Origin of the sequence: Streptomyces sp. NPDC047315, from assembly GCF_040643215.1 — a bacterium.
GTDB lineage: Bacteria > Actinomycetota > Actinomycetes > Streptomycetales > Streptomycetaceae > Streptomyces.
In genome coordinates, this window is the sequence record NZ_JBEYTZ010000019.1 from 114,633 (window position 1) to 165,655 (window position 51,023).

54 protein-coding genes and 1 pseudogene (1 of these 55 only partly in view) are annotated in these 51,023 nt (G+C 72.6%); 30 read left to right on the forward strand and 25 right to left on the reverse strand.

Annotated elements, in window-relative coordinates; genetic code table 11:
• Window positions 1-12: the start of an SRPBCC family protein gene (locus tag ABZ842_RS22520; RefSeq protein ID WP_361539281.1), read on the reverse strand. Its footprint begins 858 nt before the window's first position; the window shows 12 of its 870 coding nt (coding positions 1-12); its start codon is at window positions 10-12; its stop codon lies beyond the left edge, outside the window.
• 89 nt (window positions 13-101) lie between these two features.
• On the opposite strand from ABZ842_RS22520, the gene ABZ842_RS22525 reads away from it, so the two are divergent.
• The 4 genes from ABZ842_RS22525 (at window position 102) to ABZ842_RS22540 (ending at window position 4,450) form a co-directional block, all read left to right on the forward strand.
• Entirely contained in the window at window positions 102-896 is a 795-nt protein-coding gene (locus ABZ842_RS22525) for an aldose 1-epimerase (RefSeq protein ID WP_361539284.1), read from the forward strand.
• A gap of 42 nt (window positions 897-938) precedes the next feature.
• Window positions 939-1,487 carry an orotate phosphoribosyltransferase gene (gene pyrE, locus ABZ842_RS22530; protein WP_361539286.1) on the forward strand — a complete coding sequence of 183 codons (549 nt, stop codon included), beginning with the start codon at window positions 939-941 and terminating at the stop codon, window positions 1,485-1,487.
• 153 nt (window positions 1,488-1,640) lie between these two features.
• Entirely contained in the window at window positions 1,641-2,750 is a 1,110-nt protein-coding gene (gene fbaA, locus ABZ842_RS22535; RefSeq protein ID WP_361539289.1) for a class II fructose-bisphosphate aldolase, read from the forward strand.
• Between the two features lie 131 nt (window positions 2,751-2,881).
• Window positions 2,882-4,450 carry an MFS transporter gene (locus ABZ842_RS22540; protein ID WP_361539292.1) on the forward strand — a complete coding sequence of 523 codons (1,569 nt, stop codon included), beginning with the start codon at window positions 2,882-2,884 and terminating at the stop codon, window positions 4,448-4,450.
• Window positions 4,451-4,887: 437 nt separating this feature from the next.
• On the opposite strand, the gene ABZ842_RS22545 is transcribed toward ABZ842_RS22540, so the two are convergent.
• Window positions 4,888-5,595 (reverse strand): hypothetical protein, encoded by a 708-nt coding sequence (locus ABZ842_RS22545; protein WP_361539295.1) that lies wholly within the window; start codon window positions 5,593-5,595, stop codon window positions 4,888-4,890.
• A 233-nt stretch (window positions 5,596-5,828) separates the two neighbouring features.
• Between ABZ842_RS22545 and ABZ842_RS22550 the strand changes: the two genes are divergently transcribed.
• The 3 genes from ABZ842_RS22550 (at window position 5,829) to ABZ842_RS22560 (ending at window position 8,325) form a co-directional block, all read left to right on the forward strand.
• Window positions 5,829-7,001, forward strand: a complete 1,173-nt coding sequence (locus ABZ842_RS22550) for a histidine kinase (RefSeq protein WP_361539298.1) — start codon at window positions 5,829-5,831, stop codon at window positions 6,999-7,001.
• Complete coding sequence (locus ABZ842_RS22555; RefSeq protein ID WP_361539301.1) at window positions 6,998-7,648, forward strand: response regulator transcription factor; 651 nt, start codon at window positions 6,998-7,000, stop codon at window positions 7,646-7,648. Before ABZ842_RS22550 ends, ABZ842_RS22555 begins: the two co-directional genes overlap by 4 nt.
• 65 nt (window positions 7,649-7,713) lie before the next feature.
• Entirely contained in the window at window positions 7,714-8,325 is a 612-nt protein-coding gene (locus tag ABZ842_RS22560; protein WP_361539304.1) for a dihydrofolate reductase family protein, read from the forward strand.
• Window positions 8,326-8,574: 249 nt separating this feature from the next.
• Here ABZ842_RS22560 and ABZ842_RS22565 read toward each other — a convergent pair whose 3' ends face one another.
• Window positions 8,575-8,943: a hypothetical protein gene (locus ABZ842_RS22565; protein ID WP_361539476.1), complete on the reverse strand. Its 369-nt coding sequence runs from the start codon at window positions 8,941-8,943 to the stop codon at window positions 8,575-8,577.
• On the opposite strand from ABZ842_RS22565, the pseudogene ABZ842_RS22570 reads away from it, so the two are divergent.
• The 8 genes and pseudogenes from ABZ842_RS22570 to ABZ842_RS22605 all read left to right on the forward strand — a co-directional run.
• Window positions 8,858-9,136, forward strand: a pseudogene (locus tag ABZ842_RS22570) (XRE family transcriptional regulator); the annotation flags it as partial. The gene ABZ842_RS22565 and the pseudogene ABZ842_RS22570 sit on opposite strands and share 86 nt — an antisense overlap.
• A 116-nt stretch (window positions 9,137-9,252) precedes the next feature.
• Complete coding sequence (locus ABZ842_RS22575) at window positions 9,253-9,681, forward strand: DUF3151 domain-containing protein (protein WP_361539307.1); 429 nt, start codon at window positions 9,253-9,255, stop codon at window positions 9,679-9,681.
• A gap of 164 nt (window positions 9,682-9,845) precedes the next feature.
• On the forward strand, window positions 9,846-10,703 hold the full coding sequence (locus ABZ842_RS22580; protein ID WP_361539310.1) for a tryptophan 2,3-dioxygenase family protein: 858 nt from the start codon (window positions 9,846-9,848) through the stop codon (window positions 10,701-10,703).
• A complete protein-coding gene (gene kynU, locus ABZ842_RS22585) occupies window positions 10,696-11,967 on the forward strand; it encodes a kynureninase (protein ID WP_361539313.1) in 1,272 nt (423 codons plus the stop codon). The genes ABZ842_RS22580 and kynU overlap by 8 nt, the downstream gene beginning before the upstream one ends.
• 946 nt (window positions 11,968-12,913) lie before the next feature.
• On the forward strand, window positions 12,914-13,804 hold the full coding sequence (locus tag ABZ842_RS22590; RefSeq protein WP_361539316.1) for an alpha/beta hydrolase: 891 nt from the start codon (window positions 12,914-12,916) through the stop codon (window positions 13,802-13,804).
• A 76-nt stretch (window positions 13,805-13,880) separates the two neighbouring features.
• Window positions 13,881-14,714 carry an NAD(P)H-binding protein gene (locus ABZ842_RS22595; RefSeq protein WP_361539319.1) on the forward strand — a complete coding sequence of 278 codons (834 nt, stop codon included), beginning with the start codon at window positions 13,881-13,883 and terminating at the stop codon, window positions 14,712-14,714.
• Window positions 14,715-15,027: 313 nt separating this feature from the next.
• Complete coding sequence (locus ABZ842_RS22600) at window positions 15,028-15,747, forward strand: response regulator transcription factor (protein ID WP_361539322.1); 720 nt, start codon at window positions 15,028-15,030, stop codon at window positions 15,745-15,747.
• Entirely contained in the window at window positions 15,744-17,363 is a 1,620-nt protein-coding gene (locus tag ABZ842_RS22605; RefSeq protein WP_361539324.1) for a HAMP domain-containing sensor histidine kinase, read from the forward strand. Before ABZ842_RS22600 ends, ABZ842_RS22605 begins: the two co-directional genes overlap by 4 nt.
• 328 nt (window positions 17,364-17,691) lie before the next feature.
• Here ABZ842_RS22605 and ABZ842_RS22610 read toward each other — a convergent pair whose 3' ends face one another.
• The gene (locus ABZ842_RS22610) at window positions 17,692-18,204 is read right to left on the reverse strand and encodes a MarR family transcriptional regulator (RefSeq protein ID WP_361539327.1); all 513 of its coding nucleotides are present in this window, start codon (window positions 18,202-18,204) and stop codon (window positions 17,692-17,694) included.
• Between the two features lie 104 nt (window positions 18,205-18,308).
• Between ABZ842_RS22610 and ABZ842_RS22615 the strand changes: the two genes are divergently transcribed.
• Complete coding sequence (locus ABZ842_RS22615) at window positions 18,309-19,253, forward strand: ABC transporter ATP-binding protein (RefSeq protein WP_361539330.1); 945 nt, start codon at window positions 18,309-18,311, stop codon at window positions 19,251-19,253.
• Window positions 19,254-19,357: 104 nt separating this feature from the next.
• Complete coding sequence (locus ABZ842_RS22620) at window positions 19,358-20,875, forward strand: ABC transporter permease (RefSeq protein WP_361539473.1); 1,518 nt, start codon at window positions 19,358-19,360, stop codon at window positions 20,873-20,875.
• Window positions 20,876-20,898: 23 nt separating this feature from the next.
• Here ABZ842_RS22620 and ABZ842_RS22625 read toward each other — a convergent pair whose 3' ends face one another.
• The 5 genes from ABZ842_RS22625 to ABZ842_RS22645 all read right to left on the reverse strand — a co-directional run bounded on the left by ABZ842_RS22625 (window position 20,899) and on the right by ABZ842_RS22645 (window position 25,864).
• Window positions 20,899-21,255: a GntR family transcriptional regulator gene (locus ABZ842_RS22625; RefSeq protein ID WP_361539333.1), complete on the reverse strand. Its 357-nt coding sequence runs from the start codon at window positions 21,253-21,255 to the stop codon at window positions 20,899-20,901.
• 1 nt (window position 21,256) lies between these two features.
• On the reverse strand, window positions 21,257-22,309 hold the full coding sequence (locus tag ABZ842_RS22630; RefSeq protein ID WP_361539336.1) for a DUF1648 domain-containing protein: 1,053 nt from the start codon (window positions 22,307-22,309) through the stop codon (window positions 21,257-21,259).
• Between the two features lie 172 nt (window positions 22,310-22,481).
• Entirely contained in the window at window positions 22,482-23,687 is a 1,206-nt protein-coding gene (locus tag ABZ842_RS22635; protein WP_361539339.1) for a cytochrome P450, read from the reverse strand.
• A 174-nt stretch (window positions 23,688-23,861) separates the two neighbouring features.
• Window positions 23,862-24,530 carry a response regulator transcription factor gene (locus ABZ842_RS22640; RefSeq protein WP_361539342.1) on the reverse strand — a complete coding sequence of 223 codons (669 nt, stop codon included), beginning with the start codon at window positions 24,528-24,530 and terminating at the stop codon, window positions 23,862-23,864.
• A complete protein-coding gene (locus ABZ842_RS22645) occupies window positions 24,527-25,864 on the reverse strand; it encodes a histidine kinase (RefSeq protein WP_361539345.1) in 1,338 nt (445 codons plus the stop codon). Before ABZ842_RS22645 ends, ABZ842_RS22640 begins: the two co-directional genes overlap by 4 nt.
• 309 nt (window positions 25,865-26,173) lie before the next feature.
• Between ABZ842_RS22645 and ABZ842_RS22650 the strand changes: the two genes are divergently transcribed.
• The gene (locus ABZ842_RS22650) at window positions 26,174-26,452 is read left to right on the forward strand and encodes a hypothetical protein (RefSeq protein WP_361539348.1); all 279 of its coding nucleotides are present in this window, start codon (window positions 26,174-26,176) and stop codon (window positions 26,450-26,452) included.
• Window positions 26,453-26,472: 20 nt separating this feature from the next.
• Here ABZ842_RS22650 and ABZ842_RS22655 read toward each other — a convergent pair whose 3' ends face one another.
• The 3 genes from ABZ842_RS22655 to ABZ842_RS22665 all read right to left on the reverse strand — a co-directional run bounded on the left by ABZ842_RS22655 (window position 26,473) and on the right by ABZ842_RS22665 (window position 28,280).
• Complete coding sequence (locus ABZ842_RS22655; RefSeq protein WP_361539351.1) at window positions 26,473-26,964, reverse strand: hypothetical protein; 492 nt, start codon at window positions 26,962-26,964, stop codon at window positions 26,473-26,475.
• A gap of 226 nt (window positions 26,965-27,190) precedes the next feature.
• Window positions 27,191-27,523 (reverse strand): DUF296 domain-containing protein, encoded by a 333-nt coding sequence (locus tag ABZ842_RS22660; RefSeq protein ID WP_361539354.1) that lies wholly within the window; start codon window positions 27,521-27,523, stop codon window positions 27,191-27,193.
• A 1-nt stretch (window position 27,524) separates the two neighbouring features.
• Window positions 27,525-28,280, reverse strand: a complete 756-nt coding sequence (locus ABZ842_RS22665) for a helix-turn-helix domain-containing protein (RefSeq protein ID WP_361539357.1) — start codon at window positions 28,278-28,280, stop codon at window positions 27,525-27,527.
• A gap of 521 nt (window positions 28,281-28,801) precedes the next feature.
• Here ABZ842_RS22665 and ABZ842_RS22670 point away from each other — a divergent pair.
• From ABZ842_RS22670 to ABZ842_RS22680, 3 genes are all read left to right on the forward strand, one after another.
• Window positions 28,802-29,071 carry a hypothetical protein gene (locus tag ABZ842_RS22670; protein WP_361539360.1) on the forward strand — a complete coding sequence of 90 codons (270 nt, stop codon included), beginning with the start codon at window positions 28,802-28,804 and terminating at the stop codon, window positions 29,069-29,071.
• 123 nt (window positions 29,072-29,194) lie between these two features.
• A complete protein-coding gene (locus ABZ842_RS22675) occupies window positions 29,195-29,509 on the forward strand; it encodes a hypothetical protein (protein ID WP_361539363.1) in 315 nt (104 codons plus the stop codon).
• Between the two features lie 127 nt (window positions 29,510-29,636).
• Window positions 29,637-29,936: a hypothetical protein gene (locus ABZ842_RS22680; RefSeq protein WP_361539366.1), complete on the forward strand. Its 300-nt coding sequence runs from the start codon at window positions 29,637-29,639 to the stop codon at window positions 29,934-29,936.
• A gap of 192 nt (window positions 29,937-30,128) precedes the next feature.
• Here the strand turns inward: ABZ842_RS22680 and ABZ842_RS22685 are convergent, their stop codons facing one another.
• From ABZ842_RS22685 to ABZ842_RS22700, 4 genes are all read right to left on the reverse strand, one after another.
• Window positions 30,129-30,923: an SAM-dependent methyltransferase gene (locus tag ABZ842_RS22685; protein ID WP_361539369.1), complete on the reverse strand. Its 795-nt coding sequence runs from the start codon at window positions 30,921-30,923 to the stop codon at window positions 30,129-30,131.
• A gap of 95 nt (window positions 30,924-31,018) precedes the next feature.
• Window positions 31,019-32,356 carry an MFS transporter gene (locus ABZ842_RS22690; RefSeq protein ID WP_361539371.1) on the reverse strand — a complete coding sequence of 446 codons (1,338 nt, stop codon included), beginning with the start codon at window positions 32,354-32,356 and terminating at the stop codon, window positions 31,019-31,021.
• Complete coding sequence (locus ABZ842_RS22695; protein WP_361539374.1) at window positions 32,353-33,042, reverse strand: helix-turn-helix domain-containing protein; 690 nt, start codon at window positions 33,040-33,042, stop codon at window positions 32,353-32,355. Before ABZ842_RS22695 ends, ABZ842_RS22690 begins: the two co-directional genes overlap by 4 nt.
• Window positions 33,043-33,093: 51 nt before the next feature.
• Window positions 33,094-33,972, reverse strand: coding sequence for a hypothetical protein (locus ABZ842_RS22700; protein ID WP_361539377.1), 879 nt, complete (start codon window positions 33,970-33,972; stop codon window positions 33,094-33,096).
• Between the two features lie 233 nt (window positions 33,973-34,205).
• Between ABZ842_RS22700 and ABZ842_RS22705 the strand changes: the two genes are divergently transcribed.
• Both ABZ842_RS22705 and ABZ842_RS22710 read left to right on the forward strand, forming a co-directional pair.
• The gene (locus ABZ842_RS22705) at window positions 34,206-34,691 is read left to right on the forward strand and encodes a MarR family winged helix-turn-helix transcriptional regulator (RefSeq protein ID WP_361539380.1); all 486 of its coding nucleotides are present in this window, start codon (window positions 34,206-34,208) and stop codon (window positions 34,689-34,691) included.
• 131 nt (window positions 34,692-34,822) lie between these two features.
• Window positions 34,823-35,479, forward strand: a complete 657-nt coding sequence (locus ABZ842_RS22710; RefSeq protein ID WP_361539383.1) for an isochorismatase family protein — start codon at window positions 34,823-34,825, stop codon at window positions 35,477-35,479.
• Window positions 35,480-35,639: 160 nt separating this feature from the next.
• Here ABZ842_RS22710 and ABZ842_RS22715 read toward each other — a convergent pair whose 3' ends face one another.
• The 4 genes from ABZ842_RS22715 to ABZ842_RS22730 all read right to left on the reverse strand — a co-directional run bounded on the left by ABZ842_RS22715 (window position 35,640) and on the right by ABZ842_RS22730 (window position 38,063).
• Window positions 35,640-36,302 carry a nucleotidyl transferase AbiEii/AbiGii toxin family protein gene (locus ABZ842_RS22715; protein ID WP_361539386.1) on the reverse strand — a complete coding sequence of 221 codons (663 nt, stop codon included), beginning with the start codon at window positions 36,300-36,302 and terminating at the stop codon, window positions 35,640-35,642.
• Window positions 36,299-36,664 (reverse strand): hypothetical protein, encoded by a 366-nt coding sequence (locus tag ABZ842_RS22720; RefSeq protein WP_361539389.1) that lies wholly within the window; start codon window positions 36,662-36,664, stop codon window positions 36,299-36,301. The genes ABZ842_RS22715 and ABZ842_RS22720 overlap by 4 nt, the downstream gene beginning before the upstream one ends.
• Window positions 36,665-36,751: 87 nt before the next feature.
• Window positions 36,752-37,060, reverse strand: coding sequence for a hypothetical protein (locus ABZ842_RS22725; protein ID WP_361539392.1), 309 nt, complete (start codon window positions 37,058-37,060; stop codon window positions 36,752-36,754).
• 67 nt (window positions 37,061-37,127) lie between these two features.
• A complete protein-coding gene (locus ABZ842_RS22730) occupies window positions 37,128-38,063 on the reverse strand; it encodes a diacylglycerol kinase (RefSeq protein ID WP_361539395.1) in 936 nt (311 codons plus the stop codon).
• 164 nt (window positions 38,064-38,227) lie between these two features.
• Between ABZ842_RS22730 and ABZ842_RS22735 the strand changes: the two genes are divergently transcribed.
• The 3 genes from ABZ842_RS22735 to ABZ842_RS22745 all read left to right on the forward strand — a co-directional run bounded on the left by ABZ842_RS22735 (window position 38,228) and on the right by ABZ842_RS22745 (window position 42,371).
• Window positions 38,228-39,511, forward strand: coding sequence for an adenylosuccinate synthase (locus ABZ842_RS22735; protein WP_361539398.1), 1,284 nt, complete (start codon window positions 38,228-38,230; stop codon window positions 39,509-39,511).
• Window positions 39,512-39,763: 252 nt separating this feature from the next.
• The gene (locus ABZ842_RS22740) at window positions 39,764-40,324 is read left to right on the forward strand and encodes an RICIN domain-containing protein (protein ID WP_361539401.1); all 561 of its coding nucleotides are present in this window, start codon (window positions 39,764-39,766) and stop codon (window positions 40,322-40,324) included.
• A gap of 295 nt (window positions 40,325-40,619) precedes the next feature.
• The gene (locus ABZ842_RS22745; RefSeq protein ID WP_361539404.1) at window positions 40,620-42,371 is read left to right on the forward strand and encodes a TlrC/CarA/OleB/SrmB family ABC-F type ribosomal protection protein; all 1,752 of its coding nucleotides are present in this window, start codon (window positions 40,620-40,622) and stop codon (window positions 42,369-42,371) included.
• Window positions 42,372-42,430: 59 nt separating this feature from the next.
• On the opposite strand, the gene ABZ842_RS22750 is transcribed toward ABZ842_RS22745, so the two are convergent.
• Window positions 42,431-43,189 carry a TetR/AcrR family transcriptional regulator C-terminal domain-containing protein gene (locus tag ABZ842_RS22750; RefSeq protein WP_361539407.1) on the reverse strand — a complete coding sequence of 253 codons (759 nt, stop codon included), beginning with the start codon at window positions 43,187-43,189 and terminating at the stop codon, window positions 42,431-42,433.
• A gap of 50 nt (window positions 43,190-43,239) precedes the next feature.
• On the opposite strand from ABZ842_RS22750, the gene ABZ842_RS22755 reads away from it, so the two are divergent.
• A complete protein-coding gene (locus tag ABZ842_RS22755) occupies window positions 43,240-44,757 on the forward strand; it encodes an MFS transporter (RefSeq protein ID WP_361539410.1) in 1,518 nt (505 codons plus the stop codon).
• Between the two features lie 56 nt (window positions 44,758-44,813).
• Here ABZ842_RS22755 and ABZ842_RS22760 read toward each other — a convergent pair whose 3' ends face one another.
• Entirely contained in the window at window positions 44,814-45,710 is an 897-nt protein-coding gene (locus ABZ842_RS22760; RefSeq protein ID WP_361539413.1) for an alpha/beta hydrolase, read from the reverse strand.
• A 118-nt stretch (window positions 45,711-45,828) separates the two neighbouring features.
• Here ABZ842_RS22760 and ABZ842_RS22765 point away from each other — a divergent pair, with 118 nt between their 5' ends.
• A complete protein-coding gene (locus ABZ842_RS22765) occupies window positions 45,829-46,944 on the forward strand; it encodes a helix-turn-helix domain-containing protein (protein ID WP_361539416.1) in 1,116 nt (371 codons plus the stop codon).
• Window positions 46,945-47,004: 60 nt separating this feature from the next.
• On the opposite strand, the gene ABZ842_RS22770 is transcribed toward ABZ842_RS22765, so the two are convergent.
• The 3 genes from ABZ842_RS22770 to ABZ842_RS22780 form a co-directional block, all read right to left on the reverse strand.
• Complete coding sequence (locus ABZ842_RS22770; protein ID WP_361539419.1) at window positions 47,005-47,676, reverse strand: DUF998 domain-containing protein; 672 nt, start codon at window positions 47,674-47,676, stop codon at window positions 47,005-47,007.
• A gap of 99 nt (window positions 47,677-47,775) precedes the next feature.
• On the reverse strand, window positions 47,776-48,156 hold the full coding sequence (locus ABZ842_RS22775; protein WP_361539422.1) for a hypothetical protein: 381 nt from the start codon (window positions 48,154-48,156) through the stop codon (window positions 47,776-47,778).
• Window positions 48,157-48,438: 282 nt separating this feature from the next.
• On the reverse strand, window positions 48,439-49,437 hold the full coding sequence (locus tag ABZ842_RS22780; protein WP_361539425.1) for a LysR family transcriptional regulator: 999 nt from the start codon (window positions 49,435-49,437) through the stop codon (window positions 48,439-48,441).
• A 92-nt stretch (window positions 49,438-49,529) separates the two neighbouring features.
• Here ABZ842_RS22780 and ABZ842_RS22785 point away from each other — a divergent pair, with 92 nt between their 5' ends.
• Together ABZ842_RS22785 and ABZ842_RS22790 are read left to right on the forward strand one after the other, a co-directional pair.
• A complete protein-coding gene (locus ABZ842_RS22785; protein WP_361539428.1) occupies window positions 49,530-50,000 on the forward strand; it encodes a RidA family protein in 471 nt (156 codons plus the stop codon).
• A complete protein-coding gene (locus ABZ842_RS22790; protein ID WP_361539431.1) occupies window positions 49,997-50,872 on the forward strand; it encodes an NAD(P)-dependent oxidoreductase in 876 nt (291 codons plus the stop codon). The genes ABZ842_RS22785 and ABZ842_RS22790 overlap by 4 nt, the downstream gene beginning before the upstream one ends.
• Window positions 50,873-51,023: the final 151 nt, after the last annotated feature.

Below are 51,023 nucleotides of genomic sequence, written 5' to 3' on the forward strand. Positions count from 1 at the left end.
CTCGTGGTCCATGGAAACCGAGCCTACTCAGGCAGCCCCGCCCCGTCTGCCCTTCGCCCCGAGGCCGGAGCGTCCGGGCGCACAGGCGTACTGTCTCCCCCGTGACCCGCAGTGAAGACCTCGTCCGGCTCACCGCCGGCGACGCCCAGTTGACCATCCACCCCGACAACGGCTGCCGCATCGCCGGTCTCACCATCGGCGGGACCGAAGTGCTGCGGCAGGGCGAGCGCTACGGCTCGTTCCCGATGGTGCCCTGGTGCGGGCGCGTCGACCAGGGGCGCTTCCGCGACGGCGCCGACCTGCACCAGCTGCCGATCAACGCCGCGCCCCACGCCATCCACGGCACCGGCCGCGACGTCGCCTGGCGCACCCGGCGGGCCGGGGACGCCGAGGCCGCGTTCACGTACGAGCTGGCGGAGCCCTGGCCGTACCCGGGGCGCGTCACGCAGCTCTTCGAGCTGACGGAGTCCGCCCTCACGATCACCCTCGGGGTGGAGGCGTACGAGGACTCGTTCCCGGCGCAGGCCGGCTGGCACCCCTGGTTCCTGCGCAGCATCGGCGGCGCCGACGTCCGCGTCGACTTCGACGCGGCCTGGCAGGAGGAGCGCGGCGACGACCACCTGCCGAACGGGCGGCGCATCGACCCGAAGCCGGGGCCCTGGGACGACTGCTTCGGCATGCCCGACGGGGTCGACGTCACCCTCACCTGGCCCGGTCGGCTGGAGCTGAAGGTCACCAGCCGCGCGGAGTGGGTCGTCGTGTACGACGAGCAGGCCGAGGCCGTCTGCGTCGAGCCGCAGTCCGGGCCGCCGAACGGGCTGAACACCCTCCCGAGGCTGGTCACCCCGATCGACCCGCTGGAGGTCTCCACCACCTGGACCTGGCGCACGCTCTGAGCGCGCCGTGAGCACCCCGGCTCACGGCCTAAGCTCGTGAGCATGACTGACGTACGCGCTGACCTGCTCCAGCAGATCAAGGACAAGGCCGTGGTGCACGGCAAGGTGACCCTCTCCTCGGGCATCGAGGCCGACTACTACGTGGACCTTCGCCGGATCACGCTCGACGGCACCGCGGCCCCGCTGGTCGGCCGGGTCATGTCCGACCTCACCGCCGAACTCGACTTCGACTGCGTCGGCGGGCTCACCCTCGGCGCCGACCCCGTCGCCGCCGCGGTCCTGCACGCCGCCGCGGCGGACGGGCGGCGCGTGGACGCCTTCGTCGTGCGCAAGGCGGCCAAGGCGCACGGCATGCAGCGGCGCGTGGAGGGACCGGACATCAAGGGCCGTCGCTGCCTGGTGGTGGAGGACACCTCCACCACCGGCGGCTCCCCGCTGACCGCGGTGGAGGCGGTGCGTGAGGCCGGCGGCGAGGTGGTCGCGGTGGCGACGATCGTGGACCGGGCGACGGGCGCGGGCGAGAAGATCAGCTCGACGGCGGGGGTGCCGTACCTGTACGCGTACTCCCTGGACGAGCTCGGCCTGAGCTGACCCTGCGGGCCGGCCTGGACCCACGGCCCGGGCCTCGCAGGCCGGCCCCGGACCCGCGGCCCGGGCCCGGACTCGGCCGCTCTTTTGGGCTCCGCCCGGCTCGTACGTATGCCCCCAGACCGGGCAGACGTCCCGCCCCCGGAGTCTGGAAAGATGGGGGTCGACGATGACGTCGCCCCAAGGTCAGGGCCCTGGCATATCGCCGAAATCGCCGAACCGCAGATCACAAGGAGCGGACAGATGCCCATCGCAACCCCCGAGGTCTACAACGAGATGCTCGACCGGGCGAAGGCAGGCAAGTTCGCCTACCCGGCCATCAACGTGACCTCCTCCCAGACCCTCCACGCCGCGCTGCGCGGCTTCGCGGAGGCCGAGAGCGACGGCATCGTCCAGATCTCCACCGGCGGTGCGGAGTTCCTGGGCGGCCAGCACAGCAAGGACATGGTCACGGGCGCGGTCGCGCTCGCCGAGTTCGCGCACATCGTCGCCGCGAAGTACGACGTGAACATCGCGCTGCACACGGACCACTGCCCGAAGGACAAGCTGGACACGTACGTCCGTCCGCTGATCGCGGTCTCCGCCGAGCGCGTCGCGGCCGGCCGGAACCCGCTCTTCCAGTCCCACATGTGGGACGGCTCCGCGGAGAACCTGGCCGACAACCTGTCCATCGCGCAGGAGCTGCTGCCGCAGGCCGCCGCCGCCAAGATCATCCTTGAGGTCGAGATCACCCCGACCGGCGGCGAGGAGGACGGCGTCACGCACGAGATCAACGACGAGCTGTACACCACCGTCGACGACGCGCTGCGCACCGCCGAGGCGCTCGGCCTGGGCGAGAAGGGCCGCTACCTGCTCGCCGCGTCCTTCGGCAACGTGCACGGCGTGTACAAGCCGGGCAACGTCGTCCTCCGCCCCGAGCTGCTGAAGGACCTCCAGCAGGGCGTCGGCGAGAAGTACGGCAAGGCCGCGCCGTTCGACTTCGTCTTCCACGGCGGCTCCGGCTCCACGGCCGAGGAGATCGCCACCGCGCTGGACAACGGCGTCGTGAAGATGAACCTCGACACGGACACCCAGTACGCCTTCACCCGTCCGGTCGCCGCCCACATGTTCCAGAACTACGACGGCGTCCTGAAGGTCGACGGCGAGGTCGGCAACAAGAAGCTGTACGACCCGCGGACCTGGGGCAAGCTGGCCGAGGCGAGCATGGCCCAGCGCGTCGTGGAGGCGTGCGGGGCGCTGCGCTCCACTGGCACGAAGCTGAAGTAGTTCCGTAGTTCCGTACGAACGGCTACGGCTACGGCTACGGCTGAGGGCCCGGCGCTCCCCCGCGGGAGGGCGCCGGGCCCTGCTGCGTCCGTGGGGTCGCCCGCGGGCCCGTGCGCTGGGATGATCCGGACATGAGCGCGGACGACGCCGGTACGGACGCGAGTACGGGCCCGGGCACGGGTCCTACGGGTGCGGGGCCGCCGGGTGCGGGCCCCGGTACGGGCCCTGACGCGGGCGCGGGCGTGGACGACGCCGGCGGCATCAGGCTGGCCTCGCCGACGGGCCGCTGGGTGGTCCTGACGACCGTCCTCGGCTCCACCATGGCGCTGCTGGACTCCACTGTCGTCAACGTTGCCCTGCCGCACATCGGCGACGACCTCAACACCGACCTGGCCGCCCTCCAGTGGACCGTCAACGCGTACATGCTCACCCTCGCGGGCCTGATCCTGCTGGGCGGCTCGCTCGGCGACCGCTACGGGCGGCGGAAGATCTTCGTCATCGGCGTGGTGTGGTTCGCGCTGGGCTCGCTGCTGTGCGGGCTGGCGCCGAACGGCATCTCGCTGATCGTCGCGCGCGCCCTCCAGGGCATCGGCGGCGCGTTGCTGACCCCCGGCTCGCTGGCCATCATCCAGGCCAGCTTCCACCCCGACGACCGGGCCCGCGCGGTCGGCCTCTGGTCCGGCTTCGGCGGCGTCGGTGCGGCGATCGGGCCGTTCGTCGGCGGCTGGCTGGTCGACGGGCCCGGCTGGCGCTGGGTGTTCCTGATCAACGTGCCGATCGCGGCGCTGTGCGTGCCGATCGCGCTGCGGCACGTGCCCGAGTCCCGCGATCCCGAGGCCAAGGACCGCGGTCGCTTCGACGTCCTCGGCGCGGTGCTGGGCGCCGGGGCGCTCACCCTGGTGACGTACGCGCTGATCGCGGCAGATTGGTGGCCCGGGGTGCTCGGCGTGCTGGTGGCGCTGGCCTTCGTACGGGTGGAGCGGCGCAGCCCGGACCCCATGATGCCGCTGTCGATCTTCAAGTCGCGGATGTTCTCCGTGGTGAACGTGGTGACGCTGTGCGTGTACGCGGCGTTCGGCGGCTTCTTCTTCCTCGCCGCGCTCCAGCTCCAGGTCGTCTCCGGCTACTCGGCTCTCCAGGCCGGTCTCGCGCTGCTGCCGACGACGGTGCTGATGCTGCTGTTCTCGGCGCGCTCCGGGGAGCTGGCCCAGCGCATCGGCCCGCGGATCCCGCTGACGGTGGGCCCGCTGCTGTGCGCCGCGGGGATGCTGCTGATGCTGCGGGTCGGCCCGCACGCCGTGTACGTGCGGGACGTGCTGCCGGCGCTGCTGGTGATGGGCCTGGGCATGGTGACGCTGGTGGCGCCGCTGACCGCGACGGTGCTGGCGTCGGTGCCGACGAGCCGGGCGGGCATCGCCAGCGGCATCAACAACGCCGCCGCGCGCGCGGCCGGGCTGCTGGCGGTGGCGGCGCTGCCGCTGCTGGTGGGGATGGGGCCGGAGGCGTACCGCTCGGCGACGGAGTTCGACACCACCTTCGACAAGGCGATGCCGATCTGTGCGGGGGTGTTGGTGGTGGGCGCGCTGGTGGCGGCGGTCTGGATCCGCCGCCCGGCGCGTCCGTGTGCGCACCCGGAGTGCAAGGTGAACTGCGGGGTGGGAGCGCCACCGCTGGAGTCGGGCTCGGCGGACCCTGCGTAGGGCCGTGCTGATGCCTGCTGGCCCTTGCCTGACGGCGCCTGGTGGGCTGCTCGGTTCCGCCCGTGGTGGCCGCGCCCCTGACATACCCGCCGTTCTCTCTGCGGTGGCGTGGGTCTCCGCGCCCCGGTGGGTGGCTTGTCGCTCCGTTCTCCTCCTACGCCCAGAGGGCGTGGTGGTACCCCCACGCGCCCCTGAACCCTCGCCGTTCCCCTGCGGGATCCATGTCCCCTGCGGCCCGGTGGGTGGCTTGTCGCGCAGTTCCCCGCGCCCCTAAAAGCCTCCACCCGGCCCGCAGACAAGTGACGGGGGCAGCGAATCAGGGGCGCGGGGAACTGCGCGAGAAACCCACCACCGGGGCGCAGGAGGCAATGGTCCGGCAGGGAAACGGCGAGGGCATTTGGGGCGGGCGCGGCATCCCGCGAAGGCGCAGGCGTGGGCTAGTGCTTCGGGGGCGGGAGGGCCCCGGCCGGCAGTGGGGGCAGGTCGGTGTGGACGACCTTGTAGCCGCCCTTGACCACGGGGGCGAAGGCCGCGGGGGCGAGGCAGGTCCCGACGCCCCCGTCGGCGCGTCCGTCGACGTTGACGACGCCCCAGCTGAAGCCCAGCCGGTCCGGTCGACCGCTCTCGCCCTGCTGGACGCTGATGCCGACGCGCTTGCCGTCCTCGCCGGTGTTGGACTTGCGGACGACCGCGGAGAACGTGGCCGTCCTGCCGCCCGTGACCAGGCAGTCCACGTCGGCTATCGCCCACCCGGTCCGGCCGCTGTCCGGGTCGTAGTGGCTGAACTTGAGGGTGCCGCCGGCGTCGGTCGGCAGGCCCTTCGGGGCGCCGGGGATCGGCTTGGCGAAGGGGGTGGCCTTCGCGTCGACCGAGAAGCGGATGGTGTCGTTGGCGGAGTACGAGAAGTGGATCTGTGCGGAGCCGCGGACGCTCGCGACGTCGGCCGCCTTCTGCGGCTCCCATCTCTGCGGCTCCCACGTCTGGGGCTTCGTCGGCTGCGCAGAGCCGACGTGCGCAGAGCCGACGTGCGCAGAGCCGACGTGCGCGGAGCCGGCGTGCGCGGTGGTGGCCGTGGCGATGCCGGCGAGCAGCGCGGTGGTGGCGCCGAGGGTGGCGACGGTGCGGGTGGTGGCGGTGAAGCGCATGGCTGACTCCCATGTGAAGGCCGTGCCGGTCGGTGCTCGTGGCGCCGCTTGAACGATCACCAGCCTCGCCGTCCGCCCCCGTCCACGACCATCCACCGATCGGCAGAAAGAACGGGCGCCTTGAGCGGATGCGCTCTGCCGATCGGGGGATCCGGCGACCGCGGCCCGCCCCCGTACGCTGATGATCACGCGAGGGGATCGCGGGATCGCGGGATCAGGGGATCGGGGGACCCATGGAGTTGGCTGCCGGCGCACCGCCGTGGAGCGCGGCCGTCGCCCTGCCCGCCGTCGCCGGCACGGCGGTCGTCGCGTGGGCGCTGCTGAGGGTGCGTAAGGATCCGGCCGTACGGACCCGGCTCGCCGCCCCGACCGCGGTGTGCGCCCTGGCCTCGCTGGCCTCCACCGGCACGTCCGTCGCCGTCGGCGCGACCGTGGGCGGCGCGGGCACCGCCGGGGAGACCCGCGGGTACTGGAGCCTCGCGGAGGCCGGCGTACTGCTGCTGCTGATCGTGGCCGTGGTCCGCTGGTCGCCGTCGCGGGAGCGGCGGTACGCGGTCGTGCTCGGCGGGCTCGCGGTGGCCGGGTGGCCCGCGGCCCTGATCGAGGGGTCGTTGCTGGAGCGGGCGGGCGCGGCGGCGTTCTGGCTGCTGCCGGTGGCGGGCGCGGTGGCGACGGGCACGTACCCGCGGCTGGCGGCCCGGCGCCGCGCGGACGAGGTCGCCCGGGCCGGGCGCGCCCAGCAACTCCGGCTCTCGCGCGACCTGCACGACTTCGTCGCGCACGACATCAGCGGGATCGTGGTGCAGGCGCAGGCGGCGCTGTTCGTCGCGGCGAGCGACCCCGCGCAGGTGGTGCCCGCGCTGGAACGCATTGAGCGCGCCGGGCTGAACGCGCTCGCGGCGATGGACCGTACGGTCGCGATGCTCGGCGACGACGACGCCGTTGCGCGGGCGGCGCTCCCCGGGCTCGACGCGCTGCCCGCGCTGGTGGCGGAGTTCGGTGCGACGGGCGGCGCGGACGCCCGCCTGGAGGTGTCGCCGGCCGCGGCCGACGCCCTGCCGCGGGAGACGGGCGCGGTCGCGTACCGCGTGGTGGTGGAGGCGCTGACGAACGTACGCCGGCACGCGCCCGGTGCGCGCCGGGTGGACGTACGGGTCGTACGGGACGCTGACCTCGACCGCACGGCCGGCGCGGTCGAGGTCAGCGTCACCAACGCCCCCGGGGCCGGGCGGCGGCTCTCGTTGCGCCGGGCGCGCGGCGGCGGCGGCCTCGGCATCCCCGCGCTCACCGAACACGCCGCGGCCGTCGGCGGCACCCTCGTCGCGGGCCCGGCCGCGGACGGCGGCTGGCGGCTGGCGGCCACGTTCCCCGGGGCCACCCCCACAGGCCGGAAGGGGCCGATGTGACCACCCGTATCCTCCTCGCCGACGACCAGGACGACGTACGCCACGGCTTCCGGCTGATCCTCGACTCCCAGCCCGACATGACGGTGGTCGGCGAGGCGGCCGACGGCCTCACCGCGGTCGAAGCGGCGCGCGAACTGCGGCCGGACCTGGTCGTCGCGGACATCCGCATGCCGGGTCTGGACGGCCTGGAGGTCACCCGCCGACTGGCCGGCCCGGGGGTCGCGGACCCGGTGCGGGTGCTGGTGGTGACCACGTTCGACCACGACGACTACGTCCGTACGGCGCTGCGCGACGGCGCGTGCGGCTTCCTGCTGAAGCGCTCGGGCCCGGGGCTGTTGATCGAGGGGGTGCGGGCGGCGATGGCGGGCGACGTGCTGATCAGCCCGCAGCTGACGGTGCGGCTGCTGAGCGGGGCCGAGCCCGAGGAGGCGGCGCCTTCGGAGGCGGGTCCGGCGTCTCCTTTGACGGCGCGCGAGGAGGAGATCGCCCGGCTGGTGGCCGAGGGCCTGACGAACGCGGAGATCGGCGCGGCGCTGTTCATCACGGCGGGCACGGTGAAGACGCACGTCGCGAACGTCCAGACGAAACTGGGAGTGCGGAACCGCGTGGGCATCGCGGCGTGGTCGTGGTCCAGGGCACTGCGATGAGTTTGCGGGCACCCCGCGGTCCACAGGGAGAAACGTCCTTTCAGCGGCCGAATGAGTGGTGCCCGATGAAGCTGGTTGTGCAGCAGTTCCTGACGCTCGACGGTGTCTCCCAGGGCCCGGGGTCCCCGGACGAGGACACCAGCGGCGGTTTCACCGCGGGCGGCTGGTTCGTACCGCACCTTGACGAGGCGTTCGAGGCGCTGGCCATGAGCTGGCTCGGCGAGGCGGACGCGTTCCTGTTCGGCCGTCGCACGTACCAGAACTTCGCCCGGGACTGGCCGAAGATGACCGACCACCCCGGCGCCGCCATCCTGAACGGCCTGCCGAAGTACGTGGCCTCCGACAGCCTGACCACGGCCGGGTGGGACCCGACCACGATCCTGTCCGGCGACGTCCCCGCGCAGGTGGCGGAAGTGAAGCGGCAGCCCGGCCGGGAACTCCAGATCCACGGCAGCGCCCAGTTGGCCCAGTCCCTGCTGGCCGCGGGCCTGGTCGACACGTTCCGCCTCGCGATCGCCCCGGTCGTGCTCGGCCAGGGCCGCCGCCTCTTCCCCACCGACGGCGCCCCGGCCGGCCTCCGCCTCGTCAGCCACGAGACGACCCCGGGCGGCCTGACGGTGAACGTCTTCGAGTCGACGGGCCGCCCGGAGTACGGGACGTACGGCGCGGACGCGTAGGGGAGGGCCCCGGCCACCGTGGGTGTGAGTGGGTGGTGACCGGGGCCGGGGAGCGGGGCGACCGAGCCCGCTCCCCCTTCCCTTCCGGCCGGCCGGGGCAGGGCACGCGGCCGGGAGGGGTACGGACCCGCTGCGGATTCCCTCGCGGGCGGGCGGCAGCGGGAGTCTCTTACCGCCTGATCAGGCTGAGGACCATCAGCCCGATGCAGACGCCGACGGCGCCGAAGAACAGCGCGACGGCGAACCGCCTCACCGCGCGGCGCCGTCGGGCGGGCGCATTTGCACGGTGTCGTGGACCACGCGTTTGTAGAGCGCGTGCCCCGTGCGCTCCAGGTGATACGCCATCCAGTCCTCGGCGCGTTCGTGATCGGCCTTTTCCATGCCGGGGTCGGGTGATTTCTCCCCGCATTCCGGCGCCGCCAGGGCGCACGCGACCGCAATCGTCAGGTTTTCGGAAGGAACGGGGTACGGAGCCCAGTTCTCGTACCGGCCGCCGCTGCCGCTGCCGCTGCCGCTGCCGCTGCCGCTGCCGCTGTTCGTCTCGCTGCTGGCCGCTCGCCTTGGCGACGAAGGAGTGGCTGTTGCCGCGCAGGATGCAGCCGGACGGGAGTTGCCCAACGAACTCCCTCGGTTCGCCACTCATCTTGAGCTGCACCGTGGGCTCATGCTTGCCCGCTCCGGCGACGTGTCCGAAGGGGTTGCGCATGCAAGGAACGCTCTGAACGCGCTGCCCGAGGAGAAGCAATCGCTCACCCTTCGCCTGCTCATGGCAGAGGTGGAGAGTCCTCGGGCGCCGGCTCGGCAGGTGTGACGAGCACGGGCGCTCCTCCACGGCCGCGCGCGCACCGTGATGGCGCCGGCACTCCTCGCATGGGCGCCGCCAGGCACCCCGCACCGCACCCGGGCCGCATGCGCGAGACTGGGCGCATGGCCATTCACGAGAACCTGCTCGGGGGACCCCCTCCGACCCAGCTGCCCGACGACCCCGCCCCGCGCGAGCTGCTCGCCTCCGGAGCCGACCCCTCCGAGGTCGCCGCGAAGTACCCGGCGTCGTCCCTGGCCTGGGCACAGCTCGCGGACGACGCGTTCGAGAAGGGGCGGGCCGTCGAGTCGTACGCGTACGCCCGGACGGGGTACCACCGCGGGCTGGACGCGCTGCGGCGCAGCGGGTGGAAGGGGCACGGGCCCGTGCCGTGGGAGCACGAGCCGAACCGCGGGTTCCTGCGGGCCCTGAACGCGCTCGCGCGCGCCGCGCGCGCCATCGGGGAGCAGGAGGAGTACGAGCGCTGCTCGACGTTCCTGAGGGACTCCTCGCCGCTCGCCGCGGACACCCTCGACGCCAGCACGACCGGCTGAGCCCGTCACCCACGCGGCTCAGGGCCCGACCCGTGCCCGACGATCTTCGGGACACGGATGCCTGGAGGGGGCACGGGTCAGGCCCTAGGATGCGCCGTAGGGGACCGGGGCTCCCGAGCCAACAGGAAGGAGCGGACCGCTACCCGGACAGTCAGGAGACAGCGATGTCCCAGTCCGCAGCAGCCGCCGCGCATGACGCGCGAGATGCGACCGCCGTCCCGCACCTCGATTTCGCGGGTACGACCCCTTACGAGGACTACGTCCAGGCCGACGTCCTCACCCACCTCCAGCACACCCTCTCCGACGACCCCGGAGAAATGGTCTTCCTGGTCACCACCCAGGTGATGGAGCTGTGGTTCACCGTCATCGTCCACGAGTGGGAGACCGCGACCGGCGCCCTGCGCGAGGACCGCGTCCCCGTGGCGATAGACGCCCTGAAGCGCTCCGTGCGCGAGCTGGAGGCGCTGAACGCCTCCTGGCGGCCCCTCGGACAGCTCACACCCGCGCAGTTCAACGCGTACCGCAGCGCCCTCGGCGAGGGGTCCGGCTTCCAGTCGGCGATGTACCGGCGGATGGAGTTCCTGCTCGGCGAGAAGTCCGCGTCCATGCTGGTGCCGCACAAGGGCGCGCCCCGGGTGCACGCCGAGCTGGAGAAGGCGCTCGCGCAGCCGAGCCTGTACGACGAGGTGCTGCGGCTGCTCGCCCGCCGCGGCAAGGCGGTGCCGCAGGCCGTCCTGGCGCGCGACCTTTCGCAGCGGTACGACGCGGACGCCGGCGTCGAGGCCGTGTGGGCGGAGATCTACGGCGATCCCGACGCCGACGACGAACTGCTCCGCCTCGGCGAAGCGCTCACCGACGTCGGCGAACTGGTGTGGCGCTGGCGCAACGACCACCTCGTGGCGACCCGGCGCGCGATGGGCGCGAAGCCCGGCACGGGCGGCTCAGCCGGCGTGGCCTGGCTGGAGAAGCGGGCCCGCAAGAACGTGTTCCCCGAGCTGTGGACGGCGCGTAGCCATGTCTGAGACCACCGACGGGACCACCGACGGGACCACGTACGAAGGCATGCGCTCGCTGCGGGAGCGCGCCGCCGCGCTCGACGCCGTCGACCCGCTCGCCGCCAAGCGCGACCTGTTCGCCCTCGACGACGACGTCGTCTATCTCGACGGCAACTCGCTGGGCGCCCTGCCCGCGCACGTGCCCGCCCGCGTCGCGGACGTCGTCCAGCGCCAGTGGGGCGAGCTGCGCATCCGCTCGTGGACGGAGAGCGGCTGGTGGACCGCGCCCGAGCGGATCGGGGACCGGATCGCGCCGCTGGTGGGCGCGGCGCCGGGGCAGGTCGTGGTCGCCGACTCGACCAGTGTGAACGTCTTCAAGGCGGTGGTGGCGGGGGTGCGGCTGGTGTCCGCGGACCCGCGTCGTACGGACGTCGTCGTCGACGCGACGACGTTCCCCACGGACGGGTACGTCGCCGAGTCCGCGGCCCGGCTGACCGGGCACCGGATCGTGCCGGTGGACCCGGCCGATCCGGCGGCGCTGCGGGCCGCGTTCGGGCCGACGACCGCGGTCGTCCTCCTCAACCACGTCGACTTCCGCTCCGGGCGGCTGCACGACCTGCCGTCCCTGACTGCGGCGGTGCACGACGCCGGCGCGGTCGCGGTCTGGGACCTGTGCCACAGCGCGGGCGCGCTGCCGGTGGGGCTGGACGCGCACGGCGTGGACCTCGCGGTCGGCTGCACGTACAAGTACCTGAACGGCGGCCCGGGCTCCCCGGCGTTCCTGTACGTCGCCGAGCGCCACCAGGCCGCCTTCGACTCGCCGCTGCCCGGCTGGAACTCGCACGCCGACCCGTTCGCGATGACCCGCGACTACGCGGCGGTGGACGGCGCGCGGCGCGGGCGGGTCGGCACGCCCGACATCCTCTCCATGCTGGCGCTTGAGGCGGCGCTGGACGTGTGGGAGGGCGTGACGATCGAGGACGTGCGGGCGAAAAGCCTCGCGCTGACGGACTTCTTCTTGGAGTGCGTGGCGGAGTACGGCGCGGGGGTGTCGGTGTCGCCGGTGACGTCGGTTACGCCGGCTGAGCACGCGGCTCGGGGCAGTCAGGTCGCGCTACGGTGCGGGGCGGCGCCGGTGGTCATGGAGCGGCTGATCGCCCGCGGTGTGGTGGGCGACCTGCGCCGCCCCGACCTGCTGCGGTTCGGTTTCGCGCCGCTGTACGTCCGCTACGCGGACGCGGAACGCGCGGCGTCGACGCTTGCGGAGGTCCTCGCGGAGTTGCCCGCCTGACGGGACCGTTGCGCTGGGGGCGCCCCTGTGCCCTGCGGGCATCGGTGGCGCCCCCGGCCCCGTGACGTACCCGCCGTAGCTCTGCGGGGCGCGCTTGGCGTCTGCGGGTGCACGCGCTACCTCCTGTGCCTTGCGAGCACGGGGGCGCCCGGCGCCTCCCGACCTGCTCGCCGTAGCCCTGCGGGCGCGATGGTCTCTGCGGGCGCGCTGTGGCTGTTCGCGCAGTTCCGCCCCCTGTGCCCTGCGGGCACGGGGGGACCCCCAGCGCCCCTGATTCGCTGCCCCCGTCACTTGTCTGCGGGCCAGGTCGGAAGCTATCAGGGGCGCTGGGAGTCCCCCACGCCCTCTGGGCGTAGGTGGGGGCCCCGTGCCCATAGGGCACAGGGGGAGGAACTGCGCGAGAAACCCACCACGGTCCGCAGACGGACGAGGGTTTAGGGGCGCTGGGGGTCCCCCCGTGCCCGCAGGGCACAGGGGGCGGAACTGCGCGACAAGCCCACCACCGGGCCGCGGAGACCAACGCTCCCGCAGAGGAACGGCGGAGGTGTCAGGGAGCAGGCTTGTAGGGCGCAGTAGGAGGGGGCCGCGCAGGCAGCTCACCGCCGGGCCGCGGTGACCAATGTTCCCGCAGGGAAACGGCGGAGGCGTCAGGGGCGCGGGGAACTGCGCGACAAGCCCACCACTGGGCCGCAGGGGACATGGCTCCCGCACGGAGACGGCGGAGGTGTCAGGGAGCAGGCTTGTAGGGCGCAGTAGGAGGGGGCCGCGCAGGCAGCTCACCACCCAGCCGCAGAGACCGACGCCCCCGCGCGGAAACGGCGGGTACGACCCGAGCCGAGGGCGGGTGCGCGGGTGCGGCGCGAGGGGGCTGGTAGCGTCCCCGCTGGTCAGCATCGTTTCCGCGGTAAGTCCAAGTCCGCGGCTCCTTCGGAAGGTTGGGCCCCGCATGCCGCAGGCAAACGCGTCGGACCCGAGCGCCGCCGCCGCGGCCCGTGACGCCGTCGAGTCGGCGTCCGCGTTCGCCCACCCCGCCGTCGCGCCGGACGCGACCGCGGCGTACGGCGAGCACCCCGATCAGCTCGTCGACTTCTACGCGCCGCGCGACGTGCCGGTCGACGGCGCGCCCCTCGTCGTCCTGCTGCACGGCGGGGCGTGGCGCGCGCCGTACGACCGCGCGCACGTGAGCCCGTTCGCGGACTTCCTGGCGCGGCGCGGCTTCGCGGTCGCGAGCGTGGAGTACCGCAGGGGGCGGGCCGGCGGGCCGCAGCAGCCGGTCGCGGGGCGCTGGCCGGAGACGTTCGACGACGTCGCCGCGGCGATGGACGCGCTGGCGGAGCTGGCTCCGCGCGCGCTGCCCGGGGTGGACCTGCGGCGCACGGTGGTGACCGGGCACTCGGCCGGCGGCCAGCTCGCGCTGTGGGCCGCGGCCCGGCACGTGCTGCCCGCGGACGCGCCGTGGCGCCTGGCGCAGCCGCCGTTGCTGCGCGGTGTGGTGGCGCTGGCTCCCATCGCGGACCTCGCGCTCTCGGTCGAGCTGGCCGTGTGCGGCGGCGCGGTGGCCCAACTCCTGGGCGAAGAGGGGGACTTCGTGCAACGGTCGGCCGCCGTCGACCCCGCGCTGCTGCTGCCGACGGGCATGGCGACGACCGTGGTGCACGGCCGGGACGACGTCGTCGTACCGGCCGCGGTCTCGGAGTCGTTCGTCACGGCTGCGGCGAAGGCGGGCGAGACGGTGGGAATGACGCTGCTGGAGGGCGTCGGGCACTTCCCGTTGATCGACCCGGTGACGGACGCGTGCGCGGTGGTCGTGGAGGAGATCGCCCAACTGGCCTGGTGACGCGCGTACGAGGCCCCGGCTTCCCATGGCGGACTTGCGGACCGTAGCTGTCCGCAAGCCCGCCTACGGTGAAGCCATGACGCATCTCGTAGCAGGAGCAACCGGTACCGTCGGACGACAGGTCGTCGCCGAACTAGTGCGCAGGGGGCACGCCGTCCGCGCGCTGACCAGGGACCCGGCGCGGGCCGACTTCCCCGCCGACTTCCCCGCCGGCGTCGACGTCGTCCAGGGCGACCTGACCGACCCCGACTCGCTGGTGGACGCGCTCAAGGGCGTGACCGGGCTCCATCTGATCACCTTCGGCGGGGAGTACCTGGTGCCGTTGGACACCGGGCCCCGCATCCTGGAGCTGGCGCGGGCGGCCGGGGTGCGGCGGGTCACCGTGCTCAACGGCGGCGGCGAGACCCCGTTGGAGAACGCGGTGCGCGCCAGCGATCTGACCTGGACCGTGGTCATGCCGGTGGAGTTCATGGCGAACGCGCTCGCCTGGGCCGACGGCGTCCGCGAGCGGGACGAGGTGCGGGAGCCCTTCGTGGACCGGCTCAGCGCGATGGTCCACGAGGGCGACATCGGCGCCGTCGCGGCGGTCGCGCTCACCGAGGACGGGCACGGCGGCCGGACGTACCTGTTGAGCGGGCCCGAGGTGCTGACCGTACGGGACAAGGTGGACGTGCTCGCCGCGGCCCGCGGACGGGCCGTCGGGTTGGTGGAGTTGAGCGAGGCGGAGGCGCTGGCCGACTGGCGGGCGACCGGCCACTCGGACGAGGTCGTCGACTTCCTGCTGGCGGTGTACCGCGACACCCCCGAAGTCGGGCGTACGGTCAACCCCACCGTCGAGCAGGTGACGGGCCGCCCTGCCCGCACCTTCGCGGAATGGGCCCGCGATCACGCGGACGCGTTTCGCGCATGAGCAGCCGAGTAGTTGAGCAGCGGCGCGCTGTAACTGACTGGTGATCAGTAGGTGTAAACGGGGTGCCAGCGGGAAAGTCCCGGCCGGCTATCACGCAGTGATAGCCGGTGACGAATCCCGCCGCCCCGCCCGCCGTCGAGGTCGCGCACCGCACCCCCGCCGGCCACCCGCCTCCAGTTGGCCAGAAACCGCTCCCACCTGGCCAAATGATGAAGAGAATATGAAGCGAAGTTCTATGCCCGATGAAAGGAAGCCTTAAGTCATTTCGGCGTAAGGTCCGAGAGAGCACGGAATTCACGTCGAAGGAGTTCCCTTGGGCCCTCGCATCCTGGTCGCCGAGGACGACGCCAAACAGGCATCGCTGATACGTGTCTATCTGGAACGCGAAGGCAACGAAGTCCATCTCGTCTCCAACGGCAGGGCCGCGATCGACCACGCCCGCACGCACCGGCCCGACCTCATCGTGCTGGACGTGATGATGCCGCTCGTGGACGGGCTCGACGTCTGCCGCGTCCTGCGCACCGAGTCCCAGGTCCCCATCCTGCTGCTCACCGCGCGCACCACCGAGGAGGACGTCCTGCTCGGACTGGACCTCGGCGCCGACGACTACATGACGAAGCCCTACAGCCCACGGGAGTTGGCGGCCCGGGTCAGGGCACTTCTGCGGCGCTCCCGGGTGACGTCCGGTGGCGCGGCGAACTTCCCCGGTGGGGCCGGCGGCGGCGACGACATGGTGATCGACCCGTACCGGTTCGAGGTGCGGATCGCCGGGGAGGCGGTGCCGCTCACCGCCAAGGAGTTCGCGATCCTCCAGGTGCTCGCGTTGGAGCCGGGGCGGGTGTTCACCCGGCGGGAGATCATCGAACAGGCATTCAGCGCGGAGGAGGGCGTCCTGGAGCGGACCGTGGACGTCCACGTGGTCAACCTGCGGCGCAAGTTGGAGGCGGACGGCCGCAGACGGCGCTTCGTGGAGACCGTGTACGGGCGCGGGTACCGCCTGTCGGTGCGGAACGTGTCCACCCCACAACCGTGAGCTTTCGACTGCGGGTCATCGGACTACTGGTGATCGTCGCCGTGGCGGCTGCGGGCTCCGGTACGTGGGTGACGTGGCGTCACGCGACGGCGCAAGTGGCCGACATGGCCACCGCCGACGTGCAGAAGACCAACATGATCGCCGACAGCCTGAAGCAGTACGGCTACTCGCACGGCACGTGGCAGGGCGTCGCGCCGAGGGTGCTCCAGCTGTCCAAGGACACGGGCCAGCGCATTCGGGTCACCACCGGGAAGGAAGTGGTGGTCGCCGACTCGGACGTGCTCAGCGGGCGGGAACCCCGCGCCGTCAGCCCGCGGCCCGCGGCCGTCGTCGATCCGCTCCCCCACCTGGTCATGGAGTACGACAGGACACTGACGCGGCGGGTCAGTCGCACGACGGAGCACATCGCCGCCTACCGGGTCCATCTGACCTTCGTGCAGTGCCTCACCAGGGAGGGCCTCAAGGTCGTGGCGGTGCCGAACAAGTACGGCATGCCCGTCGTCCGCGCGTCGCTACCGGCGGCCGTCGATTGCCGGCGCCCCGAAGTTCCGCCCCCCGCGCGTTCCGACCAAGAGTCGACCGAGGAGTGCGGGGACGAGCCCCGCTACACCCTCGACGACTGTCTGCGACTCGTGTTCCGCGAGAGCGTGAAGGACAGCAGCCCACAACGCGTCGAGGTGTACCTCGGGGTGGGGAACCCGACCCCGCCCAAGCTGTCCGGAGCCCCGGTCGCCGGCCTCGCCGGCGGCGTCGCCGTCGTCGTCGCCCTGGCCGCCGTCCTCCTCACCCGGACCGTCCTGCGCCCCGTCCGCACCCTCACCGCCGCGACCAGTTCCCTCGGCCAGGGCGACCTGGGGCGGCGCGTGCCGGTCGAGGGGCGGGACGAGATCGCCCGGCTCGGGCGGGCCTTCAACCGGATGGCCGGCTCCATCCAGGCGGGCGAGGAGCGCCAGCGCCGGCTCACCGGGGACGTCGCGCACGAACTGCGCACCCCGCTGGCGAACATCCGCGGCTACGTGGAGGCGTTCCAGGACGGCTATCTGGAGCCCACGCCCGAGCTGTTGGCCTCGCTGCACGAGGAAGTGATGCTCCAGCAGCGCATCGTGGACGACCTCCAGGACCTCGCGCTCGCCGAAGCCGGTGCCCTGACGTACCACTTCTCCGCCGTCGACCTGGGCGAACTGCTGGAGACCTGCCGCATCGCGCACCGGGCCCGCGCCGAGGAGGCGGGGGTGCGGCTGGAGGTGTCGACGGGCGGGCGGCCGGTGGCGGTCGGCGCCGATCCGTACCGGCTGCGCCAGGCCGTGGGGAACCTCGTCAGCAATGCGGTACGGGCCACTTCGCCCGGCGGCGCGGTCACCCTGGAGCTCGCCGAGGACGGGGAACACGCGCTGGTGCGGGTGCGGGACACGGGCGCCGGGATACCCCAGGAGCACCTGCCGCACCTCTTCGACCGGTTCTGGCGCGGGGACGCGTCGCGCGGCCGGCGGACCGGGGGGAGCGGGCTGGGGCTGTCGATAGTGCGGCAGATCGTCCGGGACCACGGGGGGTGGGTGGACGTGGCGAGCACGGTCGGCGAGGGGACCACGTTCACGGTGACGCTGGAACGCCTCTGACGGCGACGCCGCGCCGGGCGCCCCCGCGGGTCCGTAGGCCCTGGCCGTAAAGCTGGCGCACTTGCGCCGTGGTGCGTGCGCGATCATGGCGTCTGCGGCCCGTCTGTGGCTGTTCGCGCAGTTCCCCGCGCCCCTGTTGTTCTTCCCTCGTCGCCTGTCTGCGGGACGAGGGCTTAGGGGCGCGTGGGGGTACCACCACGCCCTCTGGGCGTAGGGGGAGAACGGAGCGACAAGCCCACCACCGGCCAGTGGAGACCAATGCTCCCGCAGGGAAACGGCGGCTACGTCAAGAGGCGCAGGGACGCGCGCGGGACCTTGCGGACACGGCCTAGCCGCGTCCGCCCCCTCCGCCGCCGAAGAGTTCTTCCCGGCGCTCCCGCCACCGGTCCATCATCAGCGGCAGCTCGCTCTTGACGAACTCGAAGAACGCCAGCGTCTCCGCCAGCCGCTCCCCGGGCGGGGTGTCCCGGCCCACCGACGCCACGCCGTCGCGCAGGGTGTCCTCCCAGCGCTTGATGATCTGCTCGCGGCTGGTGATCGCCTCGTACCACTGGTCCGAGTGGACCCGGTAGCGCTCCCGCCGCGAGCCGGGCTCGCGCTCGCGCGAGAGCATCGAGACGTGGGAGAGGTAGCGCACCGCGCCCGAGACGGCCGCCGGGCTGACCTTGAGCTGCTCCCCGATCTCCGTCGAGGTCATCACGCCCCCGTCGGAGACGAGGATCGCCGCGAAGACGCGCGCCGGCATCCGGGCCATGCCCGCGTCCACCAACTGCGCGGCGAAGCGCTCGACGAACGCGGACACCACCGCGTCGTCGCGTCGCTCGTCCTGCTTCTGCTCCATGGCTCGGCCTCATCTCCCCTGGTCGCGGTCCCCATGCCGCCCCTCCCGACTTTATATGCTTTCTTAACTTCACAAATTTCTGAAGAAACCGTACGCTCAAAATCATGACGAAGGCCATCACCGTCTCCGGGCTGCACAAGTCGTTCGGGCGGACGCACGCGCTGGACGGCCTCGACCTCACGGTCGAGACCGGCGAGGTCCACGGCTTCCTGGGGCCGAACGGCTCCGGCAAGTCGACCACCATCCGGGTCCTGCTCGGGCTGCTGCGCGCGGACTCCGGCGCGGCCCAGCTGCTGGGCAAGGACCCCTGGCGGGACGCCGTCGACCTGCACCGTCACATCGCGTACGTCCCCGGCGACGTCACCTTGTGGCGCAACCTCTCCGGCGGGGAGGTCATCGACCTGTACGGCAGGCTGCGCGGCAGCCTCGACCCCGCGCGCCGCTCCCGGCTCATCGAGCGCTTCGAGCTGGACCCGACCAAGAAGGGCCGTACGTACTCCAAGGGCAACCGGCAGAAGGTCGCCCTGGTCGCCGCCTTCGCCTCCCAGGCGGACGTGTTGATCCTCGACGAGCCGACGTCCGGGCTCGACCCGCTGATGGAGGAGGTCTTCCAGAGCTGCGTGGCCGAGGAGCGCGACCGCGGGCGCACCGTGCTGCTCTCCTCGCACATCCTCAGCGAGGTCGAGACGCTCTGCGACCGGGTCAGCATCATCCGCAAGGGCCGCACCGTGGAGACCGGCACCCTCGCCGACCTGCGCCACCTCACGCGCACCAGCATCACCGCCGAGTTGGCCGGGCCGCCGAACGGCATCTCCGGCCTGCCCGGCGTGCACGACCTGGAGGTCTCGGGCCACCGGGTGAAGCTCCAGGTCGACACGGACAAGCTGGACGCGGTGCTGCGGGCGCTGACGGACTCCGGCGTACGGTCCCTGACCAGCACTCCGCCCACGTTGGAGGAGCTCTTCCTGCGGCACTACGCGGCGGACGGCGGCGCGGCCGGCGACGGCGCGGGCTCGACCGCGTACGACTCGACGGCGGTGGCCTGGTGACCACCGCCTACGCGCCCCCCGCCGCCCCGGTCGCCGACCGCGGGCCGCAGCCCTTCGCGGGCACCGGCCCCCTCTTCCGGCTCGCGCTGCGCCAGGACCGGGTGATGATGCCCGCGTGGGTGCTCACCCTCGGCCTGGTCGTGGTGGGCGGCGTCGGCTCCCTGGAGAACCTGTACGACACCCCCGCGAAGCGCGCCGACATCGTCGACTCGCTGCTGACGAACGGCTCGCTGCGGGCGATCACCGGACCGGCCTTCGCGGACACCCTCGGCGGGCTGGTCGCCTGGCGGTTCGGGATGTTCACGTTCACCATGGCCGCGCTGATGAGCGTGCTGATCGTGGTGCGGCACACCCGTGAGGAGGAGGAGACCGGCCGGCAGGAGATGCTGTCGTCCATGGCGGTGGGCCGCCGCGCCTCCCTCACGGCCGCCCTGCTGACCGCGCTCGTCGCCAACGCCTGCCTCGCCCTGCTGATCACGGCGGGGACCGCGGGCCCGACCGGGTCGACCGGCGGCGCGCTCGCCTTCGGACTGGCCGTCGGCACGGTCGGCATGCTCTTCGCAGGCGCCGCGGGCATCACGGCCCAGCTCACCGAGAGCGCCCGACTGGCCCGGGGCATGGCCGGCGCCGTCCTCGGCCTGGCCTTCGCGCTTCGCGCGGCCGGCGACTCCGCCGAAGGCGACGGGAACTCGGTGCTGACCTGGCTGTCCCCGCTGGGCTGGGCCTCGCAGGTGCGGTCCTTCGCTGACGAACGCTGGTGGCTGCTCGTGCTGCTGGCCGCGGCCGTGGTGGTGCAGTGCCTGGTCGCGTACGCCCTCGCCGGCCGGCGCGATGTCGGCATGAGCTTCCTGGCGACCCGGCCGGGGCCGGCCGTCGGGCGGCTGACCACCGCCACCGGCCTCGCCTGGCGGCTCCAGCGCGGCACGTTCCTCGCCTGGACGCTGGCGTTCCTCGTCCTCGGGATCGCCTTCGGCGGCATGGCCGGCGGCGCGTCCGACCTCGTCGGCGACAACGAGGACACCCGGGAGATCTTCGAGCGGCTGGGCGGCCAGGCCGGCATGACGGACGCGTTCCTCGCCGCGATGGTCGGCCTGTTGGGCATGGTCGCCGCGGTGTACGTCGTCTCGGCGGTGCTGCGGCTGCACGGCGAGGAGACCTCGCAGCGCGCCGAGCCGATCCTGGCGAACGCGGTCAGCCGCTCCGGCTGGGCCGTCGGGCACCTGCTGATCGCCTTCGGCGGCGCCGCGGTCGTCGTCACGGCCGGCGGCCTCGGCCTCGCCATCGGCCACGGGGAGTCCTTCGGCGCCGTGCTCGGCGGCGCCCTGGTGCTGATCCCGGCGGTCTGGCTGCTGGGCGCGGTCGCGGTGCTGGTGTACGGGCTGCTGCCGCGCTTCGCGACCGCGGCCTGGGCCCTGGCCGGGCTGTGCCTGGCGATCGGCTGGATCGGCCCGGCGCTGGACCTCCCCGACACCCTGCTGGACCTGTCCCCGTACGCCCACCTGCCGAAGATGCCGGGCGCCGAGATGAGCTGGCCGCCGGTGCTGGTGCTCACCGCGCTGGCGGTGGTGATGGTGGGCGTGGGCCTGGCGGCGCTGCGCCGGCGCGACATCGAGACGACGTAACGGGCCGCCGAGCGGGAGGGGGGCTACGGCTCCTCCGACCAGCTCGTCCGCAGCAGGTCGACGGTCTTGTCCTGCGAGAAGCCGGCTTCGCGGGCCGCCGCCACGAGCTGGCGGGCGGCCTCGCGCAGCCGCGCCTGCGCCGGGGCGGCGACGACGACGGCGCCCCGGCCGCGCCGCAGGTCGATCAGCCCCTCCTCGCGCAGTTGTTGGTAGCCGCGCAGCACGGTGTGGACGTTGACGTCCAGCAGCCGGGCCACTTCCCGGGCGGCGGGCAGCCGGTCGCCGGGGTGCAGGGCGCCGTCGGACAGCGCCCGGCGCACGGAGGAGGCGACCTGCTCCGCCAGCGGCACGGCGGAGCAGGTGTCGATGCGGATCAGCATGTCAACGGTCGTCCCGTCGTGCGTCGCGTCGTGCGTTCCCGGTGTCTGCGGCCAGCAGGTCGGTCAGCAGCCCGGTCGCGGTCGCGGCGTCGTCCACGACCACGATGAACTCCTTGCCGTCGACCAGTTCCAGCCACACCGCGGGCCCGGACCGCAGCGCCAGCCCGCGCCGTCCCGGCGCGATCCGGTACCCCCAGCCCCCGAGGTCCGGCAGCGGTCGGGCCTCCGCGGTCCACGCGCGGACGATCCGTTCCAGCGGTACGTGGATCCGCGGCGCCGGCAGCACCGGCGGCCGTACGGTCAGGCCGGTGCCGTCGACGATCACCCGGGAGCCGGGCAACACCGCGACCAGCAGCGCCACCGGCGCCAGCCAGAAGCCGGGGACCCAGCCGAGTGCGCCCGCGGTCACGGCGGCGACAGCGGCCAGGACCGCGGCGGCGACCAACCAGCGCGGGCCGACGCTCCGCACCCACACGGCACGCTCGCCGTGCCGCAGCCCCACGGACGAGTTGTCCGCCGGACGGTCGTCGCGGTCGGCACGGGCTGGCGGCTGCTCGGGCACCAACACGCGCACCCCGGCGGCGGCGATCGCGGCGAGGCCCGCGGCCACGGCCAGGTGCCACAGCGGCAGCCGCACCTCGTCCGCGCTGGCGGCGTCCGCGTTCACCAGCACCGCGACGGTGAAGAGGTAGCCGAGGAGCACGGCCGTGGCCGTGGACGCGGCGTACACCGTACGCACGTTGGGTGTCCGCGCGTTGGGCGTCCGTGCGTTGGGCGTCCGCCGTACCGCGCCGAGCGCCAGTGCCGCGCCGAGGCCGAGCAGGACCAGCTCGCTGAGGAGCAGCAACTGCGCCGGGGACGCCGAGCGGTCCGCGCCGCCGCCCGCGTCGAAGTGCACGGCCATGGGATCGGGCAGGTCCGACCACGACACGGCGAACACCGCGGCCACCAGCAGGGCGGCCAGCAGGCAGGGGACCGCGGCGGACCAGCGCAGCGCGGCTGACGGCGGAAGGTGGGGCGGCGGGACGTGGGAGGTGTGGTCGGGGCGAGCCATGCGGCCTCCTCCTCGCGGAGCAACGCTCAGCATTGTTCGTGATTGTTTGCATAAGACTAGAACAACTAGAGGATAACCCACTCGTGGCCCCCTGCAAGAGGAGCAGGCCCCGGGTCCGTACGGACCCGGGGCCTGCTCCATGCCTGCTCGTTGCGTGCCTACTTGGTCCGCGTCACATCTCCACGCGCAGCTCCGTCACGCCCCGGATCACGTACCCCGGCTTCCACTCCGGCTCCCCGACCATCCGCATCGTCGGCGCCTCGCGCAGCAACTCCCCGAACGACGCCGCCAGTTCGATCCGCGCCAGCGGCGCGCCCAGACAGAAGTGGATGCCGGCCCCGAAGGTGATGTGCGGATTGTCCTGCCGTCCCAGGTCCAGTACGTCCGGCTGCTCGAACCGCGCCGGGTCCCGGTTCGCCGCGCCGAACAGCAGCGCCAGCTCCGAGCCGCGCGGCACGACCGTGCCGTCGATCTCGACGTCGTCCAGCACCCACCGCTCGAACATCTGCAACGGGGTGTCGTAGCGCATCAGCTCCTCCACCGCCGTCGGCAGCAGCGAGTGGTCGGCGCGCAGCGCCGCCAGCTGCTCGGGGTGGCGGAAGAGCGTCCACCAGCCGTTCGCAGTGGTGTTGACGGTCGCCTCGTGCCCCGCGTTCAGCAGCAGCACGCAGGTGGAGACCATCTCCTGCTCGGTCAGCCGGTCGCCCTCGTCGTGCGCGGCGATCAGCGCCGAGATCAGGTCGTCCCCCGGGTCGGTGCGCCGCTTCGCGATCAGCTCCCGCAGGTACGCGGAGAACTCCAGCGACGCCGTGACCGCCTTCTGCGCCGTCTCCCGCGACGGGTTCAGCTCGAACATCCCGCAGATGTCCGCGGACCACGGCCGCAGCAGGTGCCGGTCCGGCTCCGGTACGCCCAGCATCTCCGCGATCACCGCCACCGGCAGCGGTTCGGCGACGTCCGCCAGCAGGTCCCCGCCGCCGCGCGCCACGAGCCCGCCCACCAGCTCCGCGGCCAGCCGCCGCACCGTGGGCTCCAGCTCGGCGACGGTCCGCGGGGTGAACGCCTTCGTCACCAGCCGCCGGATGCGGGTGTGGTCCGGCGCCTCAAGGTCGAGGATGCCGTTGTCGTTGAGGGTGTGGAAGGGCTCGTGCTCCGGCGGCGGGGGAGTGCGCCCGAACTCCTCGTGCGTGAAGCGGTGCAGATACGTCCGCCCCAGGCGGCGGTCGCGCAGCAGCGCCGACACGTCCGCGTAGTGGGGTACGAGCCACTGCCGGGTCGGCTCGAACCAGTGCACCCGCCCGGCGGCTCGCAGCGCGTCGTACGCCGGGTAGGGATCGGCGACGAAGGCGGGTGACCACGGCTCGAATGTTGCGTCCATATCCGGACGCTAACCCCCGAAATGCCCGTCTGGCCAGGGTTGCAACCGGAGCGTGACGTGCTTGACGCCGTGCTCCGGGTCGCTACGAGGGCGCGACGCGGTGCGTCCCGCGGGCGGAACGAGGTGGGTCACGCGGGCGTGACGAGGTGGGTCACGCGGGCGTGACGAGGTGGGTCACGCGGGCGTGACGAGCCGTGCCTCGTACGCGAAGACCGCGGCCTGCGTGCGGTCGCGCAGCCCCAGCTTCACCAGGACCCGGCTCACGTGCGTCTTGATCGTCGACTCGGCGACGACGAGGTGCGCGGCGATCTCCGCGTTCGACAGCCCCTGCGCGATCAGCACCAGGACCTCGGTCTCGCGCTCCGTCAGATCTCCGACCTGCGCCGGCGTCCCCGTCTTCGGCGCCTGGCTGAGCCGGGAGAACTCGGTGATCAGCCGACGCGTCACGGTCGGCGCGAGCAGCGCCTCGCCCGCCGCCACGACCCGTACGCCCTCCGCGAGCTGCCGCGCGGACGCGTCCTTGAGGAGGAAGCCGGAGGCCCCGGCGCGCAGCGCCTGGTACACGTACTCGTCGAGGTCGAAGGTGGTCAGCACCAGCACCTTGGAGTCGGCGTGCGAGGCGACGATCTCGCGGGTGGCCTCGATGCCGTTCAGCTCCGGCATGCGGATGTCCATCAGGACGACGTCCGGGCTCAGCTCGGCGACCTTGGCGACGGCCTCGCGGCCGTTCACCGCCTCGCCGACGACCTCGATGTCCGGCATCGCGTTCAGCAGGACGGAGAAGCCCTCCCGGACCATCATCTGGTCGTCGACGATCATCACGCGGATGGTGCGCTCGCTCACGCCGTGGTCTCCTTGTCGTTCGGGTACGAGCCCTCTGCGGCCGGCACCGGTACGAACGCGGTCACCTCGTACCCGCCGTCCTCCGTCTCCCCGGCGGTCAGCTCGCCGTTGAGCATGCTCACCCGCTCCCGCATCCCGGTGATGCCGTGCCCGGCGCCCGGCGACGGCTTGACCAGCCCGCTGGGCGCGGTGTTGACCACCCGCAGCCCGAGCCCGCCGAGCACGTACGAGACCTCCACCTTCGCCGACGACCCGGGCGCGTGCCGCAGCGCGTTGCTCAGCGCCTCCTGGACGATCCGGTACGCGGACAGCTCGACCCCCGGCGGCAGCGTCCGGACCGCGCCCGTGACCGTCTTCGTCACGTCGAGCCCGGCGTCGCGGACGTTGGAGAGCAGGTTTTCGAGGTCGGCGAGCACGGGCTGCGGGGCGTCGGGCGCCTCGTAGTCCTCCGCGCGCACCACCCCGAGGATGCGCCGCAGCTCGGTGAGTGCGGCCACGGCGTTCTCCCGGATGGTCGCGAACGCCTTCTCCAACTCCTCCGGCGGGTTCTCCACCCGGTAGGGCGCGGCCTCGGCCTGGATGGCGACGACGGACATGTGGTGCGCGACGACGTCGTGCAGCTCGCGCGCGATGGTGGTGCGCTCCTCCAGCAGCGTCCGCTTGTCCCGCTCGACGGCGGTCGAGGTCCGCTCGGCCTGCACTTCCTGCTCGGCGGCGCGGACCTCCTGCTCGGCGGCCCGCCGCACGTTGATCACGGTCGCACCGAGCAGCACCAGCGCGGAGAACAGCAGCATCTGGGGGTTGACGCTGTCGTAGTACCGCGCCATGAAGATGTCGGAGAGCAGCCCCGTGAAGGCGGTGAGCACCCACATCCACACGGCGGTGCGCGGCCGGGTCCGCAGCGTCACCACGAACATGATCAGCAGATGCGCGGCGAACGCCGCCGGGGTCCACGGCCAGAGCCCCCACGATTCGAGCGACGACAGCACCGGCGCGGCCAGCAGCGAACACCAGAAGGCCCCCACGGGCCGCACCAGCAACATGGCGGTGATCGCCGCGGGCACCAGGGCCTGCGACATCAGCCGTACGTAGTCCCCGCCGACGAACGTCAACCCGGACAGGCACATCACCGCGGCCACCGCGACGATCAGCCCGTGCAGCCCCCACTGCGCGCGCTCCCGTATCCGCTCGGGCAGCTTGCGCATCAGGGGCCCGTCGGTGCGCAACGGCGCCAGCGGTCGGTAGGCGAAGGCGTCGTGGAAGAGATCCTGCCGGAGGCCCTGGAGGACCCCGACGGCAAGGCGGTATTCGGGGCTGCGGGTCGTCTCAGTCACAGGTTGAACGGTACGGGGGGTGGTGGGGCGGGGGCGTCCGCACAGGTATGGATCCTGGGGGGTCCGTCTTGAGGACTACGGGGGTCGTCTTACGACCTAGCGCAGGTCACGCGCGCTGTTGGCAGTAGGAGGCGACGGTGACGGCGCCGAGCAGCGGCACGGGACTCCCGTGTTCCGGAGGGGCCTGTGTGAACGGCTCCAGCCTCGTCCCCGGCACCCCCTCGCCCCCGACCGTCGATCGGTACATGGATCCCGCCGCTCCGGGGCACGCTTATGCCGTTCGACAGAGGATTCGACGAGGGGCGGGGAATGAGACGGTTACGGGGGATGCGGTTGGCCGCCGTCGGGGTGGCCGCCGCGGCGGCGGCGCTGCTGCTCGCGGGGTGCAGCCAGCCGACGGACTACAGCGAGATCGTCACCTTCACCGACGAACACGGTCGCGTGTGCACGGCGGCGGTGGTCGTCGACCAGGAGCAGAACGAGGGCGACGACTACCAGGTCTCCAGCCTCGACTGCGACTACCCACCCGAGGGCCGCACCCCGGGCCCCACGCGCTACTCGCCCCTGCCGGAGCGGAACGGGGACTGACCGGCGGCTGCCCGGCGAACTCACCCGCGCCGCGCGGCGCCTTCGGGCCACACGACGTCCACGGGGATGCCGGCTGCGCGGGCTTCGAGCACGGTGTCTGCGGTGCCGCCGCCTTTGCCGGTGGGTGGTTGGCCGTTCCATACGGCCACGAGGCGGTCGGCGCGTTCGATGAGGACGGTGTTGGCGGCCTCGTACGCCTGTCGGCTGGCGGTTTCGTGGGGGAGGGTCAGGGTTTCGTCGGCGGCTTCGACGAGGTGGTCGAAGAGGGCTGCGTGGTCGGGCTTGACCTTGTTCCGTCGGTAGTCCTGCGAGGGGATGACGACGGTCAGCCGCCCTCCGGCGGCGAGGACGGCTTCGGCGAAGAGGGAGTCGCTGCCCTTCGCGATGCAGGAGACACCGACGAGTTGGCCGTCGCCGGCGTGCTGCCTGAGGAGGTCGTCCAGCGCTGCGCGGACGAGGGGGACGCTGTCGTCGGTCAGGTCCATGTGGCCGGTCACCGCGATGGTCGTCACGGTCCTCCTCCTTAGTTCGACAGCAGGTCGCGACCTCCTGCCGGTCGTGTCGGCGGAGCGGGGCCGCTGACGGTGCCATCAACGGGTGCTGCTGGGGGCGTTCATACTCAGAGCGATGACGACGGGAGTACGGAGACCACCTGGTGGAGCTGATCGAGCAGGGTGCTGCCCAAGGCCCACTTCCGCGCGTGTGGAGACCGCTCCGGTGGGTGTCGTCAGGTGCTGGTCAGGGGCAGGGGATGAGGTAGACGCGGGCGAAGTGCGTACCGATGTGTGCTTCGTGGAGGTGGCCGGATACGGCTCGGTCTCCCTGGACCGCCATGACCGCGTGGATGTGGGCGAAGCCGTTGCGGATCTCGCCGGTGCCCGTCATCTCGGCAGGTAGCTCGTATTTGGTGATGTCGTCCTTGAGCGCGTCGCCTTCGGGCATGGTGGAGACCGTGAAGCGGTCGGCGGCTCCGATGAGCGACACGATCGCCGCGTCCGTCACACCGGCCTTCGCCGCCTGCCGGTTCACCGACTCCATGAGTTCTTCGTTCCTGACCTCGAAGACCAGCACGTCAGCTCCATCCGATCATGGGTGAGAGTTCCCGCAGCATGACGGATGAGCACCAACGCGCGCCAGCGTCCCTTGGGTTGACTGCCTCCTGCGCGAAGCGCCCAGCGAGGAAAGGGGCTTGTGAGGCGTAGGAGCCGGGGGTCGTGACGATACGCCCGGCCGTCGTCCAGTCGACCGCGCACACCCTTGACGTCACCGCGGTCATGTAGAGGTGCCGGACCTCGGCGTCATGGGCCAGGACGTCCGTGACTCTCGCTGCGTGGTCCTGACTGGGGAGCTTGGCCAGGATGCCTGCGGCATTGACGCGTAGGACGGATGTTCCCGCGTCCCGCATCCACCGCGTGAGGTGCGACACCGACGCCCTGTCGGCCATGGAGGCGATCACGATGTCGGTGCCGTGTGTTGTCTGGGACAGTGCCAAGGGCCCCGAGTCCCGGCCCGCGATGCTCGCCACCATCTGTGAGGCGATGTGCCCATGCGCGGCGACGAGGGCCGAAAGGCCGATGAAGTTTCGTCGGTTCACGTGATCGAGCGTAGCTTCGCTCTTCAGGTTCTCGATAGGCACGTTGAAGACGTGCGCTAAGTGGCGAAGCCAGTGATCGCCGGGGATCACTTTTCCCGCTTCCCACCGTTTGACTGCGTCGCGCCCGGGCGCCCCGTTGGGTTCACCGGCAGCAATGGAGAGTTGGTCAGCCAGCTTGTTCTGAGTCCAGCCTCTGGCACCGCGCAGATCACGGATGAGCTGTCCGATCGGCATGGAGCACATGATGCCCCTCGGCATGCCCCTCCTTGGCGTCCTCCGCGTAGGTAGACCTGTACGTGTGCAGTCGGGACTCGACTCGACCACCTGCTCCGATTCTGCTTCGTGGCCGCCCATCGAGTTCTGACCCGCTACAAGAAGTCCCCCGCAACCGGTGAGACGGCTCGGGGGTGTGGACGACTGGATGGAGTCGACGCGATGCATCGTACTAATGGCCGCAGGTCTTCGGGGGTGTTCCCACCAGGTACCGAACTCAGCTCAGCGCCCGAGCGGGCAGTGGTTGAGCAGTCCGACGAAGGGCGGCCTGCGATGACGATGCGGGTGTATCGCGTGGGTGCGGACGGGACGCGGTGGCCGGTGGAGCGGGAGGTGAGCGTTCGGGCGACGGATGACGTCGTGCCGGAGCCGATGAAGTTTCCGCCGTGCTCGTGCCCGCGTTGTGTGCGGGGTGTTCGGTGACCGTGAGTGTGAGCTTGGTGGACGTGACCCGGGACGTACGTCTCGCGGGCGCTGTGTGCTTGAGCCAGCCGCCGAGTGCTGCTGTTGAAGCGCTCCGGGATCGGCTGCAGCGGCACATCGCCGTGCTGGCCGTGCCCGCTGAGGCGTACGGGCGCAGTCTCAGCGGCGATTGGTACGGGCAGCATGTCCTGGCCTGTGTCGCGAGTGCGCGGAAGGCCGCGGCCGGGGTTGAGCCCGGTGTGCGGATTGATGAGGAGCTGCTGCTTCTGGCGGAGTACGTCAAGACGTTGCTGATGTACACGGGGCGTAAGCCGCGGCACAGCGCTTGAGCTCCGTGTGCCGACGTGCCGGGCAAGGGGCCATCGCGTCGGCACACGGGTCCAACCGGCCCCGGCCCTGCATCTCCGATCCCCCGCGACAGGGCCGGGGCCTCCCACGCAGAGGAGAACGGCATGTTGATCCTGATCCCCGTCAGCGCCGCGAAGCTGACCCCGACCGACGTCACCACGTGCGAGGCGTGCTGGCGCCAACCCGTCACCACGATCCGCAGCACACCCGGCGTCCGGGACCTCTTGTGCGACGCCTGCGCCACCGAGGGCAACCCCGTACGCGTCGAACTCTTCCCACCGCTCGGGATCTACCTCCTCACCGAACGCCGACTCGAAGCCGGCAAACACGGCAAGCCCACCCCACAGATGCCACCCGACCCCGGCCCACACCCACCACGACCCGCACCGACACCCACACCCGGCGTACCACCGGTATAGAGGAAGGCCCTATTCCTGCACCTCCAGAACAGGGCCGGGCTTCCAGCGCGTTCGGCTTGCTTGTCACTTCTCTGTTGTCCGTCGTACGTCTGAGCGACAATGCCCGCACGGGGGCGAGGGAGGCGGCATGGATCGAGATGCCACGGGGGCGTGGTGGGAAGGGCTCGGTCGCCGGGTGGTCGGCGCACTGCTGCTGTCGGTCTTCCTGTCGCTCATGGCCTCGGTCGCTCTCATGGGTCTCCCTCACGGCTGGGAGACGGCAACCTCCTTCGCGGACATCACACTGCGCACGGCATGGATCACCGGATTCGTCGTTCCGGCCGCCGTCGCCAAGCACCTGGTTGCCCATTTCCGTCGCCGCAGCAGGTCGCGAACACACGGCCGCTACCAGCCCCCGCCCTCAAAGGGGGGAGGCCAGCACCGCTGAACTGGGGCCGTCGATCCCTATGTGTTCGGCTCCAAGCACAGACCATCTCCGCGGGTGCGGAGACCACCACTTCGCCGGCAAGGGCGCGCTCTGGCAGGGCGGAACACCGCCGCGTACGCGGCGTCAAAGTCAAAGTCGCTGTGCTGGTTCACCAGGACCAGGGGCGCGGACGCGCATGCGTACTCCGCGTCGTCATGGCTTGCGGGCCACCCCGCCCCAGCCGGCCCGTACGGTCAGCGTGCCGGTCGTGGGCTCGGGGCGCCAGTTGGGCCAGGAGACGAAGCCGGGGGCGACGAGTTCGAGGCCGTCGAAGAAGGCGCGCGTCACCTCGGGCTCGCGGAAGACGTAGGGGATGGCGCCGCTGTTGTTGTACTCCTCCTGCGCCAGCCGGTGGGTCTCGTTGTCCGCGGTGGCGTGGCTGAGCGACAGGTAGCTGCCCGACGGCAGCCGGTCGACCAGTCGGCGTACGAGGGACAGGGCGTCGTCCCAGTCCACGATGTGGCCGAGCACGTCATTGATCACCAGGCCGATGGGCTGGCTGAAGTCGAGGGTCTTGGAGGCCCCTTCGACGACCGCGTCCGTGTCCCGCATGTCGGTGAGCACGTAGTCCATGGACCCCTCGGACGTGCTCTCGCCCATGGCTTCCACATGCATGAGGACGAGCCGGTCGTGGTCCACGTACACGACCCGCGACTCGGGGGCGATCCGCTGCACCACCTGGTGGGTGTTGTTGGCGGTCGGCAGCCCGGCCCCCACGTCGAGGAACTGCCGTACGCCGGCGTCCCGCGCCAGGTACGTCACGGCCCGGACCAGGAAGTCCCGCGATTCGCGCGCCATCGGCTCGATGAGCGGGAACTTCTCCCGGTAGGCGTCACCGGCGACTTGGTCGGCGGCGTAGTGGTCCTTGCCGCCGAGCCAGTAGTTCCAGACGCGTGCGCTGTGGGCGACGGAGGTGTCAATTGCGGGTGGCTGCTGGTCGTTTGGCATGAGGACTAGCCTTCGGCCGGTCGCGTTATGACGCAAGAATGCGTGTGTGATTCACGCGGTGTGCGCCCCCGCGGGGATCGCGGGGATTGAAGGGTTCACTCGCGCGCGCCCGCACGCTCCTCCGCGGCGGAGACGGCGTACGGCTGGGGCACGGGCCCGCCCCGCAACCCCCACAGCAGCGCCCCGGCCACCAGCGCGGCGCACGCCAGCAGCCACGGAAGTGGGCCCGGCGGGAGGGTGGTGACGATCAAGCCGGTGAGCGCGGCGGTCAGTTGGAGGGACAGGGACTGGACCGACAGCGCGGTGGCGCGGCCCGTGCTCGTGACGCGGCGGTGGAGGAGGTCGTTTTCGTTCGGGCCGGCCGCGCCGAGGCCGAGGTAGACCAGGGCGTAGCCGGTGGCGGCGAGGGCCAGGGCCAGGGAGGGCGGGCCCGGGAACGCCGTCGTCACGGCGAGGAGGAGCAGGCCGGTCGCGCTGGTGCCGAGGCTCGCCACGACCGCGCGTTCGCCGCTGCCCGCCAGCCGGGCCGTCAGTGGTGCGAGGTGGGCGCCGACGGCAGCGCAGACGAAGCCGGCGCAGGCGAGGACGGCGAAGAGGACCGCGCCGGACTCCGATGCGCCGGTGAGGTCGGCGGCGCGGCCGGGGGTGAGGAGTTCGATCGTGGCGAGGGCGCTGCCCGCGGCGGCGGCGCTGAGGAGGACGCGGCGGACGAGGGCGTCGCGGCCACCCAGGCGCAGCCCGGCCGTGACGGTGGTCGGGACGTCGCGAAGGACGCCGCGCAGGGTGGCGGGCGGGCGGGGCGGTTCCGGGAGCGCGGTCAGGGCGTACGACACGAAGGCGATCTCGATCGCCGCGCCGAGCAGCAGCGGTACGGAGAGCGGTACGACCAGCCCGGACGTCGTCTCGGTCAGCCGCGCCCCGAGGTCGGGGCCGGGGCCGGGGCCGAGCAGCCAGGGCAGGGCGCCGCCGATGAGGGTGCCGGCGGCGAGGGCGGCGTCCGTTGCGGTGGCACCGCGGGCCAGGCCGGTGCGGAGTTCGGCGTCGGGGCCGGCGTGGGCGTGGACGGTGTCGACGTACCAGGCTTCCGCGGGCCCGCTGGACAGGGCGCGGGCGGCGCCCATCAGGGCCATGCCGAGGCCGAGGAGCACGGGGGTGTCGGCCAGGCCGAGGAGGGTGAGGGCGGCGAGGTTCAGCAGGCCGGCGGCGGCGAGGACGACGCGGCGGCCGAGGACGTCGGAGAGCCCTCCGGTGGGGAGTTCGAGCGCGGCGGTGGTGAGGGAGTGGGCGGCGAAGAAGCCCGCGATGGCCGCCATGGCCATGCCGCGTTCGGTGAACAGCAGGACGAGGGGAGCGATGCTCAGCCCGAGGGGGAGCCAGAACAGGGCGCTGACGGTGACGTAACGGCGGCGGGCGGTCCGTACGTCCAGCGTCACGACGCGTCCTCGGCCTCTGCTCCGGGTGCTCGGGGGGCCAGCGGCAACCCCGCCGCGAGGAACATGACCTGCGCGGCGCGCGGGTCCTGCGCGTCGCGGGCCGTCAACTCGTTCAGGGTCCGGTCGATCACGTCCCAGAGTTCGGTGAGGGACTCGGGGGTCAGACGGGGCATCAGGTCGCTGATCCCGGACGGCTCCACCCACGCCCGGTCGAGCCGTCCGTCCGCCATGTCGACCTCGTGCTGTACGAGGGAGGCTTCCAGGTGCTCGACCTGGACCCTGCGCGTCACGGTGACGTACGCGCGGCTCCCCGGCGTGGCTTCCATGGCCTTGTTGCTCCAGGAGGTCACGGAGTGCACCGCCCGCCAGCGGCGCTCCCGCCCGTCGCGGTGCTCGGCCTCGGCGACGAACGCGTACTTCGCGAGCACCCGCAGGTGGTAACTGGTCGACGCGGACGACTCCCCGGTCCTGGCGGCGAGCTCACTGGCGGTCGCGGGGCCGTCCTGCCGGAGGTAGCCGAGGAGGCGGATGCGGAGGGGGTGGGTGAGGGCCTTGAGGGCGGCGGCGTCCTGCTCGGGGTCGAGCACGCGTTCCTGGCCCTGCCGTTCCTGCTCCTGCTGCTCCTGTCCGTCCTGCTGCTCTTGCCGTTCTTGCCGCTCCTGCTGGCTTTGCTGGTCACCGGGCATGACAGGAGGCTATGGCGGCCCGGAGAGTTTCCCAAAGGAATTTTGCAAAATTTATTTGGGGGTAGGGAGGTGTGGCGGCTGGGCGTGGTTGCGGGCGCGGAGAGCCCGGCGTTCCCCGGCCTCGGTGAGCACCGCGGCTCTGGCCTCCTCCGTGGCGTCGAACGCCGCTGGAGAGAAGTGGTCGCTGGCCCTGGCGTGCCGTTCCCACGCGTCCTGCCAGAACTCGACCGTCCAGCCCGGCCACAGCTCCGGTACCTGGTACGCCTGCGGCGATGAGTAGAGGGACCACCAGCCCAGCCGGCGGCGCTCCGGGTCGAGATGGATGCCGGCGTTGACGTGCAGGTGGCAGCGTCCGTGCTCGGGGGCGTCCGCCAGGCGGTCGAGCAGGGCGGCGCCCTCGCGGACCGGGTGGTCGAAGGCGTCAGAGGCGACGTGGCAGCGGCCGGTGCCGGCGGTGCCAGCGGTGCTGACGGTGACCACCACACCGCCAGGGTCGGGCCCGGCCAAGTCCTCGTCGCCGGGGGCGAGGAACGGGGCCAAAGAAAGGGCCGAATCGCGGCAGCGGACGTACTCCGGGTCGAGCCCGACGTACTCGCGCAGTTCCGCCGAGCCGTCGTACAACCAGCGGACCTCCCAGCCCGGCCACGCGGCTCGGATCAGCTCGAACACGGCCGAGCGGTGGCGGAGCTCGGTGCTGGGCCCCTCCCAGGCGAAGAACAGAAGCACTTTCCGGCCGAGGTCGAGCAGGATTCCACCCTGGGCCATGGTGTCGTCCAACCACCAGCCGTCCTGGCGGAGGCCGGGAAGCATGGCGAGCACCGGCGTCGGCCCTTCCAGCAGGTCGAGGTCGATCCCGACCGCCCAGCCGGTCCGGTACAGCTCATGCGTGCCGTTCTCACGGACCACGATGACGTTGGCTCTCTCTCCCATGGGGGCAGGATGACCGGGCGGGAAGCTTTCGGCCAACTGTTTCGGCGGCTCCGAGGCTCCAGCGTCCAGAGATCGCCTGGCTCTGTGTCGCACCCCGTGACCCCCTGTCGTCGCGCCGCGCCGCGCAGCACGCCGACAGCTGCTGCCAGGCTTGCGGCTCCTCACGCCAGCCGGCCCTGCAGCGCGCTCCGTGGCTGAGAATGGTGTCGTTCAACCGTGCGAGGAGAGAGCAGATGCCGGAAAGCAAGCCGGTCATGTCCCGGGCGTTCAAGGTCGGGGTGTGGCGGTCGTACATGGAGGTCCACCAGCGGGTGCTGGCGGAGATCGGGCGGGCGCTCGACGAGCGGCACCGGCTGTCGGTGAGCGAGTTCGACACGCTCGTGAACATCCCCCTGGACGGCGTACGGCTGAAGGTCCTCGGCGAGCGCACGGTGCTGACGCAGAGCGCCGTCAGCCGGATGTGCGACCGGCTGGCCAGGCGCGGGCTGGTGACCCGCACCCCGGTCGCGGAGGACCAGCGCGGCGCGCTCGTCCGGCTCACCGACGAGGGGCGGACCCTGCTCAGGGAAGCCGTACGGACCAACGCGGAGGTGGTCGAGCGGACCTTCACCTCCCACCTCTCGGACGACGACCTGGTGGGCCTGGGCGCGGTCCTCGGGCGGCTCGCCCCGGAGGCCGTCGACGAGCAGTGCGACACTCCGCAGTCACGCGACCGGTGACGTAGCTCACACCTCATTCCCGGCTTGGCTGGAATGAGACCCCACCTAGGGCCGTTTAGATGAATGCGCACGCAACAAAATGCGCACCTGAGACGGCCGTCACCGCGGCCCCTTCCAAGGGACACAGGAACATGAGCAGCAACCGCAGCAACAGCTACATCGCCAACCGCCTCACCCCCGAGAACACCGGGATCCTGCTGGTCGACCACCAGGCCGGGCTGATCCTCGGCGTGCAGGACCACGACCAGAACGAGGTCCGCCGCAACGCGCAGGCCCTGGCCCGTACCGCCAAGGTCTTCGGCCTGCCGATCGTGGCCACCACCTCCGCTCCCCAGGGGCCGAACGGACCGCTCCTCCCGGAGCTCGTCGGCGAGCTGCCCGCGGGCGCCCCGATCATCCACCGCAGCGGTGAGGTCGACGCCTTCGACGACCCGGCGTTCGACGCCGCCGTCCGTGCGATGGACCGGCCCAACCTGGTCATCGCGGGCGTCATCACCGACGTTTGCCTGATGTTCGCCTCCCTCTCCGCACTCGGCCGCGGCTTCGAGGTCCACGCCGTCACCGACGCGTCGGGCACCACGAACAAGCTCGCCCGCGAGACCTCCCTGCTGCGCCTCCAGAACGCCGGCGCGACGCTCAACAGCACCGTCGGCGTGATATCCGAGCTGCTGCGCGACTGGAAGAACCCCGGCGGCCCCGGCACCGCGGACATCTTCAGCAACCTCGCGATGCCGTTCTACGGCACGGTCAGCGCCAGCCACGCCTCGGCGAGCGGCAACAACGGCTGACCCGCTGAGTCGCTGCCCCGAAGCAGCCGCAGCCCCGACGCGGGGGCGGGCCACAGTGCCCGCCCCCGCGGAGTGCTGCGCGGCACTCCGCGGGCCACGCGGTCGGTTTCCTCGGCTCGACGACGAGAGCGGGATCCGGGCTTTCCCTTGCCCACCGACCTCAGTCGTGGAGTTCGTCGTGGAGGCGGATGCTGAGCTCCGTGGCCCAGGCCACGGCCCACGCACGCAGGGCGGCGGTCTGGCCGTCGGTGAGGTCGTAGGCGGTGAACTCGTCGTCCTCGTACCAGTCCGCACCGACGAGCCGGTCGTGTAGGTCCTGGAGGTCGAACTCAACGCGAGCGTGGCGGCGGCCGAGGCGTTCGAGGTCGGTGGTGGTGTAGTGCCGGGAGGCGGCGTGGACGTCGATGAGATCGCGAACAGCGCCACGGTCGGCGAGGGCGCGGACTTTGGTGCCGACGACGTCTTCGAGGGCGAGGACGAGGCCGTGCTCGGTGGTGGCGGGCGGGGCCCAGAACGCCTCTTTGAGGACGTCGACCTCGCACTGCTCGCCACTGTTCGGGTCGGTGATGATCAGCCGTCCGGACAGCGGGTCGGTCCCGATCTCCCGCACGTTCCAGCCGAGGTCTTGGAGCCCGCTGCGGAGGGCCTCGACGATGTCGGCCATGGGCGCCGGGTTCTGGGTGGCGAGGTCGAGATCCTGGCTGAGGCGGTCGACGAGGCGGTGGGCCTGGACGGCGTAGCCGCCGGTGATGACCAGCGGATAGGGGGCTCCGACGGCGAGGACGTCGGCGAGGAGCCGGCGGTGGAGGCCGCTGAGGTTCACGCGGCGGACGTGGTGGCCGGTCGGAGCGTGGGGAAGGCGTCCTCCCAGACGTCCCGGACGTTCCGACTGACGAGGGTGCGCAGAAAGGGCCACTGCGAGGTCAGCAGGTCCGCGTTGAGGAAGGCGACGAGGTCGTCGTGTTGCCCCTCGGCGAGAACGGTTCGGTACAGGCTCATCCGGGAGCGCGGCCGGTCGAGGTCGTAGGTGCGCAGCCCGGACCAGGCCACGTGCAGGGGGAGGGCGACGGCGCCTCGCTCGGGGCCGGCGAGTTCTTCGAGGGATGCGGGGAGCCGTGAACGGTACCGCGCGCTCAGGATCTCGGCTGCGGTCGGCGTCGGTGCAGCGGGGGATGCCGGGGCCATGCACGTCATTATGGCTCGCCCTCGCAGCCGAGCACACCCGGCCGCTGGGGTGCGCACGCTCGGGAGGAGGGGGTGGCAAAAGATCGCCTACTGCCCCCGCTCGTCGCCTCCCGTACGGCGAATCCGCACCGTGCCGGCGTCCAGGTCCACCCGGAAGGGCGGGTCTTCGGCCGGGCGGACGTTCTTGCGTACGCGTTCTTGTTCCATGGCGCGTCTGACGGCCTGGGCCGTCGGGTCGCCGGCCTGGAGGAAGTCGGCGCCGATGGACGACACGCCCTTGGTCTTGCGCCAGTAGATCCAGCCCCGGGCCTCCATCGCCAGGAGGAGTCGATCCGCCAGGAACAAGGCCGCTCCGAGGCACCCGAGCGAGACCAGCAACGGTAAGAGCACATCCATGGGAACGAGCCTACGTCGCGGGTCCCCGGCGCCCTCCCGATGTCAGCCATCGCGCACGCCCCGCCCCTCACGGCAGCGTCAACCCCCACGCCCCCGCCCGCAACACCCACGTCCGCGTCCGGACCGGGCCCGTGACCTGGGTGTCGGCGCGGTAGCGGAAGTCGGGGCCGGAGACCGTGACCGTGGTGGCCGTGGCGGTGAGCGGGGGGCCGGGGGCGGCGGGGTGGACCGTCACCTGCGCGCGGGCCTGCGTGCGGTCCGGGCCGCACGGGTGGAGCGTGCGGAGCGTGACCGCGTCGACCTCCTGGTCGAGGTCGCACAGCAGGGCGCCGTCGGCCTCCACCCGCAGGCGGTGCGGGCGGGGCGCCGCGGACTGGGGGCGGGCGGGGGTGCGGACCAGGCCGCGCAGGAGGGTGCGGTACGCGTGGCGCAGGGCGTCGCCCGTCGTGGCCGTCGCGACCGGCACCGCGGGGGGCGTGCCCAGCGCGACGGTGTCGCGCGCCGGCGGCTCGGCCGCGGGCGGCGCGGCGTCCGGGCACCCGTCGGAGCCGGCCGCGGCCGATGCCCGCAGGCCCGCCGATGCCGGGATCGTCACGTCCCCGACGACCACGCCGTCGCTCTCGTCCACCAGCAGGTCGAGCCGGCGCACGCCCCCGTCCAGCACCGCCCGCGCCGCCGCGACCGGGCCGGGCGGGACGCCCAGGGCGTGGGCGAGGCTGACGCCGGAGCCCACCGGGACGTGGCCGAGCGCGCCGTCACCCAGCCAGCGGTCCCGGTGCAGCAGGGACACCGCCCGCAGCAGCGCCCGGTCGTCGCCGACGATGACGGGCCGCCGCGGGCCCCTGCGCGCCAGGGCCCGGGCGAATTCCTCGGGGCTCTCCGGCAGGCTGATCTTCGCCGCCGAGCCACCGCACAGGACGTCCTTCGCGATCCGCACGGACTCGCCGTCGATTCGGCGGGCGACCGGGTCGATGACCACCAGCAGCTGGTCGTGAGCCGACACCTCGGTCCTTCCTCGGGTAGCATCTTTGTGCAAGAGCCCCTTGCGCTATTGCGCCAGGGGCTTCGTCTATTCCGGGGCAACCGGTCCAATGGATCCAGGAACAACAAGGGACGCACTGATCCCCCTGACCTTGGACATGCCCCGCCCGGAAGGGGTGTACGCCTGTGCCCGCACTTGTGCTGCTCGGTGCTCAGTGGGGTGACGAGGGCAAGGGAAAGGCCACCGACCTGCTCGGTGGTTCCGTTGACTACGTGGTGCGTTACCAGGGCGGCAACAATGCCGGCCACACGGTCGTCGTGGGCGACCAGAAGTACGCACTGCACCTCCTCCCCTCCGGGATCCTCTCGCCGGGGTGCACCCCGGTCATCGGCAACGGCGTGGTCGTCGACCCCGCCGTCCTCCTCTCCGAGCTGAGCGGGCTCAATGACCGGGGCGTCGACACTTCCAAGCTGCTGATCAGCGGAAACGCCCACCTCATCACCCCGTACAACGTCACGCTCGACAAGGTGACGGAACGGTTCCTCGGAAAGCGGAAGATCGGGACGACGGGTCGCGGCATCGGCCCGACCTACGCGGACAAGATCAACCGCGTCGGCGTCCGGGTCCAGGACCTGTACGACGAGTCCATCCTCACCCAGAAGGTCGAGGCGGCGCTGGAGTCCAAGAACCAGCTGCTCGCCAAGGTCTTCAACCGGCGCGCGATCGAGACCGGCCGGATCGTCGACGAGCTGCTCCAGTACGCGGACCAGATCAAGCCGTACGTTGCGGACACCACCCTCGTCCTGAACGACGCCATCGACGCCGGCAAGGTCGTCCTCTTCGAGGGCGGCCAGGGCACGCTGCTCGACGTGGACCACGGCACGTACCCCTTCGTGACCTCGTCGAACCCGACGGCCGGCGGCGCGTGCACGGGTGCGGGCGTCGGACCCACCAAGATCAGCCGGGTCATCGGCATCCTGAAGGCGTACACGACCCGCGTCGGCGCCGGCCCGTTCCCGACGGAGCTGTTCGACGAGGACGGCGAGGCGCTGCGGCGCATCGGCGGCGAGCGGGGCGTGACCACCGGTCGCGACCGGCGCTGCGGCTGGTTCGACGCGGTGATCGCGCGGTACGCGACCCGGGTCAACGGCCTCACCGACTTCTTCCTCACCAAGCTCGACGTGCTGACCGGCTGGGAGCAGATCCCGGTCTGCGTGGCGTACGAGATCGACGGGAAGCGGGTCGAGGAGCTGCCGTACTCGCAGACCGACTTCCACCATGCTCAGCCGATCTACGAGATGCTGCCGGGCTGGTCCGAGGACATCACGAAGGCGAAGACCTTCGCGGACCTGCCGAAGAACGCGCAGGGGTACGTGAAGGCGCTGGAGGAGATGTCCGGGGCGCCGATCTCGGCCATCGGCGTCGGCCCCGGCCGCACCGAGACGATCGAGATCAACTCGTTCCTCTGACCCTCGTGCCCGGGGCGGCGGACGTCGCCCTGGGCCGAGTGGGTGTCCGCCGTACGGCCGAGCGGGTACGGCTCTGCTGAACCGTTTATCCGGGCCGGGGGTCTGAACCGACCCCCGGCCCGGACGCCTTTTTGGGCCGTCCGGCCGTTGCGCCGTCCGCTCGAATTCCCGCCTACGCACGGCACTTGATGGTTACGCATGGTTGCGACCCGCGCTCTTTCCGTGAGTGCGTGAGTGATAGGAGTACATCCCATGCGTCCTGTCCTGAAGACGGCCGCGGTGCTGACCGCGGTCGGCGCGGCCCTGGCCCTGGGGCTGCCGGGCACCGCGACCGCGAAGGCCCCGGTACCGCTCGGCGAGCAGAAGGCCGCCGCGGTCAGCGTCCAGAAGGTGACCCTGCGACTGGCGAGCGACCCCGGCCAGGCGGCCGACGTCAAGGGCGCCTCGACCGCGAACGGCGCCGAGGTCATCCAGTGGGCGCTGCACCGCGGGGCGAACCAGCTGTGGGAGCCGGAGGCCGCGGGCGGCGGCTACTACCGCTTCAAGTCGCTGAACAGCGGCCTGTGTCTGAACGTCCGGGGCGGCGGCAACGAGGACGGTGCCCCGATCATCCAGTGGACCTGCGGCAACGCGGCGAACGAGCAGTGGAAGTTCGTCGTCAAGGGCACGGGCTACCAGATCGTGGCCCGCTCCAGCGGCAAGTGCCTGAACGTCCAGGGCGGCGTGGGTCAGGGCCGCAACCTGATCCAGTACACCTGCACCGCCAACGGCGCCGCCAACGACGTCTGGCTGCCGGTCTGGGAGAGCGTCTGACCTGAGGTCTGACCCCGGTGCTCCACCGGGTTCCCGCGCCCGCCGCCCGTGAGGAAAAGGGGTGGCGGGCGCGGGCGCCCTCCCATACGGTGCTGCACATGGGTTCCCTGTGACAGTCCCCGCGCGACCGCGTCGAGTTCGACTCCGTCGTCGCGCGTTCTCATCCGTGCCGTCCGCCACCACTTTCTGACCTGCTGAGTTCGTAGCGCTCTTGCGTCGAACTCGCCCTCCGGCGTGCGCGGATGCGTCCATCTGCCCGTTCCCACCGGCCGGCCGAGAACAGGGGGACTGCTCCATGCTTTCTGCGATTCCTGCGATTCCTGCGATTCCTGCGATTCCTGCGATTCCTGCAACTTCTGTCGTTCCCGCGACTTCTGCTGTTCCTGCGTTTCCCGCGCAGCTTTCCCTGCACGACGTCACCCGTCGCTATGACGCCCACGTCGTCCTGGACGGCGTCTCCTTCGCCGTCAAACCGGGCGAGAAGGTCGGCATCATCGGCGACAACGGCGCCGGCAAGTCCACCCTGCTCCGGCTGATCGCCGGCGTGGACCGGGCCGACAACGGCGAAGTGACCGTCGTCGCGCCCGGCGGCGTCGGCCACCTCGCCCAGGCGCTGGCGCTGCCACCCGAGGCCAGCGTCCAGGACGCCGTCGACCTCGCCCTCGCCGACCTGCGGGAGCTGGCCGCGCGGATGCGGTGCGCCGAGGCCGAGCTGAGCGACCTCGACGGGGCGGAGCTGGCCGCCGCGTTGGACGCGTACGCCGGGCTCGTCGCCCGCTTCGAGGCCCGCGGCGGCTACCGGGCGGACGCCCGCGTCGACATCGCGCTGCACGGGCTCGGGCTGCCGGACCTGGCGCGCACCAGGGCGCTGGGCACGCTGTCCGGCGGCGAGCGCTCCCGGCTCGCGCTGGCCGCCACCTTGGCCGCGCAGCCCGAGCTGCTGTTGCTGGACGAGCCCACCAACGACCTGGACGACCAGGCCGTCGGCTGGCTGGAGGCGCATCTGCGGGCGCACCGCGGGACCGTCCTCGCGGTCACCCACGACCGGGTGTTCCTGGAGCGGGTCACCACCACGATCCTGGAGGTCGGCGAGGGGCGGGTGACGCGCTACGGCGACGGCTACGACGGCTACCTCGCCGCGAAGGCGGCCGAACGCCGGCGCCGGCTCCTGGAGTACGAGCGGTGGAGCGCGGAACTCGCCCGCAGCAGACGGCTGGTCGCCGCCAACGCGCTCCGGCTCGACGCCATCCCGCGGAAGCTGCAGTTGGCCGCCTTCGGGCACGGCGCCTTCCGCCGCCGGGATCGCGGGCACGGCACGATGGGCCGCATCCGCAACGCGAAGGAGCGCGTCGCGCGGCTGACGGAGAACCCCGTCGCGCCGCCGCCCGACCCGCTGGTGTTCGCCGGCCGCATCGCCACCGCGACCGAGGTCGAGGGGGACGCGCCGCAGCCGGCGGTCGAACTCGTCGACGTACGGGTCGGGGACCGGCTGCACGTGCCTGAGCTGCGGATCGTCCGCGGCGAGCGGCTGCTGGTCACCGGGCCCAACGGCGCGGGCAAGACGACGCTGTTGCGGGTGCTCGCGGGCGAACTGCACCCGGACGGCGGGACGGTGCGCACCCGCGGCCGGGTCGGTCACCTGCGGCAGGAGGCGACGGCTTGGCCGCCGGGGCTGACGGTGCCGCAGGCGTTCGCGCACGGTCGGCCGGGCCGTCCGGACGAGCACGTCGACGAGTTGCTGTCGCTGGGCCTGTTCGCGCCGGCGGACCTACGGCTGCGGGTGGGCGAGCTGTCGTACGGGCAGCAGCGCCGGATCGAGCTGGCCCGGCTGGTCAGCGACCCGGTGGACCTGCTGCTGTTGGACGAGCCGACGAACCACCTCTCGCCGGCGCTGGTGGAGGAGGTGGAGGAGGCGCTGGTGGACTACCCGGGCTCGGTCGTGGTCGTCACGCACGACCGGCGCGTGCGGGCCCGGTTCGCCGGGACGCACGTGGAGTTGGCCGCGGGTCGGATCACCGGCCGGGCGCAGGTGCCGGCGGCGGGCTGAGACGGAACGTACGCGTACGGGCGGGGCCCTGGTCGGGGCTCCGCCCGTACGGCCTACGGCTACTGCTCCGTGCGCTGGGCGGCGAGGCCCTGGACGAGGGTTTGTGCCGCGATCTCGAACTGCGTGTCCCAGTCGCCGAGGAAGTCCTCCAGGTGCGCGGCCAGCGTCGGGTACAGCTCCTGCCGATCGGTGACGAGTCCGCGCAGTGCGTCGCGGCTGCCGACTTCGGAGCGCTCCGCCCAGGCCGCCTGGGTGGCGGCGGTGGCGATGACGAGGTTCGACACCGCGGCGGCGGTCGCGGCGAGCGTGGGCCCGGTGAAACCGGCCCGGGTGAGCGCGGCGTACACCGCTTCGGAGCGCTCCAGCGCGTGCGGTCCGGCCAGCGGTCGGGTGCCGGCGAGCGACGCGGCCCACGGGTGGCGCAGCAGCATCGCCCGTAGCTCCCGCATGTAGACGAGGACGACGTCCCGCCAGTCCCGGGCGCGGTGGTCGGCGGGGAGGGAGATCTCGGCGAACACCTCGTCGAGCGCGAGGTCCAGCACGTCGCCCTTGGTCGGGACGTGCCAGTACAGGCTGGTGGCGTGGGCGTCGAGATCACCGGCGATCTTGCGCAGGCTCAGTCCGTCGACGCCCTCGCGGTCGAGCCGGTCGACGGCCGTCGCCACGATCCGCTCGCGGCTCAGCCCGGGGGACCTGCGGCGGCGCTGCGGTTCGCGGAACCACACCGCGCCGGGCGCCCCGTCCCTGCCCCTGCCCTTGCCCCTCTCCTCGCCCGTGGCCTGGTTGTTGTTCGCGTCGTCCTTCGCCTTCTCCACCACGCGTCGCAGTCTATCGACACTGGATTAATCCTACACTGTAGGGTTTAACCATGACTGTAGGGGAAGAGCTGAGTAGTGCCGTGGCTCGGGAGCGCGATCCGCGACGGTGGGTGATCCTGGGCGCGGTCTGCGTCGCGCTCATGGTGATCGTCGTCGACAACACCGTCCTCAACGTCGCGATACCGACCATCGAGGACGACCTGGGCGCCGGCCCGGCCGCGCTGCAGGCGGTGGTGAATTCGTACGTCGTCGTCTTCGCCGGGCTGCTGGTCGCCGCCGGGCTGGTCTCGGACCGCTACGGGCGCCGGCTGGCGGTCGTCGTCGGGCTGGGGATCCTCGTCGTGACCTCGGTGGTGGCGGCGTTCGCACCGTCGGTGGGCTGGCTGATCGCCGCCCGTACGGTCATGGGCGTGGGCGCGGCGCTGGTCATGCCGGGGACCCTGGCGATCCTCGTGCACGTCTTCGACCCCGACGAACGCGTCAAGGCGTTCGCGGTCTGGTCGGCGGTCGGCTCGGCGGCGATGGCCGCTGGGCCGCTGGTCGGCGGGGTGCTTGTGGACGAGTGGGGCTGGCCCGGCGTCTTCGCCGTCAATGCCGTGCTCGCCGGCGTCGCGATCGTGCTGATCGGCTGGCTCGTCCCGGAGTCCCGCGACCGGGAGAACCGGCCCGTCGACGTGGTCGGCGCGGCGGCGATGACGCTGGCCATGGGCTCGTTCGTGGCCGCGGTGACCTTCGTCGCCGACCACGGCCCGCTGTCGCCGACCGTGCTCGGCTCCCTCGCGGCGACGGTCGTCGGCGCGCTGGTGTTCCGGGCGCGACAGCGGCGCGCGCGGTCGCCGATGGTCGACACGGGGCTGTACCGGGACCGTCGGTTCGTCGGCGCGAGCGCCGCGGTCGCCGTCCTCGCCGTCGGCACCGGCAGCGTGCTGTTCGTCCTGACCCAGCACCTGCAACACGTCATGGGCTACTCGCCGTTGCGGGCCGGACTCGCGATCGTGCCGCTCGCGGTCGGGGTGGTGCTCGGCTCGCCCGTCGGCGTCCGACTGCCCGCACGGATCGGCTACCGCCGCGCGATCGTCGCGGGCTTCACCGTCACAGCGGCCGGCTTCGCCGTGCTCGCCCTGCTCACGCCGACCAGCCACTACGCGGTCGTCGCGACCGGGCTGCTGCTGGCCGGCGTCGGCTCGGGGCTCGCGTCCCCGGCCGTGCACACCACCGTCCTCGGCGCGGTACCGCCGGACCGCGCCGGGATGGGATCGGCGCTCAACGACACCCACCAACAGCTCGGCATCGCACTGGGCGTGGCGCTCGTCGGCTCCACCGTCGCCGCGGGCTACCGGCACTTCGCGCCCGCGGAACTGGACGTACGGGCCGGCTCGTCCCTGGGCGGCACGCTCGGTGAACTCGCGGGTGGGCAAGGGGACTTGATCGCCGCCGCGCACCTCGCGTTCACCCGGGCGCAGAGCGTCGCGATGCTGGTCTGTGCGGTGTTCGCGGTCGTCGGCGGCGTCATCGCGTGGCGCGCGCTGGCACCGGATCACCCGCGGGAACGGACACCGGAGGCGTGACGGCCGCGCTCCTCGGCGTCGCAGCTCCTCAGTGCCGCGAACCGCGAAAGGGCGTCTCACTGCGCGAGCGCCCGGCGCAGTGCCGTGCACACCCCGGCGATCTGCCGCTGGGAGACGTCCGCGGACAGCACCGCCTGCGAGCCGTGGAACGTGCCCGCCCACTGGTGCAGTTCGACGGACACGCCCGCGCGCAGCATCCGCATCGCGTAGTCGACGTTCTCGTCCCGGTTAGGACAGAACTCCGCGGACGAGACGTACGCGGCCGGCAGCCCGGACAGGTCGGTGGCGCGCGCCGGCGCCGCGTAGGGCGTGGTGGGCGTCGGGCCCAGGTAGTGCCGCCAGCACGCGCCCACCATCTCCCGGTTCGCCCACGGGGTGTCCGTGAAGTTCCGCTGTGACCAGGTCTCCTGGCGGTCGTCGAGCGAGGGTTCGTTCAGGAGCTGGAAGTGGACGCGCGGCCCCGCCTCGTCCCGGGCGCGCAGCGCGAGCGCCGCGGCGAGGTTGCCGCCGGCGCTGTGGCCGCCGACCGCGACGCGCGCCGGGTCGACGCCGAGTTCGGCGGCGTGCTCGACCGTCCACCGCAGTACGGCGTACGCGTCGTCCAGCGCGGCCGGGAAGCGGTGCTCGGGCGCCAGCCGGTACCCCACCGAGACCACCACCGCGCCGGAGCCGGCGGCGATCCGGGCGGCCCAGTGCTGCTCGGTGTCCAGGTCGCCCATGACCCACCCGCCGCCGTGCATCCAGACGATCGCGCCCTGCGGCCGGTCGGGCCGGTTGATCCGCACCGGCACGTCCGGGTCGCCGGGCACCGTCCGGTCCTCGACGGTCAGGCCCGAGGTGTCCGGCGCGGGGCGGGCGGCGGAGCGTTCGGCGTACTCCTTGCGCATCGCGATCGGGTCGGACAGGTCGGGGCGGGTGAACAGCGGTAGGAACGCTTCGAGTTCGGGATCCATGCCGACGATCCTGCCGGGCGGGGGCGGACGGGGGCGTCCGCCGGGCGTCGGGCGTCCCGGCGCGATCCCGCGCCGATCGGCGCGCCGTCCGCGCGGGACGGGGACCTATCCTCCGGACATGGAGGCACTGGCCGCACGGCTGTCGCAACTCGACGCACGGGCCGAGGGCGCGATCCGGATCGTCATGTTCTACGACACGCTGATGCGCCGACGGGTCGACCTGCCGGCGCTCGCGCGGGCGTCGGCGGGGCTGGCCGAGTGCGTGGTGGGAGTGCGGCTCGACGGCACGGGGTGGACGGCCCGGGTCCGGCCCGACGGGAGCGGGGCGCCCGAGCCCGCGGATGCTTCCGCCGCGGCTTCCGCCGTCTCCACGGAGTGGCCGATCACGCTGGACGACGAGGTGATCGGCACGGTGTGGCTGGAGCGGCCGGGTGCGCCCGGCCCCCTCGACGAGGCCGTGCTCGACCGGTTCGCGATCGCCGTCACGGCCGTCGTGGAGCGGTACGGGCCGGCCCGTACGACCATGGCCGACCCCGCCCTCGTCGAACTCGCCGTCAGCGCCGACTGCGACGAGGCGGCGCGGGCCCGGGCGCTGCGGCTGCTGGGCTTCGCCGTCGACGCGCCCGTACACGTCGTCGTCGTACGCGTCGGAGCCGTACGCGCCGAAGCCGTACGCTCGCCGCGGCTGCCGCTGGACCGGATCGGCGCGCTGATCTGCCCGGACGGGCTGGTGAAGGCGGCGCCGCTGCCTGACGTGGGGGTGTTGCTGGCCACGGCGGTGGACCGGGCGGCGTTCCCCGCGGGGGTGCGGGCGGGGCTCGGCGGCGGGGTCGGCCCCGACCGGTCCTTCGCGCAGGCCCGTACCGCCCTGCGCTTCACCACCGAACGCGAACCGGTGCTCGCCCACGCCGACTTGGGCGCGCTGGCGCTGCTCGCCCGGGTGCCGCCGGACGCGGTGCGGGCCGACCCCGACGTGTCCGCGCTCGCCGCCGTCGCGAACGCGCCCGACGGCGCGGCCGACTTGGCGACGTTGGACGCGTACTGCGCCACGGGCTCGCTGCGCGGCGCGGCGGAGCTGTTGCACCTGCACCACAGCAGCGTCGCCCGCCGCGTGGAGCGCATCGGTGGTTGTCTGGGCGTCGACGTCACCACGCCGCGCGGCCTGCTCCGGGCGAGCCTGGCCCTGACGGCGTGGCGCCTGCTGCCCGATGCGGACGGGCCCGGCGGGCGCTGAACTGTCCGGGCGGGTGGGTCTTCAGGGGCGGAGCTGCGCTGCCCGCAAAGGGGGTGCGCGTTACTTCAGGGTGCGGAGGGCGTGGAGGGACAGGAGGGTCAGCCAGCCGTAGCCCGTCGTGATCGAGGCGCGTTGCGCGAGGCCCGCGCGGCGCCCCGCCGCGTCGGTGCGGGCGAAGGCCCAGCCGGAGTAGAGGAACGCCGCCGCGGTGACCGCCGCCGCCGCGGCGGACCCCACCGCCCAGCCCCGCTCACCCACCGCACCGAACTCGCGCGCGTAACTCGTCTCCGCCGCGACCAGCGAGGCGAACGCGACGAGCGAGAACGCGTCGTGCAGCCCGCCCGGCACGGTGATGTCCGGGTCCTCGGGCGTGCCGGGGGGATAGTCGCCGACGGGGTCGGTGACGAAGGCGCCGGCGCCCAGCAGCCCGACGCCCCAGCCCGCGACCAGCCGCGGACCCCACGTCGAGCCGTGCCCCGGCGTCCGGCGCAGGCCCTCCGCGAGTGCGAGGGTGAGCACCCCGGCGGCCAGGAAGTTCGCCGTCTGCACCCGACCGTACGGGCCGAGCGCGAGCGAGCTGACGGGGTGACGCCGCCCGTCGTAGTGCGCGCGCAGGGCGCCCTGGACGGCGAAGGTCGTGACGAAGAGGGGCCCGGCTGCCACCCCGGTGGCGAGCAACGCACGGATGCGCGGCACGCGGCGGGCGACGGCGGCGGGCAGGGGCAGGCGCACGGGGACCTCCGAAGGGCGACGTACCGCGAGCTGTCATCCTGGGTTGACATCTGGGCCGATGTCAACCCCGATTGACGTGCGTTCGGGGAATCCCCGTGGTCAGGCCCCGTCGGACGCGGGGCGGTCGAGGTCCCGGCTGCGCCCGCCGAGGCGCTGGTCCGCCAGGGCCCAGACGGCGAAGAGCACCGTCAGCGCCGTGGCGGTCCACAGCACCGGGGGGACCCAGGCGGGCGCGGACGACACCTTGGAGACCTGGCCGGTGTCTTCGTACTCGCACCACTGGTCGGGCGGGAAGACGTCGTATCCCGTGTCGGTCATGTCGCCGTTCGCCGAGGCGGCGTAGCGGCAGTCGTTCGACTCGGGGAGGAGCATGAGCAGCGCGGTCGCGTACGCCACGCTCAGTGCGATGAAGGACCAACTGAAGGCGGCCCACAGGGGGCTGCGGTGGTCGGGGTGGGGGGCTGGATCGCAGGCTCTCATTTCCTGCCTAGGGGGTAGGGGACGGGGTGGGGTGCTGGGGCCTGCCTTACGGATCTTGCTGGGCTCGCGTGCCCTGGTGCCGCGCCTCTCCGCGTTGTCGTCGGTCGCCGACGGCCCCCTGTGCCCTGCGGGCACGGTGGGACCCCCACCGCGTCGACTCCTTCCTCCGCCTTGAGATCCACGGCACCAGACCCCGCTCACTCATCCAGCCTGATCCGAAAGGCAGGCCCTAGGGGCCGTTCTCGTGCCCGGCCGTGCCCTCCATGATGCCGATGCCTCGGGCTACGACTTCGACCCGGCCCTGCGTAGCGCCCGGACGAACCGCTCGGCGGGCGCCGACGGGCGCGGACCCGCCGCCGCGTACACGCTCCGGCGCGGCGGGTCGACGAGCGGTCGGATCACCAGGTCGGGCCGGAGCGCCGGGACGAGCAGGCCCGGCACCAGCATCACGCCGTGGCCGGCGGCCACGAACGCCTGCTTGCCCAGCCAGCTGCCGCACGCGATGTCGACGCGCGGGGCGAACCCGGCGCGGGCGCAGGCGGCGGACAGCACGGCCGCGGCGCCCTCGTAGTCCTCGACCCAGGTCTCGTCGGCGAGTTCGGCGAGTTCGACGGGGGCGCCGTTATCGCCGTCATCGCCTTCCGCGTCGCGGGTGGCGGTGGCGGTGGCGAGCCGGTGGCCGCGGGGGAGCGCGCACCGCAGCGCGTCGTCCAGGAGGTGGGTCAGCGCGATGCCGTCGCGTCCATGCCCGTCCGCGCCGGTGCCGCTGGACAGCCCCGGCGGATAGTCCGTGACGACGGCGACGTCCAACTCGCCCTCCCGCAGCCGCCCGAGCAGCCGCGGCGTGAAGTCCTCGACGAAGACGACGCGCACGTGAGCGTCTGCATCAGGACGGGCATCAGGACAGGCATCAGGACAGGCATCAGGATCGGCGTCGGCGAGGAACAGGCTCAGCGCCCGCGGGAGCAGCGTCGCCGACGCCGTGGGGACCCCGCCCACCCGCAGGGTGGTCACGGGGCGCTCCCGGGACGCCAAGACGTCGCGCTCCGCACGTTCCACGCGCTGCAGGATCGCCACCGCGTGCTCCAGGAGCACCGCCCCCGCCGCCGTCGGGCGGACGCCGCGGGCGTGGCGCTGGAGGAGGGGGACGGCCAGTCGGGACTCCAACGCGGCGATCTGCCGGGACAGGGCCGACTGCGTGTAGCCCAGCGCCTGCGCGGCTGCGCTGATCGAGCCCAGGCGACAGACCTCGCGGAAGGAGCGGAGAGCGATGACGTCCATGAGGGGCACAGTGCCACGGCATGCGTCTGGCGCATGGGTGATCTGCGGGATATGCGCTAGTGGAATGGGGCGGGGCGGGTCAGGATTCCCGCATGAACGACACCACAGGGACCCCTCCCGCCACCACCGCCCCGCCGAGCCGACTCACGTACGTGCCGAACCCCCGGGGCGTCGCCCCCGGCACCGGCTACACCAACGTCGTCATGGGCACCGGGCGGCTCGTCGCGATCTCCGGGCAGATCGCCAACGACGAGAACGGCGACATCGTGGGCGAGGGCGACCCGGCCGCCCAGGCACGGCAGGTCTTCGAGAACCTGCGCCGTTGCCTCGCGCACGTCGGCGCGGGCTTCGACGACGTCATCAAGCTGACGTACTTCGTCACCGACATCGCCCATCTGCCGGCGGTGCGCGCCGCGCGCGACGCGTACGTGAACCCCGATCGGCTGCCCGCCAGCAGCGCGGTCCAGGTGGCCGCGCTCTTCCGACCCGAACTCCTCCTCGAAATCGAGGCGTTCGCGGTCCTTCCGGACGAGTCGGCGGGCCCGGCGGAGGTCGTTCGATGAAGGTCGCCGTGTGCGGTCTCGGCCGGATGGGCGCGGCGTTCGCCGCCGCCCTCGCCGCCGACGGCCACGAGGTGAGCGCCTGGAACCGCACGCCGAAGCCGGAGTCGACGGCCGCGACGCCGGCCGAGGCGGTGCGGGACGCCGAGGTCGTCGTGGTCATGGTCTTCGACGGGCCGGCGGCGGACTCGGTGCTGCTCGGGCCGCACGGCGTCGCGTCCGGCGCGTGCCCGGGCGCGCTCGTCGTCAACGCGACCACCCTCGCGCCGGCCGAGGCGCGCCGGTTGGAGACCGGGGTACGGGCCGCGGGCCTGCGCTATCTGGAGGCGCCGGTGCTCGGCTCGGTGCCGGCGGTGCGCAAGGGCGCGCTGCACGTCCTGACCGCCGGCGACGAGGACGACGCACGCGCCGCCGAGCCCGTGTTGCTGGCCTGGTCGCGTGAGGGCAGCCGACGCCACACCGGGCCCGTGGGCACCGCGACCGGCCTCAAGCTGATCGCGAACCTGACGCTCGGCACGGCGATGGGCACGCTGCACGACGCCGTACGGCTCGGCGCCGCGCTCGAACTGCCCCGCGCGGAAGTCCTGGACGTCCTCCAGATGGGGCCGCTCGGCCACGTCGTGGGGCGCAAGCGCGAGCGGCTGAACCACGACGCGTACGAGGACGCCGACTTCACGGTCGACGGGCTGGTGAAGGACCTGGCGCTGGCGGTGTCGGTGGCGGATGCGGATGCGGGGGCCGCGGGGGTGTTGCCGATGGCCGAAGCGGCGGTCGGGTTGGCGCGGCAGGCGGCGGCCCGGGGCGAGGGCGCGGGCAGCCTGGACATGGCGGTCCTGGCCCGTACGCCGCCGTCCGACTCGCCGGCGGTGTCCTGACGGTGCGGGTGCGTTGGTTCGTGCGGGTGCATCGTGGTTGGTCGCGCAGTTCCTCGCGCCCCCAACCTCCGCGGTGGCCTTGCGGGTGCGTTGGTTCGTGCGGGTGCATCGTGGTTGGTCGCGCAGTTCCCCGCGCCCCCAACCTCCGCCG

What these genes read in the sequence shown, in the direction of transcription:
- pyrE (WP_361539286.1), top strand. Translation starts at nt 939, where the DNA reads ATGACTGACGTACGCGCTGACCTGCTCCAGCAGATCAAGGACAAGGCC.
- fbaA (WP_361539289.1), top strand. Translation starts at nt 1,641, where the DNA reads ATGGGGGTCGACGATGACGTCGCCCCAAGGTCAGGGCCCTGGCATATC.
- ABZ842_RS22540 (WP_361539292.1), top strand. Translation starts at nt 2,882, where the DNA reads ATGAGCGCGGACGACGCCGGTACGGACGCGAGTACGGGCCCGGGCACG.
- ABZ842_RS22545 (WP_361539295.1), bottom strand. Translation starts at nt 5,595, where the DNA reads ATGCGCTTCACCGCCACCACCCGCACCGTCGCCACCCTCGGCGCCACC.
- ABZ842_RS22550 (WP_361539298.1), top strand. Translation starts at nt 5,829, where the DNA reads ATGGAGTTGGCTGCCGGCGCACCGCCGTGGAGCGCGGCCGTCGCCCTG.
- ABZ842_RS22560 (WP_361539304.1), top strand. Translation starts at nt 7,714, where the DNA reads ATGAAGCTGGTTGTGCAGCAGTTCCTGACGCTCGACGGTGTCTCCCAG.
- ABZ842_RS22575 (WP_361539307.1), top strand. Translation starts at nt 9,253, where the DNA reads ATGGCCATTCACGAGAACCTGCTCGGGGGACCCCCTCCGACCCAGCTG.
- ABZ842_RS22580 (WP_361539310.1), top strand. Translation starts at nt 9,846, where the DNA reads ATGTCCCAGTCCGCAGCAGCCGCCGCGCATGACGCGCGAGATGCGACC.
- kynU (WP_361539313.1), top strand. Translation starts at nt 10,696, where the DNA reads ATGTCTGAGACCACCGACGGGACCACCGACGGGACCACGTACGAAGGC.
- ABZ842_RS22590 (WP_361539316.1), top strand. Translation starts at nt 12,914, where the DNA reads ATGCCGCAGGCAAACGCGTCGGACCCGAGCGCCGCCGCCGCGGCCCGT.
- ABZ842_RS22595 (WP_361539319.1), top strand. Translation starts at nt 13,881, where the DNA reads ATGACGCATCTCGTAGCAGGAGCAACCGGTACCGTCGGACGACAGGTC.
- ABZ842_RS22610 (WP_361539327.1), bottom strand. Translation starts at nt 18,204, where the DNA reads ATGGAGCAGAAGCAGGACGAGCGACGCGACGACGCGGTGGTGTCCGCG.
- ABZ842_RS22615 (WP_361539330.1), top strand. Translation starts at nt 18,309, where the DNA reads ATGACGAAGGCCATCACCGTCTCCGGGCTGCACAAGTCGTTCGGGCGG.
- ABZ842_RS22620 (WP_361539473.1), top strand. Translation starts at nt 19,358, where the DNA reads ATGATGCCCGCGTGGGTGCTCACCCTCGGCCTGGTCGTGGTGGGCGGC.
- ABZ842_RS22625 (WP_361539333.1), bottom strand. Translation starts at nt 21,255, where the DNA reads ATGCTGATCCGCATCGACACCTGCTCCGCCGTGCCGCTGGCGGAGCAG.
- ABZ842_RS22630 (WP_361539336.1), bottom strand. Translation starts at nt 22,309, where the DNA reads ATGGCTCGCCCCGACCACACCTCCCACGTCCCGCCGCCCCACCTTCCG.
- ABZ842_RS22635 (WP_361539339.1), bottom strand. Translation starts at nt 23,687, where the DNA reads ATGGACGCAACATTCGAGCCGTGGTCACCCGCCTTCGTCGCCGATCCC.
- ABZ842_RS22650 (WP_361539348.1), top strand. Translation starts at nt 26,174, where the DNA reads ATGAGACGGTTACGGGGGATGCGGTTGGCCGCCGTCGGGGTGGCCGCC.
- ABZ842_RS22665 (WP_361539357.1), bottom strand. Translation starts at nt 28,280, where the DNA reads ATGCCGATCGGACAGCTCATCCGTGATCTGCGCGGTGCCAGAGGCTGG.
- ABZ842_RS22675 (WP_361539363.1), top strand. Translation starts at nt 29,195, where the DNA reads ATGTTGATCCTGATCCCCGTCAGCGCCGCGAAGCTGACCCCGACCGAC.
- ABZ842_RS22680 (WP_361539366.1), top strand. Translation starts at nt 29,637, where the DNA reads ATGGATCGAGATGCCACGGGGGCGTGGTGGGAAGGGCTCGGTCGCCGG.
- ABZ842_RS22685 (WP_361539369.1), bottom strand. Translation starts at nt 30,923, where the DNA reads ATGCCAAACGACCAGCAGCCACCCGCAATTGACACCTCCGTCGCCCAC.
- ABZ842_RS22695 (WP_361539374.1), bottom strand. Translation starts at nt 33,042, where the DNA reads ATGCCCGGTGACCAGCAAAGCCAGCAGGAGCGGCAAGAACGGCAAGAG.
- ABZ842_RS22700 (WP_361539377.1), bottom strand. Translation starts at nt 33,972, where the DNA reads ATGGGAGAGAGAGCCAACGTCATCGTGGTCCGTGAGAACGGCACGCAT.
- ABZ842_RS22705 (WP_361539380.1), top strand. Translation starts at nt 34,206, where the DNA reads ATGCCGGAAAGCAAGCCGGTCATGTCCCGGGCGTTCAAGGTCGGGGTG.
- ABZ842_RS22710 (WP_361539383.1), top strand. Translation starts at nt 34,823, where the DNA reads ATGAGCAGCAACCGCAGCAACAGCTACATCGCCAACCGCCTCACCCCC.
- ABZ842_RS22720 (WP_361539389.1), bottom strand. Translation starts at nt 36,664, where the DNA reads ATGGCCCCGGCATCCCCCGCTGCACCGACGCCGACCGCAGCCGAGATC.
- ABZ842_RS22725 (WP_361539392.1), bottom strand. Translation starts at nt 37,060, where the DNA reads ATGGATGTGCTCTTACCGTTGCTGGTCTCGCTCGGGTGCCTCGGAGCG.
- ABZ842_RS22740 (WP_361539401.1), top strand. Translation starts at nt 39,764, where the DNA reads ATGCGTCCTGTCCTGAAGACGGCCGCGGTGCTGACCGCGGTCGGCGCG.
- ABZ842_RS22745 (WP_361539404.1), top strand. Translation starts at nt 40,620, where the DNA reads ATGCTTTCTGCGATTCCTGCGATTCCTGCGATTCCTGCGATTCCTGCG.
- ABZ842_RS22755 (WP_361539410.1), top strand. Translation starts at nt 43,240, where the DNA reads ATGACTGTAGGGGAAGAGCTGAGTAGTGCCGTGGCTCGGGAGCGCGAT.
- ABZ842_RS22760 (WP_361539413.1), bottom strand. Translation starts at nt 45,710, where the DNA reads ATGGATCCCGAACTCGAAGCGTTCCTACCGCTGTTCACCCGCCCCGAC.
- ABZ842_RS22765 (WP_361539416.1), top strand. Translation starts at nt 45,829, where the DNA reads ATGGAGGCACTGGCCGCACGGCTGTCGCAACTCGACGCACGGGCCGAG.
- ABZ842_RS22775 (WP_361539422.1), bottom strand. Translation starts at nt 48,156, where the DNA reads ATGAGAGCCTGCGATCCAGCCCCCCACCCCGACCACCGCAGCCCCCTG.
- ABZ842_RS22780 (WP_361539425.1), bottom strand. Translation starts at nt 49,437, where the DNA reads ATGGACGTCATCGCTCTCCGCTCCTTCCGCGAGGTCTGTCGCCTGGGC.
- ABZ842_RS22785 (WP_361539428.1), top strand. Translation starts at nt 49,530, where the DNA reads ATGAACGACACCACAGGGACCCCTCCCGCCACCACCGCCCCGCCGAGC.
- ABZ842_RS22790 (WP_361539431.1), top strand. Translation starts at nt 49,997, where the DNA reads ATGAAGGTCGCCGTGTGCGGTCTCGGCCGGATGGGCGCGGCGTTCGCC.